The following is a 57450-nucleotide window of genomic DNA, read 5'->3' as shown; positions in this document are numbered from 1 at the left end:
TTTCCCAAAATGGCAGTTGAGATTGGGATTGGATTCTAAAAAGAGCGAAAAACCTCGCTATCAGAGCGTGAGAAACCGAGGCAGAGCTATGTCGCACAGAGGGCTACTATTTGTCGTGCGGAATGTGGGATACAACGTCTCTACAATCCGGATAATTGCAAACAACGTGCATATTAAAAACCCTCTCAACCCCCAACCACAACATCCCACAACAACAACACCGACACCACCATTAACATCGTTCCAGCGGCTAAGTGCATCGTTTCCTGGGATACACGCTTAGCCAACCAGTAACCCAACACTACCCCTAACAAGCTGGTGGAAATTAGAGCGAGACTCGAACCCAGAAAGACAATCCAAGGCGAATCAGAGTGCGCACTCATTAGCAACGTTGCCAACTGAGTCTTATCCCCCATTTCAGCTAAGAAAATCGCGGCGAAGGTGGAACCAAAGACTGTGCCAAAGGAAACTGCGGGTTTATTGTCCGATTTTTGGGGCGCGGGAATATCTAATCGATCGCTTTGGGAAGAATCTGGGGAATTTAATAGACTCACGGCTTCAGGTTTCTAGAACGGCACCGATTTTTTATTATAAACCTCTCTTACCGGACAAAATCTTGTCATCTTACCTCAGCACCGCCTGTTGCGCCGCAACTAACTCCAGAATTCCCCCCTCTGCAACATCTAAAATCGCATCCAACTGACGGCGCGTAAAGCTTCCCGATTCTGCCGTCCCCTGAACTTCAATCAATTCTAAATCCCCCGTCATCACCACATTAAAATCGACTTCCGCCGCTACATCTTCAGGGTAATTCAAATCTAAAGCGATTTTGCCCTCTAAAATTCCGACGGAAACCGCAGCAACCGGCGATCGCAACGGAGACTGTTCTAATTGTCCGGCAGATTGCAACTTTTGCAGCGCTAAGGCGAGGGCAACATAACCCCCCGTAATCGAAGTCGTGCGCGTTCCCGCATCCGCTTGCAGGACATCCGCATCGATGTTAATCGTGCGTTCTCCCAGCAATTCTAAGTTAAGGGAAGCGCGAAGACTGCGCCCGATGAGGCGTTGAATTTCTTGGGTGCGTCCGGAAAGTTTGAGAAACTCCCGCGATTGACGCTTGGGGGTAGCACCGGGAAGCATTCGATATTCAGCCGTCAGCCATCCCTGTCCGCTTCCTTTTAAAAATGGGGGAACTTCTTCGGTAATGCTGGCAGTACACAGCACTTTAGTCTCGCCGCAATGAGTGAGGACAGAACCCGCTGCAAAGCGCGTAAAGTCTTTCTCGAAGCGGAGGGGGCGAAGTTCGTTAAGTTGTCTGCCGTCGGGACGTTGCCAGGACATATTTATAAATTATGAATTATGAGTGATGAATTATGAGTGGTGAATTATGAGGGCTAAATTACGAATTACGAAAGTTTTTCGAGTATTTCTGCTTCAACTTGTTCGGGGGTTAAAGCAGCATTAATGGTGAGGAGTTTTTGGCGCGGTTCGTAATATTCGAGGATGGGAAGGGTGCGCTGTTGGAAGCGTTTGAGGCGACGTTCGATAATATCCTGTGTGTCGTCGAGACGCGATCGCGCTAAAGATCGCTCTACCATCACCGCTTCATCTAGCTTAAGATAAATTGCCCAGTCTAATTGCTGGCGGAAATCTTCGAGCAAAAAATTTAATTCCTCGGCTTGAAAGGCGGTACGCGGATACCCTTCTAATATCCAACCGTTGTTGGTATCCGGTTGCAGCAGGCGCATTCGCATGAATTGAATCATGAACTCGTCTGGGACGAGATCGCCTTTTTCCACGTAGGGCTTGGCTTTCATGCCTAAAAAGGTATGGGCTGCGATCGCATCGCGTAAAATATCCCCAACTGCGATCGTAGGAAGTTGGTAGCGATCGCGCAGTCGTTGTGCTTGCGTCCCCTTTCCCGAACCCGGTCCCCCTAGTAGAATCAATCTCACAGCTATTCTGGCTCCGCCTTAACCGGCACTATCGCCTCTCAATTAAACCAAAAAACGTCGCTCGCGTCCCAAACCTCCAAGCTTTTAGTCCGCAATCCCGCAGAGATTGCGCTCGCAACAGGTACGCTCTCAACTTCGATGTTATGATAATCTGCTTGGCTTATAGAACGAGAACGAGAACCGTGATTCAGAACGATACGTGGATTGCAAAAATGGCAGCTAAGGGTATGATTGCGCCCTTTGAACCTAAATTAATTCGGCGAGTTGAAAATTTACCCGTCATTTCCTACGGATTGAGCAGTTTTGGCTACGATATTCGCCTTTCGCCGTTAGAATTCCGAGTTTTTCGCCATATTCCCGGAACGGTTGTCGATCCCAAAAACTTAAATCCAGAAAATCTCGAACCCGTCAAACTACACGACGATGAAAACGGCAGTTTTTTTATTTTGCCTGCCCATTCCTACGGTTTGGGTGTCGCGTTAGAACGACTAGAAATCCCCGATACGATTACAGTTTTATGTATCGGAAAATCAACTTACGCTCGCGTTGGTTTAATCGCGAATTTAACGCCTGCTGAAGCCGGTTGGCGCGGTCATTTGACTTTAGAGTTCTCAAATTCTTCGAGTGCAGATTGTCGCATTTATGCCAACGAAGGAGTCGTACAACTACTCTTTTTAGAAGGTGAAGCTTGTGAAGTTAGTTACGAGCAGCGTCGCGGAAAATATCAAGATCAACCGGAAAAAGTTGTATTTTCTAGGGTATAATGTAGTCGCTCTTTTGTCGAATCAAATCAAATGCCGTCTCTCTTGGTTTTAATCTAAAAATTTTGAAGGATAGCGCTACTTACCCAATAATGAGCGGTACTAAAAGCACCCAAGTCTTGATTGGTGGGCGATGCCACCCTACTAGACCTATAGCTTAAAACAGGGGTCAATTTGTTTTCTGGTAGAGATAGCATAGAAAAATTGTTACCCCTTAAAATTAAGCGTGACGGTCTACACCAAATGTCCTAACTTATGGAAGTAGCGCTATATAGCGTTTTTCGTTTGCGTGAGGTACAGTTCCAAAAATCAAATCGGTAGGGGCGCGGATTTCGAGGTCGCCTCGAAATTAAACGCCGCTCCGTAGGGGCGAATGGTATTCGCCCGCTGGGTGTAACTCATCCACGTGAAAACTGCTATATCTTTCTGGATCGAATAAGAGGGACTTTCCACAAGTTCGAGCGCGGATATACGCTAGATCGTAATTTTTTCGATCGCTTTATAGGTAAACTTATGGATAAATTTAAGATTGAAACAATTGCCGCAACCCCCAATCCCCAACAAGTGATTTGGGCAGCGATGCACCAAGATTATTCCGAAGATTTCGTGTGGGATCGTCGCGATAAATTTCCCGATGAGAGTCGGGCGGGCGAACTGATTGTCAAGCATCTTTTAGCAGGCGATCGCGGACATTATGGTTGTTTGGAACATCCTCAAATTACCCTCAATGTTGGATATTTTCCCCATTCAATGATGCAACAGTTACGAACGCATCGGGTGGGTGTTTCGTTCGATGTACAATCTTTTCGATATACCGGACAGCGCATTATTGATGTAGCCACCGGAAAACGCAAAATTGAAGATGTTTTTTATCTGCGTCCGACGGGAAAATATACCGATCGCCAGGGCAAACATTACCAGTACACCGAAGCCCAGCGATCGCAAGATTTAGACTGCTGCTTGCAAGCGTGCCAGCACTACCAAAAACGCCTCGAAGAAGGACTCGCCGAGGAACACGCACGGGGCTTAATCCCCTTCGACGCGCGCCAGCATTTCGTTCTCAGTTGCAACGCGCGATCGCTGATGCACCTCTTGGATTTACGCTGGAAGAAAGACGCGCAACTCGAAGCACAAAAGTTTTGCGAGTTGCTGTACCTGCGTTTCGAGGAATGGTGTCCCGCGATCGCGCAGTGGTATAAGGAGAATCGAGCCAAGAAGGCGAAATTATCCCCCTAAGAGGGTATCAATAAACTTCCTCTTATGGTAAGCGCGAACATTAAAACTGGGGAACAATAACTTCTACAGTTAAAATTCGAGTCAGTATGTTCTACCCCGCCAAAATCCTCCAATTCTTCGCCTTAACGGGCTGTTTCCTTTCAGCAGGCATTGCTTCACCCGCTTTCTCTCAATCATTAGAAACAATTCTATATAACGGAGCGCTAGGAAATACGCCCGATAGTCAAGGTTGGCTTGCCTATGGAATCACGCCCTTTTCCGGCGCGACTCAAGTGGCAAACTCCGGCTATACAACGCTGAACGCGCTGACATCCGGTACGGCGGGCTACAGTAACTACCGCCCGACTCAAGCAACTTTAGTCAACTCTGCTTTCCCCGCCCTCAACCGCACCAATGGCTACAGCGTCAGCTTTCAAGCCCGCCTTAACAGTGAAAGCCACAGCAGCGACAGAAACGGCGACGGACTAATCGATCGCGCGGGTTTCTCTCTGACTGCCTTAAGTAGCGATCGCCAGGGGATCGAACTCGGCTTCTGGACGGATGAAATTTGGGCGCAACGGGGCGGCACGAGTAGTACCCTATTTACCCATAGTCCCACCGAACGGGTGCTAGTTCCCACCACGGCGATGACGAACTATAACTTATTGGTTCTGGGAAGTAACTATTACCTCTCAGCAAATGATGTAGTCATTCTTCGGGGTACGGTGCAGAACTATACCGCGTTTAGCATTGCTGGTACGGGTTTGCCTTATAACCCCTACACGACTGCCAACTTCCTGTTTATCGGAGATAATACCAGCAGTGGCGCATCAAATAGCGATATCGCGAGTTTAGTCGTCAATACCGCAAAACTAGGCACTTCCGGTAACGATACGCTCAATGGTACAGCGAGTGACGATCTGCTTAATGGACTCGCAGGCAGCGATAGTATTAACGCCGGTGCGGGCAACGATACGATAATCGGGGGCGATGGCAACGATCGCATTGCGGGCGACAGCGGTAACGATCGCGAGATCGGTGGCAACGGTAATGACTCTTTCGTCTACGATACCAATGCAGCGTTTACAACTTCTGCTGTCGGTTTAGACACAATTTTAGACCTCGCAGCAACCGACAAAATTATTTTAGATAAAACAACCTTTACCGCCCTAGCGAGTGTTGCAGGTGCGGGTTTCAGTGCGGCCTCAGATTTTGCCGTTGTCAGTACCGAGAGTGCCGTTGCCACCAGTTCGGCTCGCATTGTTTATAACACCAGCAATGGAGGGTTGTATTATAACCAAAACGGCAGTGAAGCCGGATTAGGGACGGGGGCGCAGTTTGCAACGCTGTTCGGCAAACCCACGCTTTCGGCGGCTAACTTTTCGATTCAGTTATAGCAACAGACACATCGATGAGGACAATCCGATCGGTAGAAAACCGGGCGAATGCCATTCGCCCCTACCCAAATTTGTCCTAAGTGCTAAGTGCCTTGGCGATGGCTATCAATGCTTTTCCAAGCTACGACTTCATCCGCAGTGCGGCTAACTCGGCGGCGAGGTGAATGGCGGCGTTGGTGCTAGTCGCGCTGGCAATCCCGCGTCCGGCGATATCGAAAGCCGTACCATGATCGGGAGAGGTGCGGATGAAGGGCAAACCGATGGTGGTGTTAATGGCGCGATCGAAGGCCATGAGCTTAACGGGAATTAAGCCTTGGTCGTGGTAGAGTGCGAGAAAAGCATCAGCAGCATTCGCACTTTCAACGCTTTCGTACCAGGCGCGGGCGGGGTTAACCCACATTGTATCGGGGGGAATTAAGCCCGCGAGTTCCACCTTCGGACGCGCTTTGCGTTCGCTTTCCAACCAAGCGTTCATCCAATCCCGTTCTTCGGTTCCCAGTTGCCCCGCTTCGCCGCTGTGGGGGTTGAGTCCCGCGATCGCGATTCGGGGTTCTGCGATGCCAAAGTCGCGATGCAAGCAGTCTATCAGCAAATCGAGCTTGCGGGTGAGGAGTTCGGGGGAAAGTGCGTCGGGAACTTGGCGCAGGGGAATGTGGGTGGTGGCAAGGAGCGATCGCAACGTCCATCCCGTATGGGGCGATCGCGCTACGAATAGCATCCCATACTTCTGGCTTCCCGCGCGTTCTGCTAACACTTCCGTTTGTCCCGGGTAGTCGTAACCCGCCGCTTTCCAGAGAGATTTCGCGATCGGTGCGGTGACGATCCCCTGAAACTCTCCAGCGAGGGTACGCGCGATCGCTGCTTCTAAATAGGCATAACTCGCCGCCCCGCTTGCCGTATCTCCCTTACCGGGATGAATCGATGCTTCAATGGGAATATCGAAAATATCCCAATCTTGCGGATCCGCAATGTCTTCAACGCCCTGTTGCTTGAGATGCGCATAACTGGCTTCCAGCAGCGATCGCGTTCCGAATAGGCAAATTTGACATTTTTCTCGAATTGAAGGGTCTGCTAACGCTTTTAGTACCACTTCAGCACCAATTCCGGCGGGGTCTCCGATTGTAATAGCAAGGCGCACGATGATTATCGGTTAGAACGAAAAGATAAAATGCAAAACATTATTCACTATTCATTATTCACTATTCATTAATGAAACTTCTTCCTTACGAAACTTTGGTGCTAGAAACGCGCGATCCGCTTCCGATTGTACGCGATCGCCTTGCTACTCGTATCGAAGCCCCTCGATCGGGCTGGAACTTGTCCAGCAATCGCGCCCCCTACGAAGGTACAATCTCCGATGATGGGTTTAAAATTACCCGAGTCATTCACTACCGCAATTCCTTTCTCCCTGTCATTCGGGGAACCTTAGAAAGTTTGCCGCCGGGAACCGTCGTTCGGATAACAATGAAACTCCATCCTTTTGTTCTGGGCTTTGTCGGATTCTGGTGTTTGGCTTGGTACAGTGCCGTGATTCCCCTCTCCATTGCTGGAGTTATGCCAACGGGAATGATAGGTTTATTTCTCCTGTGGCCGACCTTAGCGCTGGTTGCGTTTTGGGGAAGTTTTTGGTACGAAGCGAATCGCAGCAGTCGCGATTTGACAGATATTATTATGGGGACGGGATGATTGAATAATTGCTAATTTGTAATTTTAGGTCTTATCCCCCTTAATCAATTGAATTTTGAATCGATTGAATCCTTCACCCCTCAAGCTACCGAAGATGGTTCTTTTACCTTCTTCTCGCCCGAATTTGAGGAACACTTTCATTCCCACCACGGCGCAAAACAAGAAGCAGAATTCAAATTCGTCCTGCCTTGTCAATTGCGGGAGAAAGCGCGGGAAAACGAGGCTTTAACCCTCCTCGATCTCTGCTACGGACTCGGCTACAATAGCGCCGCTGCCTTAGAAGCCATTTGGCAAGTTAACCCCCACTGTCAAGTTGAATTAATCGGACTCGAACTCAACGCCAGCGTCCCCAAAACAGCAATTTCCTATCGTCTCCTCGACGCTGGGCTGCCTCCGGTTCCCGAACTCCTCGCCCAACTTGCCGACAACGAACGCTTAGTAACGCCGAACCTCAACGCTTGCCTCTGGATTGCCGATGCGCGCCTAACGCTAAAACAACTTTGCACCGACGGTTTGCAAGCCGATGCAATTTTCCTCGATCCGTTTTCTCCTCCAAAATGCCCGCAACTTTGGACGGTGGAATTTTTAGCGCTAGCGGCGCAATGCCTGAAACCGAAGGGGTTTTTAGCCACGTATTCTTGCGCCGCCGCCGTTCGCAAAGCGCTGCAACTTGCCGGACTAAACTTAGGTTCCACGCCTGCGGTGGGGCGGCGTTCTCCCGGTACGGTAGCGTCTTGGCAGCCGGAAGGATTGCCGCCCCTATCAATTAAAGAAGAGGAAGCGCTGTTAACTCGCGCGGCGGTTCCGTACCGAGATCCGCAACTGAAGGCAAGCCGGGAAGAAATTATACGCGATCGCGCGATCGCGCAACACAATTCGCCCTTAGAACCGACTTCCGCTTGGAAAAAACGCTGGTCGATGCCGACTATCCCCAATAGCTAGCATCTATAAGCGAGTAGCCATCCTCTATGCAACTTCAGTAAAAAACCCGATTTCAAAGAAAGCCGAATCTCAGCATACTAGAAAAAGACTTTAAGCCGATTGTGTCAAGCCGTCTTCCAGGACACTTTCAATTCGGGAGCAGTCTCTCGGTTCAAATCTTGGTCGGGACGGGGTTTCAGGTAAAATTTGCTGCAATGAATAAATTCTCGCCTTCGGTCATGTCTGCTCGATCGGATTCCCAGCCGGAAAAAATTCTAGTAGTGGACGATAGCCTCTTAACGCGGAGTCTAACCATAGATCTTTTATCGGCAGCAGGATACGAGGCGATCGAGGCAGAAAACGGCGCGATCGCGTTAGAAATAGCAAGGCACGATCGTCCCGATGCAGTCTTATTGGACGTACTGATGCCGAATATGGACGGGTACGAAGTCTGCCGCCGCCTCAAACAAGACCCCCAAACCCAAGAAATTCCGGTTATTTTCATCACGGTTTCCGACGATCGACGAGCGCGACTGCAAGGGATTGAAGCGGGGGGCGATGACTTTCTCACCAAACCCATCGATCGCCTCGAACTCTCTGCCCGCATCAAAAACTGGATTCGTCACAAGCGTCTGAGCGAAGATATCAGTCAAACCGAACACATTTTATTTACCATCGCCAAAGCCGTCGAACAGCGTTATTCAAGCACTGACGATCCTTTAGAGCGTTTGATCGATCTGGCTCGGGCTTTCGGAGAATATCTGCAATTGTCCGAAGAGGAGATTCACAACTTAGTATCGGCGGCTAACCTCCACGATATCGGTGCGGTAGCAATCCCCGATGCCGTTCTCCTCAAACAGGGTAAATTGACTCCAGAAGAAACCGATTTAATCCGGCAGCACGTCTCGATTGGCGAAGCCCTCTGCAAACCGTTGCGAAACCTGCGCGGCGTACTCCCCATCGTTCGCCACCATCACGAACGCTGGGATGGTAGCGGCTATCCGGATGGATTGGTCGGGGACGAGATTCCCAAGCTAGCGCAAGTGTTCCAAACCATCGATATTTACGATGCCCTGACTCGCCAGCGTCCTTACAAACAAGCCGTCACTCCCGCGCAAGCCTTAGAGATTTTGCGCCGAGAAACTCAACGCGGTTGGCGCAATCCTGAATTAGTAGCCCAGTTCTGCGAGTTCGCCAAAAATTGGGATAGAAATTGAATTTCTATATCACAAAAGTGGTTAAAACACAACCTTAAAAAGGATATTGATTCAAGAGCGATCGCCCGAATATTGCTCGTGATAAAAAATGTATATTCTTCCTAACAGAAGATCGGCGAACCTTCAGGAATGGAGTAGGATCGAAGTGTAGCTAAGAAGCATCCACTATTAAGCTGGAAGCTTCCAAGGAGGCACACTATGAAACTTAAAATTGCGGCATTGCTCGGTATTCTGACCGCCTTATTTGCAGCGAGTCCTGTGAAGGCTTACGAACCCGCAGACGTAGAGCAGCTAATTAATACAAAAGAATGCGCTGGATGCGATCTTGTGGAAGCCGACCTTACCGGTCAAGACTTGAGTGGCGCTCACCTCATCGGCGCAGATCTGCGCGATGCAAACCTAAAAGGAGCGAACTTAAGTCAAGCTAATCTTGAAGGTGCAGATCTAACAGGAGCTAACTTGAAAGGGGCAGATTTAACGCTGGCTTTCATGACTAATTCAATCTTAAATAACGCCAATTTGGATTGGGCGAATCTCACCGCAGCTAAGCTGTATGATGTTGATGTCCGGGGCGCTTCGATGAATGATATGACCCTGATTGGAGCAGAAATTTTTGAAACAGGAATTGGCATTGGCGGTAGCGATGAAGAATTGCCGCCCGAATTCCAACACTAAGGAAATAGGTTAGAGCCTGTCGGCAGCCAGCAGGGGATTAGGGTGCTGCTAGACGATCTTTAACTGCAATAATAACCCCACACCTTAAGCTAAGCTGGGTTTGGGGTTATTTTTTTTGCTTATGCGCTCTGTACTCGCAACCCTTACACCCTCAAATTAACAGCAATGGCAACAGTTCTGAAAAAAGTTTGGCAGGTTTTGCGAACTGACGTGCGGGAATTATTAGCACCAACGGAAGTAGCGGAATCCGGTACGGAAATCTCGAAAGCGGCGCTCGAGTTGGGGATTGCTCTCGGTTTGCTGGTGAATCCTCAATCATTAGCGTCAACTTAAGGTGAAAAACTTAGCCCGCCAAGAACTCAAGTTCTTGGCTAATAGCTGAAACCCGTTGAAACGGGTTGGATACATCTGAATTTCCCAGTCCTATAAATGAGGACTTGAGTTATTAGCCTTGGGTTTGAACCCAAGGCGGTCTGTGCGAGCAGGTTTAAGCTTAAGTTGACAACAATGCTGATCCTCTCCCGCCCTCCCTCATTGCCTCTCAAAATTGGGATGGAAGACAGAGGATGCTTCGCTGTTTGTCAAACGGCGAGGGGGAGAAGAGTGATAGCCGGTAGGGACGTTAAATTTAACGTCCCTACAGATATAGCGCTACTTGCTTGTAAATATACGTTGCTAAACGCTGAAAGTCTTGGCTGGTGGGCGCTGCCCACCCTACCCAATGTCTCGAAGTCAAACCCGTTAATAAAGATGGCGAACCCGATGAAGGGGCAGAAGCAAATCTACAGGCGACTGTAGCATCGCGCCAAAAAACCGCGATCTTCAATTCAAGATTCTTTGATACAGTCGAGAAGGTCTATCGCTCCTATTAGCATTCATGGCAGAGGTTCGGCTCGAGGCGATCGCGCGCAGATACAACAACATCACAGCAATTGAAGACATTACCTTCACCGTTCCCGATGGCGAACTTTGGGTATTAGTCGGCCCTTCCGGTTGCGGCAAATCGACGATTCTGCGCGCGATCGCGGGACTCGATCGCGTTACAGAGGGCGATCTCTACATCGGCAACCAGCGCATGAACGATATCCCCGCCCGCCAGCGCGATGTCGCGATGGTGTTCCAAAACTACGCCCTCTACCCGCATATGACGGTGGCGGAAAATATCAGCTTTGGGCTGCGAATGCGCGGGGAAAAACCGGACGCGATCGCGCGCCAAGTCGAAAGCGTCGCCCGCAGTTTAGCGATCGAACACCTACTTACTCGCAAACCGAAACAACTCTCCGGCGGACAGCAACAGCGGGTTGCATTAGGACGCGCGATCGCCCGCCAGCCTAAAGTCTTCCTACTCGACGAACCCCTCTCCAACCTCGACGCGCAACTGCGAGACGACACCCGCGCCGAACTCAAGCAACTGCACGCGCGCCTCGGCATAACAACACTCTACGTCACCCACGACCAAACCGAAGCAATGACGCTCGCCGATCGCATCGTCGTCCTCCAGCACGGGCGCATCCAACAAATCGGTTCGCCCCAAGACATCTACGCCCGCCCCGCCAACCGCCAAGTTGCCACCTTTTTAGGCAGTCCGCCCATGAATATCCTGCCCGCAGTTTACAGCAGCGGGAAATTTTACTGCGATCGGCAACCTTTCCCCTGTTCCGAAGTGCTGCGCCAGCACTTACAACCCAGCGAAGGGCAACATTTCGAGCTTGGTATACGCCCGGAGAGCGTTCGCCTCGCTGCTGAAGAGGGGCTAGAGGTTTGTATCGAAGTCGTGGAACCTTTAGGGAGAGAAACCCTCGTGCGCGCGCGTTTGCCCGAATCGGAGAGCGCGATCGATTTCCTCGCTGCGAGTGATTGGGAGGGGCATCGGGGCGATCGCGTTCGGCTGGCGATCGCCGCAGACAACTTGTTCATTTTCGAGCCAAGCAGCGGTAAAACCCTATATCCCCAGTCTTGAATGGCATCGACTTAAAATACGCGATCGATTCACTGCCTAAACCTTGTCAATTGTCAATTATCCGACTCTACCTTTAGATAGAGGACGTTTTTTTTCGGTTTTGCCAAGTTTCAGGCCGAAGGGGGATGTTGGCGGGTTCAAAACTAACGACACTGAGAAAGTAAAATCTGGTGCGGACGGTGACATTACGCTTCGCGCTCTGCACTCTAGATTTGGTGGGATCGAATCCTCTGGCAATCCAGTGCGGATTCTCCCACTTCGACGAGTTCTTTAACAGTAGGGGATGCTGCCGTCAAAAAAATAAGGAGATCGTCGAATTGAGCCAATTTCAGTCTTTAATGATAGCCTCAACCCTATAATAATAACCCCCCAAACAATATGTTCGAGTATCAATCAATAATTATGGGCGCAAATCGCGCGCTCTCTCTACTCGCTCAGCAACCGGTCGAAGTCGTTCCCGCGCCCGTCGTGCCGACGGCTGAAGGTGCGGAGCGGGCGGCTTTGGCGTTGAGCGGGCCGCAATTTTTTACGGCGTTAATCGCAGGTGTCGTGTTAGCGTTTGCTTTCCAACTCCTCCTCACCAATCTCGGTGTAGCGGTAGGAATCTCGATGGCTGGTGGCTCCTCCGATGATAGTAGCGATCGCGGGGACTCGGAGAGTTTCGGCAGCAGCATCCGCAAAATCAGTACCCTCGTCGGAGTCAGTACCTTAATCACCGTTGCGATTTCCCTCTTCGTCGCTTGCTACTTTGCCGTGCGGTTGAGTTTGTTTGCAACGCCACTCTCCGGTGCGATTGTAGGATTAGTCATTTGGGCAACCTATTTTTCCCTGATGGTATGGGTGAGTTCCACCACTGTCGGTTCCTTAGTCGGTTCGGTGATTAATACTGCAACTTCCGGCTTACAAGCGATTGTCGGAACGGCAGCAGCAGCAATTGGCGGCAAAGCAGCGAGCAATCAAATGGTTTCGACCGCAGAAGCAATGGCCGCAGCCGTTCGCCGCGAATTTACCGCCGGTCTCGATCCAGAATCGTTCCGCGAGAATGTTGAGGATTACATTCAAAAACTGCGTCCCGCGCAGTTGGATCCTAAAGCGATTCGCGCTCAATTTGAAGAACTGGTTAACGACCCGAACCTGAAAAAGATTGCCAGTGCCGAAGGCTTAGCAAATATCGATCGCGCTACCTTTGTCGATCTCATCAGCAGTCGCACGGATTTGTCAAAACGAGAAGTCAATCGCCTTGCTGACGAACTCGAAGACGTTTGGAAAAAAACCTTTAAATCCGGCAAGATTAGCAATCCCCTGCAAGATTTAGGCGATTATCTCAAATCGGCAACGCGCGAACAATTACTCGGAAAAGAGCTAAACGACAAGATCGACGCTCTGCGCGCCGAGTTAAAACAAAATAACACCAGCGACAGTCCCACAACCGAAGTTGCCGCTTCTTCAGGCGTGATGGCAAGCCTCAGCAGTTTAGCCGGTATGGTTCTGGGGCGTGCGGATTTGTCCGATTTCGATGCCGATAAAGCGATCGCGCAAATCGAAAAACTGAAGGACTATGCGAGCGAACAAGCCAATCAAGTCGGCGCTAAAATCGATAAAGCAACCAAGAGCGGTAGAGTTAAAGCCGATATCGACGAATATCTCAGTAATGCTTACCCTTGGCAGTTGACTCCAGAAAATCTCGATCGCGAATTTCGGGATTTACTCTACGACACCGAAGCAGATCCGGGTGCAGTCGCAGACGAGTTAAGCAACATCAGCCGCGCTGATTTTGTCCAATTGCTGCAAAAACGCGAGACTTCAACCATTTTACCGCCAGCCAGATTGCAAAGTACCGCATCAGCGCTCGAGAGCATTCGTCGCGAAGTGCTGGCAACGGCGGAAGCAGCGCGAAATCGTCAAGAGTCGATGACGCTGCTTGCTGAGGTAGAAAGTTATTTGATGAATGCCGATCTGCGATCGCCGCAAGGTCTCGAGACGGGTTTCCAAGCGCTAATCGACGACGCGGATGTCGATGTAGAACGCTTAAAAGTGCGTTTGGCGCAATTGAATCGAACGACCCTCGATCGCATCTTAACGCAGCGTGCGGACTTAACCCCAGAAACAAAAGCTGGTTTCATTGGCGAATTAGAATTGATTCGCGATCGCGTCATTGCCGAAGCAGAACAGCGCCAACTCCAAGCCACGACCGAAGCCGAAGGACAATGGGAAACCATTCAAAACTACCTGCGTTCGACGGGCAAATCGGAATTGAATCCCGACGCGATCGAGCGCGAAGTTAAACTGTTGTTGAAGGATCCCCAAGCGGGTGCTGCCGCCCTCAGAGCAAGAGCTTCCCGTTTCGATCGCGATACGCTCTTGCGCTTGCTCGCCCAGCGCCAAGATATGACTCGCCAAGAAGCCGAAGAATTGCTCGATCGCCTCGAGAATAGCTGGGCGCGCGTCGTCAATGCGCCCCAAGAATTGACCGGCAAGGTCAAAGACCAGTACGATCGCGCGACGACTTCAATCGCCGATTATTTACGCTCTACCGGCAAACCCGAACTCAGCCCCGAAGGGATCCAACGCGACCTCAAACGCTTGTTAGACGACCCGAAAGCGGGCTATCAGTCCATTAAATGGCGCTTGGCTCGCATGGATCGCGATACGCTGGTGCAATTGCTGGCTCAACGCGACGATTTAACCGAGGAACAGGTGAACAGCACTATTGACAGCGTGCAAGCGACGCTCGACGATATTGCGAAAACTCCCCGACGCTTGGCGCGACGCACGCAACAGCAAGTCAGGGATTTCCAAACCTCCCTCGCCGATTATCTGCGCTCGACAGGTAAGGAGGAGTTGGATCCGGACGATATTCAGCGCGACGTACAACTGCTGTTGAACGATCCGCGCGCGGGTATGGAAAGCTTGCAAGAACGGCTTTCTAAGTTCGATCGCGATACTTTAGTGCAGTTGCTTTCTCAACGCGAGGATATCTCCCAAGCCGATGCCAATCGCATTATCGATAATATTCTCAGCGTCCGCGATCGCGCCGTGCAGCAATTGCAATTGGTGCAAGCCCAGGTTCAATCGGCGATCGATAGCGTCTTAGGAAGGATTCGCAACTATCTCAATAGTTTGCAACGTCCGGAACTCAACTACGAGGGCATTAGCACGGATTTGCGGACGCTGTTTGACGATCCGCAAGCCGGATTCGACGCGCTGCGCGATCGCTTCTCGCAACTCGATCGCAACACGCTGGTTGCCGTACTGAGTTCTCGCGATGATATCTCCCGCGCCGATGCAGAACGCTTGGTGAGTCAAGTTGAAGGAACGCGCGATCGTGTCCTGCAACGCGCCGAACGCCTGCAACGACAAACCTTGCTGCAAGTCGAACGCACCAAACAGCAAGCCCAACGACAACTCGAAGAAACCCGCAAAGCTGCTTCTGCGGCGGCGTGGTGGTTGTTCTTAACTGCATTGATCTCGGCGCTCTGTTCGGCGGGCGGCGGCGCTTTAGGAGTCGATCGCTTTGTTTAAGCCGTTAGTTCTTCTGTCATTGACAGGAATATAGAGGCATAATTCAACAGTTGAACCGATAAATCTAAAAGTAGGGATGTTAACAACATCCCTACTTTTATGGCTTTAGAAGCATTACATCCCCTACTTCAGAGGGATGCCCAATATATGTATTGTAGAATACAATTTTTGTACTATGCTCCATAACATTAAGGTGACGCGGCGCGCTCCAACAAGCTATCTACACGCGCCTCCCCTAATTTGACAAACTTAGAACGCTGATGGATACGAATGCAACACAATTTTTTGACCCCAATAAATTCTTCGGTAAAAACTCGCACGGGTGCAATCGCTTTAGCATTAATGGCGTTTGTTTTACCTGCCTGTACCGATACTAAAACCGGGACAAATCCCGATACCTCAGAAACAACTCCAGCAGCGACTCCCTCCAATCCTACCCTCGAAGATGTCGCCAATAAAAGCGACCAACTCTTCGGTCAAACCGTTACCGTTCGCGGTAATCCCGACAAAAAAATCGATAACACCAGTTTTACTGTCACTAACAAAGACTTCTTTGGCGGCGATAAAATCCTCGTTGTAAATGCTACGGGACAACCCTTTGTCTTCCCCGAAGAAGGAACTGAAATTCAAGTAACCGGCGAGGTGCGTCAATTCAACGCATTTGATTTCAAAAAAGAATACAACCTCGATTGGAAACCGGCAGAAAACTATGACAAACAGCCTACCATTGTTGCCAAATCGATGGTTCCCGCTCCCGCTCCCGGTGAAGTAACGAGCAGCCCTAATAAGTTTTACAGCAAAACTGTTGCGGTAGAAGGCGATGTCGCTGAAGTTGTCAATAACGGGACGTTTACACTCGATGAAGATAAGTTAGTTGGCGGTAGCAATTTAACCGTTATTAACTTAGCCGAGCCTGAAAAAACTGTGGCAAAAGACGAGCGCGTTGTCGTGACGGGTGAAGTTCGTCCCTTCGTTCTCGCAGATTTAGAAAAAGATTATAAACTGACTTGGGATGAAGGACTCAAGAAAGAGATTGAAACCCAGTACAAAGATAAGCCCGTCCTGATTGCAACGGGGATTTACCCGATGCCGAAGAAATAAGCCCCTCGAGTCGGATTGTTTGGGAGAAGAGATGAAAGCTACAACTGGCAAGAACGCCGCCTTTGGTCGATTTCCGGTTCTTGCCAGGAATAGGCAAAGTGACTGAGCGCTGTAATGCTGGGAATTTGCTGGCGGATTGCATTCATTTGTTCTTCTAAGGAGGGGCGGTTGCCATCGCGCCGCCCCCAATATCCAGCCAGGGCGGGAATTACTTTGGCTTGCGGTGGAGCAAGGCTGATGGTTCGCATAATTTCTTCGACATTACAACTCGGACTGCCACAAATCGAATAAGCCATTGGATGAAACTCGATTCCCGCCGGAAAGCGATCCCAAGGTTGCAAGCGAGAGTCGTATCCTTGCTGTCCGACAGATTTATTGGCATCGGGGAAAAAGACAGCACCGGCAGGAATATTGCTACTTTGTAGGGGACGAATGGCGAGGTTAAGGAAATCGACGACTCCTTGCGCGGCGTGAGCGACGGTTAACAGCCACAGTTGCGTTTGCAGTGCGGGTAAGGTATCGCCTGCCATTGGGTTGCGCCCTTGCCATTCAGGGGTCGTTTCGGTGGGGTACAGTTGGCGAACAGCTTGCAGATCGTTGGCATTGATAAATCCTTGTTGGAGAAAGCGCCCGATCAGTTCGCTGGCTTGTCCGTTAAAGGCGCGTCGTTGCAGGGCTTGTTGGGAGGCTTCTCCATAAATCCACAAGTCTTTGACGTTACCGGCGACGGATTGGCTGCCCGCACCGCGCGGATAACGGATGTAGTCGAAAAGCATTCCATCCGGTTTGCGCCGCGCGATCGCTTGCACTAACTTTTGATAGTCTTGCTGGGCTTGCGGATTGTAGGGATCGATGAAGGTTTGGGTATTATCTCGGACGTAGGAGATGCTGGTTTGACCTTTGCCGTTGCGGGCAAGGACTTGTTCGCGATCGGGACGCAAGCCATAGCCGTAGCCGAAATTCATGGTAAAAGCCCAGGCGTAGACTTTGATGCCCCGTTCTCGCCCTTTAGCAATGGCCATCGCTAGGAGATCGACGTTTTCGGCACCGGGAGAGCGCACGACGGAAACCCAAGGCGTGGGATTATCGTTGGCGGGTAATAGTACCTGGGCATCAAAAAAGACTTCAACGTGAACTTGATTGTAACCTTTGTTGACAATATGGTCGAAAAGTGCGTCCATCGCCCCGGGACGCGCATCGCAGGGGTAAACGCGCAACCAGATCGCTTGCGTTTGGGGCCAGGTTTGCTCGCGACAGCGCCGCAGGCTTTCAGCTTGTTTTTGAAGGATGGCGTTATAGCGTTGGCGGGCTTCGGAGTCGCCGTCAACAGCGGCAACGCGCAGGGATTCTTTCTCGGCGATCGCGTCGCTATCGAAGCGACAATAGGATGTTGTTTGAGCGGCGGCTGGGCGAAGGCTGGCGTTGAAGGAGAAAGCAGCGATCGCGGCGGCAAGCCAAGGTTTGATTTTAACCATTTTGAGTGGAGAAAACTTTTGAGGGGCTAACTTCATCCCAGTGCAATTTTAAGTTCGACAAAGGAAAACTTTACAAAATTCTGACCAGAAGTTGGTAAATCAGGCGAAAAATAGCCGTCGTCGCGATCGCGGCAGCCCCGGCAAAGATCGCAACGAATCCAACTCCCAAAACGCTCGGCAGACCTAAGCTTTGAACCAAGGGGACACCGTGTAGGGCGGGGACAAATCCCACAATTGCCAGCGCGATCGCGGCTAAAATCAGAAAGTCTTTCCCCTCTAGAACGCGGCGATACTGCGCGTAGACCAAACCGCCTACTAACGCCCCCACCAAGCCAACGCTAATCCCAGAGATTCCCAACAGACTCGAAAGCGCGATCGCTAACAGCGCCCCGATAAATCCCGTAAAGCCCGCACTCCCCAATATATCCACCAGCGAGAAGCGCGATACCGGGGCGGGAGCGACTGCTACGGGGGGCGGTACGATCGGAACGCCAACAGGCGGAGAAGGCGGCGAAGTGACAACGGACGGAGCGGGAAGGGGCGGCGGTACGGATTGCCCGTGCAGCGCCTCCAAAACTTCCGTCGCTGACTGAAAGCGTTCGCTCGGACGCGCTTGCAGCAGCCGATCCAGGATGCTTGCTAAGCGATCGCTCGTTTGCGGCGCGTAAGGCTGCCAATTCCAGCAATTATTGTAGCTATCAAACAATTCCTCGCTCGGTTTTCCAGTCAACAAAATCAAACAAGTGGCTGCCAGCGCGTATAAATCGGTAGAAGGATAGACTTGCGCGCCCTGCATTTGTTCCGGAGGCGCAAACCCCATCGAATAAATTCCCGTCGAGCGCGCTTGTGGGGTTCCCGCACCGGCTGCAATTTGCTTGACCGCGCCAAAATCGAGCAGAAAGAGTCTCCCTTCGCGATCGCGCATAATATTCGACGGTTTAATGTCGCGGTGAATGATATTGCGCCCGTGAACGAACTTCAGCACATTGAGAATTTCCTCTAAAATTTCTTTAACTTCTGCTTCGGTATAAGGTCTGCCTCGACTGGCTTGTTCTTGTTCGAGGTCGAGTCCGTCGATAAATTCCTGAACCAAGTAGAAAAATCGATCGTCCTTCTGACCCTGACGACCGGAAACTAAAAGGGGAAAAAAGGCATAGAAATCGGGAATTTGGGGATGTCTGCCCAAATCTTCCAATACTGCTGCTTCTCGCTCGAATAAATTTAGGGCGACTTGCCACTGTTCGGCGCTCAAATCCCCCGAGGGTTGAAATTGTTTGACTACGCATTGACGCACGCTAGTCGTGTAGCGATCGCGCGCCAAAAACGCCGCCCCAAATCCCCCTCTACCCAACAACTTAGTGGGAATATAGCGACCGCCCAGAATCAAAGGCATTCCGCAACTGGTGCAATACTTTTGCTGTGCGGTTTGAAGGTTTGCTCGCTCCTCGAGGTCGGCAAAAAAATTACGCGGACTGGGACAGCCGGGCCGAGTACAGGAAATTTCCATAAATTGCTAGAAAAGGGCCTATCTAACCAGATATTTTAGCCCGCTGCGTCGGGGTTGCTGCTGGCCCGTTATTAAACCACTGGGGGCGGCGCGATCGAGTTATGACTGGTGGGTTCCAGTTTGACTCCCCCTTGCACCAACGGTTCGACGATCGCAAAGGAACGTTCGCGCGTGAATTGCGGCAAAATATCGCGACAAAACGCTTCCGCTGCCTTCGAGCGATAGCGATTGGGGTTGAGAATCACCGATAAAGTGCGCTTCACGACCACTTCCTGAATGCGAGCGCGGTGCAGGATGCCCATCTGCAATTCTTTTTCAATCGCCGATAGCGACACGAAAGCCGCCCCCAAGCCCCATTGAACGGCATTTTTAATCGCTTCAATCGAATTCAACTCCATCTCGATTCGGAGCCGTTTTGGATCGATTCCCCACCGACTCAAAACTTGGTCGATCGCTTTGCGAATTGTCGATTGAGAATCGAGGGCAATGAAGTGTAGTTTGTAAAGATCTTCTTTATGAATTGTTTCCATCTTCGCAAAAGCATGGCTGGGCGGCAGGATCAGCGCCAACTCATCTTCGGCGTAGGGTTTGATTTCTAGGACATCTCGCAGTTCGGTGGGAACTTCGCCCCCAATAATTGCCAGATCGATTTGTCCGTTGGCGACGCTCCAGGCCGTGCGTCGGGTAGAATGCACCTGCAACTCCAGGGAGACATCGGGATAACGCTGTCTGAACATCCCGATCATGCGCGGTAGAAGGTAAGCTCCCGTGGTTTGCGAAGCCCCGATAATTAGCGTTCCGCCCTGCAAATTTTGTAAATCTTCGATCGCGCGGCAAGTTTCTTGGCACAAGGAGAGAATCTTTTCTCCGTAACTAAGCAGCAGATAGCCCGCTTCCGTCATTTGCGCCCTTCGCCCGCCGCGATCGAACAAGGGGACATCGAGTTGTTTTTCCAAATTTTGGACTTGTAAGCTCACCGCTGGCTGCGACACGTAAAGGCTATCGGCAGCGCGCTTAAAACTCCCCTCAGCGGCTATCGCTTTGAGAATTCGGAGTTGGTCGAGGGTGAAAGGGATATCAGACATAACTCTTATAACCAAAGAGGTGGAGGAACGAAGGTCGCGATTGGGCGATTGGAGCAGAAATGAAACGTCGGGATTACTATTTTTATTAGAGAAGGTTAGTCAGCGTTTTCTAGCGGTACGGCAAAGGTCGGGATCGCTTGAAACTCGGACAATTCTCTCAGCGGCTATAGCATTTGCCCAGTCTGTCCTTGACAGTAGCATAATGCGGGGATCGTTGTATGTCGCGATCGTTTCAGGTCGCTCTACGAGCGCCGATCGAGTTAAAATTAACAAAATATTAAAAAACATAAAGATGTTCCCAAATTGGTTTCCTCCCAGTCACTGGATGATGTTAGGGCTGCTTCTTGGGTTCGCGATCGCCCATAGCGGTTTAGCTGCCTTAAGACCTTGGGGAGAACGTCGCGTCGGCGCGCGCCTCTACCGCATCTTTTTTGCCCTCGTTAGCATTCCCTTCGCAACGGTTCTCATCGTCTATTTCTTCAATCACCGCTACGACGGTTTGATGGTGTGGAACCTGCAAGGCATACCCGGTCTTAAAGCGGTGGTTTGGGCGCTTTCTGCCCTCTCCTTTTTCTTTCTTTACCCCGCCACCTTTAACCTGCTTGAAATTGCTGCGATCCAAAAGCCCGAAGTTCACCTCTACGAAACCGGCATTATTCGCATTACCCGCCATCCCCAAATGGTCGGACAGGTGATTTGGTGCGTCGCCCACACCCTCTGGTTGGGGACCACCTTTATGCTACTGACTTCTGCCGGACTGATCGCCCACCATCTCTTTGCCGTTTGGCACGGCGATCGCCGTTTAAAGGCGCGCTACGGCGATGCCTTTCTTAAAGCGAAAGAACGTACCTCCGTTTTTCCCTTCCTCGCCATCCTCGATGGCCGACAAACCTTGAAATGGGAAGAATTTTTGCGCCCCGCTTACCTCGGAGTCGCCGGATTCATCGGACTACTTTGGTGGGGACATCCTTGGTTGATGCAAGTTACTGCTCGTGCTAATTGGTAAAATTACGGAACTTAACCGCCGCCTTTCAGGTCTCACTCTACCGCAAAAATCCCGATACGATAGAGGATGTTGGCTGCCGATTGGTTCCAGCATAATCTCGAGCTTTACTCAGAACACCCATAAAAATCTTTTAAAACCATGCTGCTTTCCACAAGCGAAACCACTTTTTCAAAACAAGTTTTAGAAACCTCAGAACCTGTAGTGGTCTATTTTTGGGCCCCGTGGTGCAAGCTCTGTTCTAATGTCAGTTCTGCCCTCGCTCAATTTCAATCGCAGCATCCCGGTCGGTTGAAAATGGTCAGTATTAACGCGGACGAGAATTTTAAGTTAGTCAATGAGTATCGTTTAAAGATGCTACCGACCGTACTGATTTTTGAGCGCGGTGATGTTATTCAACGCCTAGAGGGATTCTACAAACGCGAAGACCTGCATCGACGCTTGGTACAAGTGACCCAAAGCGTTGGAGCAAAAGTCTTCCAAGCCTAGATTCTACGGCGACATCGCCTCACTAACCGGTAGCGACTCCCTCGTCCCCCTGGGGGCGGGGTCGTTTGCTAGCGGGATAGCAATTAATCACCCCCCTCATTTAAAGTGGATCGGTGCTGTCTGCTATAGGGAATATTGCGCTTTCAGTAATTTCTTCTTTCTGATTCCCTTACAGAACTCTAAATTTTTGATACAAAACTTATTACCTAATCCAGGATTTGTGTAAAAATTCGTGCGTATAATCAGTACGGCAAAAATAGCGTAGGAAATTCTGTTCATGGGCTTAGTGTTGACCACCGTTAACATGAAGGGTGGAGTCGGAAAAACTACCTTAACGGTTAATCTCGCTGCTTGCTTAGCCAAGAATCAAAAAAAGCGAGTTCTCGTTCTCGACTTAGATGCACAAATTAGCGCAACCCTCAGTTTAATCGCGCCTCACGAATTTGCTACTCTTCGTAAGAATCGCAAAACTATCAGTTATTTAATTGATAAAATCGTTCAACCCAATGTTGCGCGTAAATTCTCAACTTCCGATTTAATTTATCGTTCGGTTTGTAACCTAGAAGGGTTAGATTTATTGCCGGGAGATATCGAACTTTACGATGAATACATTGTTTCAGAAAATCTTCACAAACAAGCGCTCGCTGACGACGAACTTAGCTTTAATCAAGTCTGGAGTGGCTTTGAAGAACTTTTGATTAATTCGATTTTAGAGCCGGTTGTGAATGACTACGATTTTATCTTACTCGACTGCGCGCCGGGATACAATCTTTTAACCCGCAGTGGGTTAGTTGCTAGCGATTTTTATCTTCTGCCTGCGCGCCCGGAACCGCTCTCTTTAGTCGGAATACAGTTACTCGAACGCCGCATCGCTAAACTCAAAAAAAATCACGATGTCGATAATAAATTAAACTTGTTGGGGATTGTCTTTATTCTCTCTGGCGGCGTGTTTAGCGGTAGATATTATCAACAAGTCATGCAACGAGTCGAACAGGATTTTAGTCCGGAAGCAGTGTTTAAAAATCGCATTCCAATGGATGTGAATGTTGCTAAAGCTGTTGACAGTTTTACTCCCGTCGTGCTAGATAGCCCCAACTCGGCTGGGTCAAAAGCTTTCTTTCAATTGGACAAAGAATTTATCGATAAGATTGCTAGCTTCAAACTCAACTGATAATTCCTAATGGATAATTGATAACGTTGAGGCAGTTCTAAAGATTGAAGGGTTGGCATTGGATCGCTACCCTCTCTCGAAACTTAGAAAATCGGTTCTGAATCCGGGTTTTCGGAGGTTCCAAAAGGAATTTCATTATCAATTATCCATTGTCGAATGGCACTGAAATAAGAATTGAAAAATCGCCTGTAGAGACGTTGTATACAACGTCTCTACAAATAATTTCGTAGGGTGGGCAGCGCCCACCAGCCTTAAGTCAGTGCCATTCATCCATTATCCATTATTTAACTATTTTTTAATTGATGCAAAGGGAATGCTTTGAGCAGGATTGAGTTTTACGCCTTCCACGCCATTTTTCACGAAAATATACTCTTTATTTTGCCAGAGAGGAATGTAGGGAACATCGGCAGCAATTTGCTCTTGAATTTTAGCGAAAATTTCCTTACGTTTGGCAGCATCTTTTTCCTTACGCTGTTGCTGAATCTCCTCATTAACATCTTTGTTCCAGTAAGAAGAACCTTGACTTTTCGCGCCGCCTTCCGTACAGCCTTCCGTTTCAGTTCCTTTACTGCAAGCGACTAGAGGGTTAATGTAATTATCTGGATCGAGAAAATCGGGATACCAGTTCGATAAGGTTGCGGCATAAATGCCATCGGCTACATTTTTAAAGAAGGTTGCGCCTTCCACCGCTTGAGGTTCAAACTTCAAAGCACCGCCTAACTCTTTTTCGGCATAAGCTTTGAGAGTAGCAGCTACTAAACTACGCGGTGTAGAACTCGAGGGATACCAAAGTTGAACGACAGCAGGATTTTGAGCCGAATATCCCGCTTTAGCGAGCAATTCGTTAGCTTTGGCAATGTTGGCATTGCCGTAAGCTTTCTCAAAGCTGGGCTGAGAAACATCAAAAGTTGTGGGAATCAAACTGTAGAGGGGTTCGGCTTCACCTTGAAATACGCGATCGCGGATTAAGTTGCGATCGATTAAAGCAGCAATTGCTTGACGAACTTCGAGCTTATCGAGCGGTGCTTGCTTGCGATTGAGCGCTAAGAAATTGACGGCCGTTCCCGATGCTTCAACCGCTTGCCATTGACCTTTTTCTGCCCCATCGGACAAACTTTTTAATTGTTCCGGTTCTATAGATTGATAAGCAATATCGATCGCGCCCGTGCGGAAAGCATTAAACAAATTTGCTGAATTATCCCCGTAAATTTGCAGATCGATCCCTCCATTTTTCGGTTTTTCTCCCCAATAATTTTCATAAGGAGTCAGCCGAATCGAATCGCTGCTAAATTCTGCTAATTTATAAGGGCCAGTGCCGACAAACTGACTGGGACTAAATTTTCCGGATCCAAGCTCATAAGCTTTAGGTGAAACCGCGCAAGTTCCGGCATACGCTAAGACAGCAGTAAAAGCTGAGAAGGGTTGTTTGAGCTTTACGCTTAACTCATTCGCTCCGGTTGCTTTGACTTCTTCAACCACATCTTTTAAGAGGAAAGAAGGTTTTCCGCCATTTTCAATAAACCGTTTTAAGGAAAATGCCATTGCTTCGGCATTAAAGGGCGTACCATCTTGAAAGGTGACATTTTCGCGCAGGGGAATGGTATAGGTTAGCCCATCGGCGCTAATTTTCGGCATTTCCTTTGCCAGTTGCGGTTTGAGGTTGGTGGTTCCGGGTTCGTAGGTGTAGAGGGTGTCGCCGAGATTATAAATGAGATTTAAGCCTGCGATTTCATAGCTATCGGCAGGATCTAAGGTACGGGGTTTAACCGTCATCCCCACAGTAACGCGATCGCTTCCTGCCCCACTCGATGCGCTTGTCGAGGGTGATGGCGCGGAAGTTTGTTGTTTGCCATTACACCCGACAGCGAGGAGAAAGCACAAACCAAACAAACCCAAGTATTTAGCCAACGATTGAAAGCGTTTGGGGAACAGAGAAAGCCCGTGTAGCATTGCGATTGAGAAAAGTCTATCTTAGCGTTCAGGCTTAAGATTGTAGCAGGTTGCAACCGTCGAAGATTGCTCTTTAGGCTTCTTCTTTCTGCGACTTGCCCAGTCATCCGTCAACGGCGATAGAGTGCGCCATCCGATAGAGTGCTAATTACGAGTGAATGTACGTTACTTAATATAAAGGCGAGGGCTGTCCCGACGAATCCCATAAATTTTCGTTAAAATTTTATTAAGTTGGTAGATTGCGCCTTGTTGAAGTCGGTTGGGCTTCAAGCTTTTTCGTATGCACCGTTCGTCGCTAAAAACACAAGTCCCTATTCAACGCCGTCCTGAGTCCAAATTGCAAGGATGGCGGCGACATTGGCGCTACTATTATTATCGATTGTTGCGACTGCAAGGAACACCTGATGCGATCGCGCGCGGTGTGGCTTGCGGTGTCTTTGCAGGTTCTTTTCCCTGGTTGGGCTTGCAAATTGTTATCGCTGTCGTCTTAGCCACCGCGACGCGGGGGAATAAGATTGCAGCGGCGGCAGCAACGTGGGTGAGTAACCCTTTCACTTACGTCCCTATTTTCGCCTTCAACTTTAAAGTCGGACAATGGATAACGGGTTGGCACGATTTTTCCATTGACGATCTCGATTGGACTTCCTCGGAGATTTGGCACTTAGGGGCGAACTTTCTCGGTACAATGATGCTGGGCTGTGCGCTCGTCGGTGTCGTTGCAGCGATCGGTAGTTATGTTCTCAGCGTTCGCCTGATTTCAGAGTTGCGCCACCGTCATAAAATCGGAAGGCGATAATCGCTTTGAGATTCAATTCGCTTGGCAGGACACTGTTGCACTTGAAGATCATTTAATCATTCATCGAGTAGCGATCGCGAAATCAACGCGGCAGCAGCTTGCGGCTCGAGAGGACGCGCAAAAAGATAGCCCTGCCCGTATTGACATCCGATGCCTTTTATGTAGGCGAGTTGTTCCTTAGTTTCGATGCCTTCGGCGATGGTATTCATCTTTAAGGCTCGGGCGAGACTGGCGACAGCCTTAATAATTTCACCGTTATCGCTATCGCGCTCGAGTCCGAGAACAAAGGAGCGATCGATTTTCAAGGCGCTAACAGGAAAGCGGTGCAAGTAGCTCAACGAGGAATAGCCCGTCCCAAAGTCATCGATTACTAATTGCACCTGCATCGCTCTGAGTTGCGCGAGGGTTTGCAAAGTTGCTTCGGTATCTTCCATCAACAAACTTTCCACCATCTCGAGCTTGAGAGCGCTCCCTTCGAGTTCCGTTTGCTCGAGAATATTTCTAACGCGCTTGACGATATCCGCTTCTTTCAGTTGTTTGCCGGAAAGGTTAACTGCAATGGTTAAAGGTTGCTTGCAAGCGAATTGCTTTTGCCAGCTTGCAATTTGAGCGCACGCTTCTTGCAAAATCCACCAGCCCAGCGGAACGATAAAACCCGTTTGTTCCGCGACGGGGATAAACTCCTGGGGACCGATAAAACCGCGCTCCGGGTGCTGCCAGCGTACCAGAGCCTCAAATCCCGCCAGATGACCGGAAGCCAGATCGAAAATCGGTTGGTAGTACAGGAGAAACTCTTGACGCTCGAGCGCAAGTCGCAAATCGGTTTCGAGTTGGAAGCGCATTAAAACGGTTTCGTGCATTTCGCGATCGAAAATCGCGTAACGACCTTTACCACTGGCTTTAGCGCTATACATGGCAGCATCTGCATCTCGCAACAGTTCTTCAGAATAAGTGTAGTCTGGATTCCCGAAGGCAATGCCGATGCTGACATTAATGAACAAATCCCGCTCTTGCAAGTAAAGCGGCGCTCGAAAGGCGCGATGAATTTTTTGGGCGATAGAAATGACATCCTGACGATTTCTGAGTCCTTCGGTGAGGATGGTAAATTCGTCTCCCCCCAAGCGGGCTAGAATTTCGCTCGGTTGCAGACAGGATTCGAGACGGCGCGCGATCGCAACTAATAACTGGTCTCCCATCATATGCCCGAGACTGTCATTGACCACTTTAAAGTCATCGAGATCTAGGAAAAAGACGGCATACGGATAGCCACTGCGCCGTCGCGAACGTCGAATTGTATGGGCTAAGCGTTCGAGGAAAAGGGTGCGGTTGGGTAAATTCGTAAGCGGGTCGTAATAAGCGTTGTATCTCAGTTGCGCTTCGGCTTGCTTGCGATCGTTGATGTCGGCTATCATCTTCAAGGCTCCGGCATAGTGACCGTCGCTGTCGAAAAGCGGGCGAGTTGAAATCGCAACCCAAAAGAGGCTACCATCTTTACGGCGGAGTTGAAAATCGTACTTTTCTTCGGTCTTTTTATGGCGGCGCAAAAGATGTCTTTTCATCAGAGCATCTTGGCTGGAGTCGATAAAGTCAAAGATGTTCTTGCCTTTCATTTCTGCGACTGAATAACCGACCATTTCAGCCATCTGAGAATTGACAAAGGTCGTATTGTGGTCGCGATCGATCGTCCAAATGCCCTCAGCGGCTGTTTCAACAATCCTTCTATATTTTTCCTCGCTCTCGCGAAGTTGCTCTTCAGCGTGCTTGCGCTGGGTAATATCTCTCAGGGAAACTAAATAAACCCTTTCTCGATCCCAAGTTGTTTCTGTAACTTGCATCTCAGCAACGACAATTTTTTTTGAGGGTTGGACGAGTGCAATTTCAACCCATTCGCAACTAATGAACGGCAAGCCTAAATCCCAATTGAGCAGTTGGGAGATGGAACGGCCAAAAAGATTAGCGGCGGCGGGATTGGCAAAACGAATGGAGCCTCGATCGTCGAGAACGACTAGACCATCGGAAGTCGCGTTGAGAATAGCACTCAATTGCGCTTTGCTATCGAGCAGAGCTTCCTCGGCTTTTTTATAAGCTGTAATATCGCGTAAAATGATCGTCAAAATTTTGCCTTCTTGGAGTTCCAATTGAGACATTGAAACTTCCGCCAGAAATTCGCTGCCATCTTGGTGGCGCGCTCTCATTTCCAGGGATTGTGACGGTAGAAGGGCGGATGCGGGTACGTGCAAAATGCGATCGCCATCGGGCAACAATTTTTCTAAGGGTTGACCTAAAATTGCGTCGCGTTGGTAACCGAAGAGGCGTTCGGCAGCTTGATTGAACAGTTCGATTCGCCCCGTACTATCTGCCGAAATAATCGCATCGCTGGCGAGTTCTAAGATCGCGCTGAGGCGTTCTTGGGAAGCGTGCAGGTTTTCGAGGAGTTGTTGGCGTTCGCTAACATCAGTTTGGATGCCGATAAAGTGAGTTAGAGTGCCGTGGTTGTCGCGCACGGGGGCGAGGTAAAGTTCGTTCCAAAATAGGCTGCCATCTTTACGATAGTTGCGGAGAATCGTATGACAATCTTGCCCCTCTCGCAGAGCGCGGCGAATGATGTCTAGCGAGGGCTGCGCGCGATCGCCCTTTTGAAGAAAGCGACAGTTTTTCCCCAATACCTCCGCTCGCGAGTAGCCAGTGAGTTCCTCAAATTTGGCATTGAGATAAACAATTGGGAGATCGTCTGCTCGGGCATCGCAAATCACTACCCCACTGCTGCTGGCTTCGATCGCGCGTTGCAGGAGATGCAATTGCTCGTCTTTTGCTAGGGGGACTGATGGAAATCTCACAAATCTTTCAGCGGGGTGAGGGGATTGCACCCTTTGTCCTTTTTGGGTTGAATATCGATGGATCGCGGTCAGGGCTAGGAAAAGGGCTGCCGTTCCTAGCCTAAAAGCACGACTTACTTCTGCCCATTGGCTCGAAAGACCCGCACTCAGCAGCTTGAGGGTGAGGGACAGTTGACTCAACAGCATATCTTTATGGGATTTGGAGCGCGCGGCTTAATTCCACTGCCACCAATCATTGTTTGGTCGATCGCTCTTAATTATTAGGATTGCACTCTTTAGCTGTTAGTGAAAACCGCAAAATTGCTCGACTTATCGCAGCGAGAGGGAAGTTCTCTCGAGCCAGTCCTGGAGAATGGGATTGACGATTTCTGGGGCTTCATCTTGGGGACAATGACCCAATCCTGCCAGTTCGATAAAGCGATCGACGGTAACAAACTCCGTAAATTTACGGCCTGCTGCGATCGGTTCCCAAGGATCTTCGCTCCCCCAAAGAACCAAAGCGCGACAGGAAAGACGGGGTAATAAATCTTCGGGAAGCGGACCTTGGGAGTAGCTCGTAAAAGCTAAGAATACGTCGGCTGCGCCGCGATCGCCTGCCGGTTCCATCAGCATTTCAACTAACTCGTCGGTGACGGCTTCGGGGCGGCGATAAGCTCGTAACAAGATTTTCCGCACGACGTTGGGTTGGGCGAGTTTTCGGAAGAAGAAATACCCCAGTTGGCGAATCTGCAAAGTTCGTTGCAGCCAAGGCGCGCCCGCACGCCGATACCAAGCCAGTTCGCTCCGCTTGCGATCGTGCAAGAGTCGCAGGGAACAGTTAATCAAACACACTCCTAAAACTAAGTCGGGATTATCGACCGCAGTTTGTAGGACGACGATGCAACCTATAGAATTGCCGACGAGCAGAACCGGGCTGCCCGCGACTTCTCGACAAAAATCAGCGACTTGTTGTCCCCAAGTTTCAAAAGTATAATCGATTTCCGCACCCGGTTTCGGTTTATCTGAAGCGCCGAAACCGAGAAGATCGAGAGCATAACAGCGGCAAGTTTGACCTAAAACGGGTAGGTTTTTCCGCCAATGTCCCCAGGTTGCACCAAAACCGTGAATGAGGACGACAGCGGGCCCTGCGTTGCCTTGTTGTTGGTAGCCGATCTTGAATCCCTTCCAAGTCCAGGTTTTCGGAGCGCGAGTCGTTGCAGCCATCAGTTTTATGATTCTATGTGATTTTTACGAGCGATTAAGCTCGACCTCATCTATAGATAACCCTAACGCGATTATCGAGGCAAGTTGGGAGTGATTGTGCGATCGAGTTGAAAGATTATCGTCGGCTCAATTTATTTTCCCTCGGACAGAAGAGGGGCTTGCGCCCCCCTTTTATACATATTAAACTTTATTTGTCAACCATCCAAGGGAAGACTGAAGTCTTAAGTGCTTTCGTCCCCTCTTTTAAGAGAAGGCAGGAACGGGAATTCGCAGGTGCGGATAAAGCGGGAAGCGATCGCACAATTGCGCGACTCGACTTCGACAATCGCTGGCAATGCTTTCATCGTCGGGGTTAAGCAGGCGATCGGCGATGATATTAGCGATTTCCTTAAACTCGGCTTCATCCAGTCCGCGCGTCGTGACGGCGGGCGAACCGAGGCGCAAACCGCTAGTCACGAAGGGCGATTCGGGGTCGAAGGGAACGGTATTTTTATTAGCGGTGATATTTGCACCTTCGAGTAACGCATCGGCGCGTTTGCCCGTCATGCCGATCGATCGCAAATCCACCAACATTAAATGATTATCCGTACCGCCGGAAACGATTTTGAAACCGCGATCGATTAAACCGTTAGCGAGGCTTTGTGCGTTAGCAATAACGCGGCCGCAATAGGTTTTAAATTCGGGCTTGAGGGCTTCGCCAAAGGCAACCGCTTTAGCCGCAATAACGTGTTCTAAAGGACCGCCCTGAGTGCCGGGAAAAACGGCTTTATTCAACTTTTTCCCTAACTCGGCATCGCGACTGAGAATCAAACCGCCGCGCGGCCCGCGCAGGGTTTTATGGGTGGTGGTAGTGACGACATCGCAGTACGGCAGGGGATTGGGATGATGTCCGGTGGCGACCAAACCAGCGATATGGGCGATATCGGCGAGCAAATACGCATCGACTTCATCGGCGATTTCGCGGAATTTAGCAAAGTCGATGATGCGAGGATAGGCGGAGTAGCCGCAAATAATCAGTTTGGGGCGTTCTTTAAGCGCGATTTCTCGGATGCGATCGTAATCTAAGCATTCGGTTTCTGGGTTGACTTCGTAGCTGATGACCTCGAACCATTTACCGGAAACGTTGACGGGGGAACCGTGGGTCAGGTGTCCGCCGTGGGATAGGTTCATCCCCAGAATCTTATCGCCGGGATTGAGGAGGGTGAGGAAGACAGCAAAGTTAGCCTGCGCGCCGGAGTGGGGCTGGACGTTGGCCATTTTTGCCCCGAAGAGTTTTTTGGCGCGATCGATCGCGAGTTGTTCGGCGCGATCGACATATTCGCAACCGCCATAGTAGCGTTTGCCGGGGAGTCCTTCGGCATATTTATTAGTGAGAACCGAGCCTTGAGCCGCGAGAACCGCCGGTGAGGTAAAATTTTCGCTGGCAATCAGTTCCAAGCGATCGCGCTGCCGTTGCAATTCTAACTGAATAATTTCCGCGATCTCGGGGTCGGTTTGAGCCAGAAAATCGAGATTGGTTTGAGTCATAGCCCTTGATTTCGATACGAATGCTGAGAGTGAATTCTTGCTGCGAGCGAGCTTGCTCAACAATCCTAACGCAGTTTATGCCCCTCCTTTACGAACATTACACTGTGTAGCGATTTTGACCGCTTTCTCCTCGACTCCCCTTAAAATAAAGGGAGATGAAGTTATTCACACATCGCGATAGAGAGGGGGCTAAGGTTATGTTAGTCATTCTCACCGACCAACAAGTTATTTCTCCCAAGCAAGTCTGTCAGGGTTGCTTGTTTGCCAATACAAGCGGTTTACCGCGCTGGCACAATGGAAAACTCGGTTGCGGTCATGCTTTAAGCTCGGTCGAACGCACTCGCCCTGAAGTGTATGAATGTCAGATGGGCTTTCGTTTAACGAATATCGATTGAATGCGATCGCGCCCTTTTGTTGCCCGTATCGGTTCTTCTGCTCCGGCCTGCGTTATCTTGGAGGGGAAGTTCCATTACAATTTTGTTTCGCTGATATAAGGAGAACCGATCGTGACTTGGCGCGGCTCTATTGATACCAAAGATCGTATTTTTGCAGCCCTTCCTTACTTGCTGCCGTTAATTTCTGCTTTAGAATTTGGCGTTTTCCTAATTCGCCAATTTCCGTTTTTTGGGATTATCTTGATTCCGCTTCTGCCGATTGTCAAACTGATGAGTGCGATTCCTTTCGCTTCTTTTATTATTTTTCTCGCCCTTTATATGGGTGTTGTCAGGAACGAACGCATTAGTCACTTTATTCGGTTTAATACTTTGCAGGCGATCCTGATCGATATTTTATTGTTTTTAATTAGTTTAGTATTTGGATTTATAGCTGCTCCTTTAGCAGGTTCGCTGCCATTAATTGTCGAAACGCTCGCTAATGTCATCTTTTTAGGCGCGCTCGCGGCTTGCGGTTACTCAATGGTACAGTCTTTTCTCGGACGCTATGCAGAGATTCCCGCATTTTCAGAAGCCGTTCGCGCCCAAGTCCCTTAAGCCCGCTCGTTGGAAAAATGTAGGGTAGCAGCACTGTACCTTCGCACAGACTTAAGGCGAAACACTTAATCTTACAAAGAACTCGATGTTGATTAGCTAATCGGTAGGGACGTTCAATTGAACGTCCCTACCGTTATAGATAAAAATTCGATGTTAGGCTCAATTCCTCCCAGCTTTCGATCTAAATCAAGCTAATCAATCGCAATAGATTGCGGACCGCTACTGCGTCCGTTTTGGTCGGAGGAGGTGGAGGGATAAACCGTTGCACCTTGCTGCTCGAGCCAGCTTCGGAGCGGATCTTCGGTAGGATTAAGTCGAAAAGCCCCCGCAAAGAACCCGCCGACAAAAGCGAGGGGTTGTTGAGCGAGTTCTTTGAATAAGGGTGAGAGTCCTTCGAGAAACATGAGTTAAAAAGCTCCTGAATTGTGCGAGCGATCGCGTAAAATTTCTTCTTTAACATTCTAGCGCGTTAGACTGAAGTTAGCTCTGGTTTTTGAGGTTTAACCCATGCAAATTCAGCAATGCCTTCATACTGCTATTCTTGTTGCCGATATCGCCCGCGCCGAGCAATTTTATGGCAAAATTCTTGGCTTAAATAAAGTCGATCGCGGCTTAAATTATGCCGGTGTTTGGTATCAAATTGGCGATTATCAGCTTCACTTAATCGCGGACGAAAATGCGAAAACCGAACCCGACAACACCGAAAAATGGGGGCGCAATCCTCATATCGCTTTAGGGGTGGTAGATTTAAATGTTGCGATCGCAACTTTAAGCCAACATCATTATCCTTTCCAAATGAGTTCTTCGGGGCGTTCTTCGCTATTCGTGCGAGATCCCGACGGCAATGTATTGGAGTTAAGCCAACTCCAAAAGGCTTGAAGCTTCACGGCGTAGATTGTTCAAATCTACCGGCGTTAAAATTGGGCGAATGACGAACAGCTTATTCAGCTTCGTAGAAGCGACAATTCGCACAAGGACCTTCCGGATTAATAGCACAGCGGAGCATTTCCGAGCGAGCATTGTAGCGACAACTCGCATCGCCAATAACCCAACGTCCTTCGATTAAACTGCGTTCGCTCGGTCTTTGGGCATTTTTGACATGGAGCGAAATTTTTTTTAAAAAATAACCACCGATCCTGTACTGGTAGTGATGGTGGCGTTCGAGGACTGCATAAGTTTTACCTTCGACATCGAGATAGTTGCCGGGTTGAGGCATCCAATCGAGATCGATCTTACCGAGAGACCGATGCGTTTCGGTCGAGATTAACTCTGTGGGTAGTGAAACTGGCTCCATTGACTTTAAGGTGTGATGAATGGTGAATGATGAATTATAAGTGATGAATGGTGAATTATAAGTGATGAATGGTGAATTATAAGTGATGAAGGATGAATGATGAATTACGAACTACGAATTTCTAACTCGTGCTTGCGCCTGGGAATTTCATAGCTCATGAAATCGTAAGCCAAAAGCGTTTGCGGGAAAATCGCGCGCGCTTCCTCGAGCAAGTTTTTAACATCCAAAGCGTTGCCCGGAGCGTAGCGGGGACTAAAATGAGTCAAGATCAGTTGTCTCGCTCCAGCTAAAGCGGCGACTTGGGCAGCCATCGTTGAAGTTGAGTGTAAGCGATCGAAAGCCAATTGCGCGTCTTGGTGGGCAAAGGTTGCTTCGTGAATGACAATATCGGCATCTCGCGCGAGTTCGACGGCTTCATCGCAAAAAACGGTATCGGTGCAATAAGCCATTTTTCGCCCCGTTTCCGGCGGTTCGCATAAGTCCGCGCCGCAAATTTCTCGGCCGTCTTCGAGCGTAATTGTTTCGCCGCGCTTGAGTTTACCGTAAAGCGGGCCAGAGGGAATTCCCAATTTTGCCGCTTCGCTGGCATTGAAACGCCCGGGACGATCTTTTTCGGCGATCCGATAGCCGTGGGTAGGCACGCGATGCGTCAGTCGCTCGCAACTAACGGTAAATTCGTCATCTTCGTAGACTAAACCGGGTTGAACGGCATGGATTTTAATTTTGGGCGAGAGGTGGAAGTGGGAGTATTTCGCGCAGGCTTTGAGATAATCGATTAAAGTGGCAGGGCCGTAGATATCCATCGGCTGAGCAGTTCCCGCCAAACCGCAACTGGCAATTAACCCTAAAAGCCCGAAAATATGATCGCCGTGCATATGCGTGATGAAGATGCGGCGAATTTGAGAACTTTTAAGTTCGCTGCGTAGGAATTGATGTTGCGTGCCTTCACCGCAGTCAAAAAGCCAGACTTCTGCGCGCTGGGGCAGACGAAGGGCGACGCTCGAAACGTTGCGCGATCGCGTCGGGACTCCAGAACTCGTACCTAAAAATGTAATTTCCACAAAACTTTATTTGTTGCGAGCGATCGCGAATTTATTCACGCTTAATTTAGCATTGGGTATCCTTTCTCATCATAAAACAATTTGCAAGAGGGCTTTTGAGTCGAGATTTGGATTAGCAAGGAGTCAATTGTGCTAACTGCAAGACAATTGTATCGATCGCGCCGACTAATGATTCTCCCGATACGTCCGAATTATTCGCCAAAATACTAAAAACTAAAACGCCGTAAGTCGGGTGTTCTAAGTAGCCCGACAAGGCACGAACCCCTGTCAGCGTCCCCGTTTTCGCGTGGACGATGCCTCGAGCGCTCGTATCCCGCATTCGATTTCTCAGCGTTCCACTCACTCCCGCTACGGGTAAGGAACCATACCACACATCCCAAGCATTAGAGGAGCGCATTCCGCGTAAAATGCTGACGAACGTTGTTGGCGAAGCGGAGTTGCTGCGCGACAATCCCGAACCATCGACTTGCCGATAGCCATTAGCATTCACCCCAATCTCAGATAGCGTTCGTCTCACCACCTGCGGCCCGCCGATAAAACTGAGTAAGGCATCAGCATAGTCATTGTTGCTCATTTGATTCGTCGTCGTCACCCACTGGCGCATGGATTGCGAGCGAATTTGAGTTTGCGGGCTGAAACGTTGCAAGGCTGCCGCTGTCGTTAATAATTTGACATTTGAGGCAGGAATCAAGGCACTATCGGCGTTGTAGCTGTAGAGAACTTGCCCGTCGAGAGATTGAATGAGAATTCCCCAGCGTCCGTTCGATAAAGGCGGCGTTTTTACGATTGAATCGATCGCAGGTTGCAGGAAAGCCGAACAAATTCCGCTGCGTCCGCGTTCGGCAGGCGGGACTAAAATTCTAATCGGTTCAAAGTTTTGAAATAAATAGTCGCTGGTTTGAGCGTTAACTGCTTTAGGGGCAAGGGGCAACCCCGTTGCAATCGCGGCGGCGGCAATCCAACCGAGAGATTTGAACCAAGATTTTTTTTTATCCATAGAGAAAAATAAGCGGATTTTGGGTCATCTTCAAGGGGAGCAAAAGTCCCTTTAGAGGGCGATCGGGTTTGTACCCAAGCTACTCTTATACCATCTATTTAAGCGATCTGCGAAATATAAGGAGCAAACAGAGAGCGGGAGCATCCTCTGTTATTTCAACCTTTTATAACTAACATCGGGAAAAATTTCCGAGCCATCTTTTAATTACCGGAGCATCGATTCGTTACAATTTAAGAAATCGCGCTAAAAAACAGAAAATGGACGATGAATTTCCCTTAGAAGTTTCCGAAAACCTCAAAAAATATTGTCAAGAAATAGAAGCCACAATGAAGCCTTACCTCGAAATCGAACCGATCCCCAATGATAATACCACGCTCTGGCAGAGCAAGTTCGGTGGTTTTCCTTATTACCCAGTCGCTTCAGAATATCCGCGATCGCCCCAAGGAAACTATCTGTATCTGCTCGCCCAAATTAATTTTTCTGAAGTGCCGCCGCTCGATAACTTTCCCGATCGCGGCATCCTTCAATTTTATATTAACGATGATGACCTTTACGGGTGTGATTTTGACGAGCCGACGAAGCAAGAGGGGTTTCGGGTAATTTATTTTCCTGAAATCGAGCTACAGCGCGATCGCTTAATTCAAGACTTTAGTTTTTTAGCGCCTCCCGAAAATTTCCCTTTACCTTTCAATCAAGCGTTTTCCTTAAAGCTTTCTCGCAAAACCGTATCTTTAACAACAATCGACGAGGAATCCGGCGAAATATTTTCAGGAGCTTTTATCGAAGAAGGGAAAGAAAACGAGGAATTTGAAGAATATTTAGAGGCTAACGGAGAAGAGATGAGTTCGAGTCTTCATCGTTTAGGCGGCTATCCAAATTTCACCCAAAACGATCCGAGAGATTCACTTCCACCCGAAGAAGAACCCTATAGTCTGCTGTTACAAATCGACTCCGAATGCGAAAAAGATATTATGTGGGGAGATGTAGGAATAGGAAACTTTTTTATTCAAGAATCGGCGTTAAAAAAGTTAGATTTTAGCCATGTTCTTTATAATTGGGACTGCGGTTAAACGTGGCGTGAGATTAACGAATATCCGCGAAAGTGTAAGTAGGAGGGTGTAAAAAAGTGCGATCGGATTCGTAGGGGCGGGTTTAGCTAAAATCCTTGCTCTGAGGTGAATTCAGCAGTCAAAACCCGCCCTCTATGACCTGAATGGCACTGACTTAAGGCTAGCGGGCGCTGCGATCCACCCTATAAAATTATCGTAGAGACGTTGTATACAACGTCTCTACAGGCAATTTGTTTTATCTTAAGTCAATGCCATTGAACTATGACTTAAAAAACCGAACGTCGCGGCGGCAATTGTGCGGTAACATCCAAGGCTGAGTCAAGGGCGACATCGAGATCGCGGTTAGGATCGATAGACACTAATTCCGCCGAATTATTGCGCCCGCCCAACAACCAACCGCCCAAAGCGCCCAAACCCGTACCGCCCAAAACTTCAATAATCCCAATCGAGCGATCGCCCGTAATCAAAGAAATAATACTCGAAGCCGCCGCACCGATCGCAGCACCGCTTAAAATCGAACTCAAATCGGTTCCCTTCTCTACCGTTTCCCGGCGCGTCACCACCTGAGAACGCGCTTGAATCGGCAACTTACTGCCATCAGGAAAAACCAATTCTTGGGCGACGAACTGGGAACCGCCGCTTGCCGGTTGAATTTGTCCGACTAACTGACTGCCGTAAGGAATCAAAACGCGATTGCGATTATCCTTAACATTAGCAGCAACAGTTAACGTTAGCGGCGAGGTTTCTTCCTCCGTTACCAGAATTTTTTCTGCCTTTTCATATTCGAGTGGGATTTGGGTTCCCGCCGGAATTTTAACTTGTAGCGAATCTGTCCGACGATTTCCCCGTCCGGGAAATAGTTGTGCTGAAGCATCCATCGGAGTCAAAATCGGGGTTACTGTCCCCGTCAGCAGCGACAGCGCTAGAAACGTAGCAGTTCCAGATTTCCAGATAAACATAGCGGTAGTTAAAAATGCAACTTTTAAAACCCCATGCAGGGCTAGGATTCTGGTTTGCATGACGCGATCGCACGGCAAAAGTTCCAAACTTCAAGCCCTCAAACGCTTGCCAGCTTCTAAATTCTCCTCAAAAATCCCCGTCTTGCCGACGACCTGAAAAAGTAATATGCTTCTATAGACTTGTACGCCTAAGCATCGAGCATTGCGAAACGATGAAAGATAAAAAAAAGAAAAAAAAGAAGTTAAAAAAGCCAAAAATTCGCGCCATTACTCTCGGCTTAATTCGCGATGAGACTCGCTTATTTGTTGCCGAAGGTTACGATCCGATCGAAAAAGAAACTTTCTATCGCGCCTTGGGCGGCGGTATCGATTTTGGGGAAAGCAGTTTAGCCGCAGTCCAACGAGAATTCCAAGAAGAAATGCAAGCGGAGTTAGCTAATCTCCGCTATTTGGGCTGTATTGAAAATATTTTTATCTACAACGGCACGCCCGGTCACGAAATTGTTCTCGTCTATCAAGGCGATTTTGCTGACTCGCAATTGTACGAAGTAGACGAAGTAGAATTTGTTGAAGGCGAGACTCAAGGAAAGGCAGTTTGGGTGGAAATTTCGCGTTTTCAGTCGGGAGAATTGCGCTTATATCCAGAAGCCTTTTTAAATTATCTGTAAGCCGTGGTGGAAATAACTTAATTTTTCAATCAATCTTGCAACAATATCCCCGAACTCACCCAAGTTACTGTCCCTTATCCCAATCGTTCCGCTTCGGGGTGATGCGCCCCTCACCCGAAAACCGATCTACACTACTAACAGAGATGTTCATTCTGCTTTAATATTTATTCGCTCGCATGAGTCAGTCGATTATTCCATCCAACCTCAATAGTCTCGCGCCCAACCCCTCTGGTGATGCACAGTTGGGCGATAAAAGCAATGCTTTATCCGAATTTGTCCAAGAAACCTTGGCTTTAACCAAACGCCTATTTATCCAACTTCAGCGTCGTCCCTCAACCTTGATTGCAGGCGTAATTCAACCGTTTATGTGGTTGGTGCTGTTTGGCGCGCTGTTTGCCAATGCGCCCCAAGGATTTTTAGGGGGCGATATGAGTTACGGTAAGTTTCTCGCGCCGGGAGTGATTGTCTTTACGGCGTTTTCTGGCGCGCTGAATGCGGGTTTGCCGGTAATGTTCGATCGCGAATTCGGATTCCTTAACCGCTTGTTGGTTGCTCCCCTCTCGACTCGTTACTCGATTGTCGCCGCTTCCACTATCTATATCATCAGTCTGGCTTTCGTGCAAACCGCTGTTATTATTGCGGCGAGTGCGTTGTTGGGTGCGGGTTTGCCGAGTTTGGCAGGCTTGGGGGCAATTTCTTTGATTGTCTTCCTTATCGTCCTCGGTGTAACGGCTTTAAGTCTCGGTTTAGCCTTTGCCCTACCGGGACATATCGAACTGATTGCCGTTATTTTTGTGACGAATCTCCCGCTGTTGTTTGCAAGTACCGCCCTCGCACCGATGGGGTTTATGGCGGGTTGGTTGCAGTGGATTGCTTCTTTTAATCCTCTCACTTACGCGATCGAACCGATTCGGTATTTGTACCTCAACAGTAATTGGGGATTGGGAAGCGCTGTTATGCAAGCGCCTTGGGGAAGCCTAAATTTTGCAACTGTCCTCATCGTTTTGCTGGCTTTTGATGCTGCAATTCTGCTGCTTATTCAACCCCTCCTACGCCGTCGCTTTGCTTAGAGGATTCAGCTAGGAAGATTGGGGGCGTTCGCTTAGAGCGTCCCTACGCTAATTTGTAATTCGTAGTTCGTAATTCGTAATTCGTAGTTCGTAATTCGTAATTCGTAGTTCGTAATTCGTAATTCGTAATTCGTAATTCGTAATTCGTAGTTCGTAATTCGTAATTCGTAATTCGTAGTTCGTAGTTCGTAGTTCGTAACTCAGCATTCAGCATTCATAACTCATAACTCAATCATTCATCACTCATAATTTATAAATGTATGTCTATCGCAGTCGGACTTTTGAAGAACAACTGAGCAAACAAAGTAGTCTAGGGGAGCATTTCGAGAATTTCTGCCGCGAACTGGAGGAAATGACGCTCGATCGCGCTTTTTCTCGGTTTCAGCGCCTTTATCCCTACCTCAAGCGCAAGGAAGGCAATTTACGCTTAATCGCGCGGGTGCAGCGCGTTGGCGACGAACAAGTGCTATGCTGGCTGACGGTATTTAGACGCGGCGATCGCGATTACGAGATTTTTTTGCGCGATCGCGCTCTCAAAAGTCCATTAGACGAACGCGACTTACAAGATTGGCTAAAGGCGCAAAAAGCCAAGCCTTCTAAACTTCAAACTGTTTCTACTCCGCCCTTGGATGAATCCTTACGCCCCTGGTTGGAACGTCCTGACTGGATTATCGATCGCAAAGGTAGCCTTGTGTGCGAAAGTCAGGAGTGGATCGAACGATTTGCAACGGCGGAAATTCAGGAGCATTGGGAAACATACTACCGCGCGATCTCAACTTTAGTCGATAACACCGTCGCTTCGGGCAAAGAAACCGCCTACCGCGACGTTTACCTTTACGACTGCGACGGCTGCTTCATTCTCTACCGTAAAATTACCACCCTCGATCGCCCCCCGCGCCAAGTTTTATTTCTTCTCGCCCCGTTTACAGAAGCGCCTTGCGAAAATGCGATCGATCGCGTCCTCGCAAGCATTTGCGGCGATAATAGCCCCCACGGGGATAAAACTTGTCTGCCCCTCACTCTCACCCTAGAAGAACTAACTCCCATCGCCTATCGTGCTTACCCGAGCTATTTCCTCGCTGATGAAGACCGCTGGCGACTGCTACAAAGCGAACAGGAAATTAATCTGGCACTCTCTAGCGAAGAGGAAGCCATTCTTCACGCCGTTTCTACCGCGCAACCCTCCCTACCTTTATTTTTAAACGGACAGGCTGGAAGTGGCAAATCGACGCTGCTTTTTCATTTATTCGCCGACTACTGCAACCGCCATTTTGATTATGCGAGTGCCGGAGAACGGGATTATTTTGCCGCGCCCCATCCTTTGTTTTTAGCTTACAGCGATCGCTTGCTCGAAGTTGCAAAAAAACGAGTTACCGCGCTTCTCGGCACTCATCACCGTTTTTTAGAGCGGCGCGCCCACTTAGATGCTCTCCCCAATCTTAGCCCATTTTTCCGCACCTTTCGCCCTTTTTTGCGCGATTTATTGCCCCCACAAGAACGCGATCGTTTCCTCCGCGCAAACTACATTTCCTTTCATCGCTTTCGCCAACTCTTAAACTCAAAAACCGGCGTTCGTTCTTCCCCAGAACGCTGCTGGCAAGCAATTCGTACCTTTATTAAAGGGTATCATTTCGACGAACGAGAGGCTTACTTAGAACTCGAAGATTACGCCGAAATTCCGAAAAAAGAACGAACGATATCGGAAGCCGAATTTAAAAGCATTTATCAGTCCGCATGGCCTTGGTATAAAGACTATTGCCAAAAACGCAATCTTTGGGACGACCAAGACTTAATTAGAACCGTCTTGAAACTGAAATGCTATCGTCCCGATTATACCGCAATTTTTTGCGATGAAGCGCAAGATTTTACGCCCTTAGAATTGCGTTTAATTATGCGTCTCTCTGCTTTTTCTCAGTACGATCTCGAACGCCAATACGTTCAATGCCTGCCCTTTGTCTTTGCCGGAGATCCCCTGCAAACTTTAAATCCAACGGGCTTTCGCTGGGAAAGCTTAAAAGCCGCCTTTTATAACGAAGCGATCGCGGCTTTATCGCCGACGGGACAATTAAATCTCGAAATGAATTTTACGGAATTAGAATATAACTATCGCTCGATCCCGGCAATTGTTGGCGTTAACAATCTCATTCAACTTTGGCGCAGCGTTCTATTCGATCTACCCGATATTCAACCGCAGCAATCCCGGAAACTCGGCATTTTTAAACCGCAAAAATTAATTTTAGGAGTCAATTTAACCGCAGAAACCTTAAAGTATACCTTGCCGGATGCCATTATCATTATACCCTGCGATGAAGGAGGAGAAATCGATTATGCGCGCCGCGATGAAATTTTATGCGAACTCTTAACTGAAGCCCAAGGCGATCGCTGTCCTTGGAATGTCTTAAGCGCTACCGCTGCTAAAGGGTTAGAATTCAAACAAGTCATTCTTTACAAATTCGGAGAAGCTTGTCCGCCGCATCTCTGGGAAAGAAACGAACAGACAATCGAAGCTCAAAAATACTTTCTTAATAAACTTTACGTCGCCACGAGTCGAGCGACAGAACGCTTATTTATTATCGATACTGAAACGGGAGATAACCAGTTATGGCGTTGGGCAAGCGATGAAGCCTGCATCGATACATTTTTGCAAAGAAAACCCGTAAAAAAAAATCGCGATCGCTGGCATGGAAAACTACACCCAATCTCATTAAGCGATGGGTTAGAATTGTTAAAAACAGACGACTTTCCCACAATCGCCCAAACCTTTTTAGAGCAAGGATTAGAAACCAAAAATCCCGAATTGCTCCGCCGCGCGCAAGGGGCTTATCTTCGCTTAAAAGAAGAAAAGCTCGCCGCCTTATGCGAAGCTTTTGCCCTAGAATTTGAGGGGAATTTTTTCGAGGCAGGATGGCAGTTTGTCAAACAAGGAGAACTGCAACAGGCGTGGATTTGTTTTTGGAGCGGAATGTACTGGCGGGATGCACTCGCGATTGAAGAACAGTTTGGCAAAAATGCCGCTTTTATCCCCGATAAATTCCAATTAGCAGTGGCTCGCTTTCTGGCGCATCCGCAAGCCAATTTTCAAAGTCTCAAACATTTTAGCTTATTTCTTGAAGGAGAAGCAAAGCAACGAGAAGAACGCCATTTTTCACCGCAATGGCAAGCCGCGATCGCGAGCTTTATTCGCCAAATTAAAGCACTGATCCACCAGCCCGAAGCGCGATCGATTCCTATCGAGCAATGGCAATCTTGGGGCGAACTACTCGATCGTTTGACGGCGGAGAAAGAAGGGAGCGAAAGAGAAATTGTCGGCGATTGTTTTTATTTAGCAAAAGATTACGATCGCGCCCTGAAAGCTTGGGAAGCCGCTAAAACCACTCAAAAGCTAGAGTACCATCTCATTAAAGCGAAAATTCTGGGGTTAAACGATGGTTTAAACTATCTCCTAAGCGCCCAGCAGCACGATGCAATTTTGATGCTGTGGCAGCGAAAAAATCGCCCGCGCGCGGTGGAATGGATGAGAGCAATTGCGCCCGCCTTAAAAATAAAAGAACGATACTTTGAAGCCTTAGTTGCCTACAGTGACTTGGACGACTTAGCGGCTGTTAAAAGTTGTTTCGATCGCGCCTTTCCTCGGAAACAACAAAAAGTTTTAAAATACTATCTCAACTACACGCTGCAACAACAGCATTGGGAAGAAGCAACCGCAGCGATAGAAAAATATCTCCCCGTATTACTGAGTCCGGAAGCCGACGCAATAGGCTTAAAATATTGGCTTGTTGCCGCGATCGCCCGTTCTCCCTTAACCTCGAATAGATTAGACCGCGATCGCCGCCAACTACTCGCGCGCTTCATCGTTCGACACATCCTCACCGACAACTGGACGCAACACCTTTCCATGCAGCACGTCGGGATTGCCCTCGAGAAAATTGGTTCCCTAATCGAAACCCTGGAATTTTACGAACGCTACCTCAAGACTTCCCCCATTGCGCGTCAACGCTGGTTAGCGACTAAAACCCGCCAAGCAGCCCACTTCCGCAAACTCGGACACCTCGCGCGCGTCGAACGCATTGAAGTCGAAATTCGCGCCAAATCTCAACAATGGGGGATTAATTGCGATCTCCTTCCCCTCACTCTCCCTATCGCTTCCGTTCGCGAAGTTAAGGCGAGAACTGCCCCCACAATTTCTGGTTTGCCTCCGGATTTTCCCATCACTTGGGAAGGGACAAAAATTTGCCGCTTTCAGTGGCAGCATTTAAAAATAGAAATTTCCCTGCAAACGCAACAAGTCTCGATTGTAGATACCCGCAGCGAACAATACTTGCGTCTCGACATTCCCTTGCAGCAAATTAGCCTTGGTGCAATGGCAATTCGCAGTCAGGGCGGAGAACGCCTTAATTTCCAAGATTTGAAGGGTGGATATAAGGGGGTTGTACTCTACAACGGTTCTGCACCGCGTCTGATGCTACGAGTGCGGGGGCTAGAAAAAGCGATCGCGATCGCTTTTTCCTAAAGTGCTAGTCTGATAGAAAGACTTTCGGGTAGGGTGCGTTAGGTGCAAGCTAAATTTCGCAAAAAGAGATTGATTTTTTGGCATTAACCTCCCCCGTAGGGTGCGTTAGGCGCAAGCTAAATTTCGTAAAAAGAAATTAAATTCTTGGCGCGCCGTAACGCACCGCTTTCATACCAATTCTCATTGATTTTGCACGATTCCCGAAGAGGGCATAACATTGTGGCTGCCCCTACCGATAAAATTTAGTGCATCAAGACTGAAAACTGGTATAACACACCATCTTCGCCAATTAACCTACTTTCCACTAACAGCAGCTTAGCTAACTCTAGTATATTGTCAAGAATAATGGAACCCATTAAAAACATCCTCCTCGTTCATGGTTTTTGGGCGGACGGTACTTGTTATCAAGACGTAATTCCAGCCCTTTTAGCAGAAGGATATAACGTCATTACCGTTCAAAATCCCCTCACTTCCTTAGCAGATGATGTTGCAACAACGAAACGCGCCTTAGACAGAATTGAGGGAAAATGTATTTTAGTCGGTCATTCGTGGGGCGGATTTGTCATTACTGAAGTTGGCAATGACGAACGAGTTGCAGGCTTAGTTTATCTCGCAGCCCTCGCACCCGATACGGGAGAATCAATGATGGACTTAATGAGTAAATATGGCTCCCCCTCACCCCATTTCCAAGAGGAAAATGGATTTGTTTGGATTTCTAAAGAAGGAGTTAAAGAAGTTTTTGCTAATGGCATCTCAGAAGAAAGACAAGCCCTTATTTATGTTACCCAAACCCCACCCGCAGCCGCTCTAACCGTTGCCAAATCGAGTTCTCCCGCTTGGAAAAATAAACCAAGCTGGTATATTTTAGCCACTGAAGATCGATCCGTTCCTCCGGAATTGCAGCGCGAATTATCCGAGCGCATGGGAGCAAAAACTACTACGGTAGCCTCTAGCCATTGTCCCATGATTTCGCATCCACAAGTCGTGTTAGAAGCGATCCGTGAAGCAGCAGCAAACAGTTAATACAGCGCTCGCCGTTACTCAGTAACGCTCGTTTTTTTGTTTATATAGCGTTTTTCATAAGCGTGAGGTACGGATTCCAAAATCAAATCGGTAGGGGCGCAAGGCTTGCGCCCGTTGGGTGTACCTCACTCACGTGAAAACTGCTATATAGCGTTGTTCAAATGGATGAGGTGCAAAAAATTAAATTAGATTGGTAGGGGCGAATGGTATTCGCCCGTGCGGTGTATCTAACACAAACAAAAAATGTTACAAAAGTCAAGTTGAATTAAAGTTTTCTTTCTATACAAAGAGTTATTAAGGCAGAACAAAATCTAATACCGATTCTCATTGATTTTGCCCGATTTCCGAAGAGGGCATAACAATGTTATGCCCCTACAGCAAAAAATTTAGTGCATCGCGATTGGGAATTGGTATAAGTCTGGGCGGCTCTGAAAGAATTCAGAAAAGCCGTAATCCCGTGTTAATTCCCGATGAACTTATGGCTAAATAACTTCTAACCAGCCGGGATGCGATCGCGTTTTCTTCGCAGATTCCTGGCTCCACCGACTGCCCCGCTCCTTCTGCCGAAGCCAAGCGAGCGATCGAAGCAAAACGAGCAGTCCCCGCAACGATAGGAGTTTCAACCATTCCACGGATTAGCAAAATTTGCTAGCCTAAGCTAATAGCTTTGGGAAACGAAAAACGTGGATATTCAAATTGGTCGCGGAAAAACCGCAAGACGCGCTTACGGCTTTGATGAAATCGCTTTAATCCCCGGACAGCGAACCCTCGATCCCAGTCTCGCCGATACTCGCTTCTCGATTGGCAACATCGAACGTCAAATTCCGATTGTTGCTAGTGCGATGGATGGGGTAGTAGACGTTCGCATGGCGATTTTACTGTCGGAGTTGGGCGCGCTGGGAGTCTTGAATCTGGAAGGCATTCAAACGCGCTATGAAGATACTCAGCCTATCCTCGAGCGCATCGCGGCTGTCGGGAAAACCGAGTTTGTCGAGTTGATGCAGGAACTCTACGCCAAACCGATTCAACCGGAACTGATTCGACAGCGCATCGAAGAAATCAAGGCGGGCGGCGGAATTGCGGCAGTCAGCTTGACTCCAGCCGGGGCGGTTAAGTTTGGGGCAACGGTTGCCGAGGCAAAGGCAGATTTACTCTTTATTCAAGCAACCGTCGTTTCAACCGCTCACCTCGCTCCCGAGAGCGTCGCGCCGCTGGATTTGGTTCAATTTTGCAAAGAAATGCCGATTCCGGTCGCTTTGGGTAACTGCGTGACTTACGAAGTAGCGCTCAACCTAATGAAAGCAGGAGCGGCGGCGGTGATGGTGGGCATCGGTCCTGGGGCGGCTTGTACCTCTCGCGGGGTGTTGGGCGTTGGCGTGCCGCAGGCGACTGCTGTGGCTGACTGCGCGGCGGCTCGCGACGATTACGAACGGGAAACGGGTCGTTACGTGCCGGTTTTAGCCGATGGCGGCATCGTGACGGGGGGCGATATTTGTAAGTGTATTGCCTGCGGTGCGGATGCGGTGATGATTGGTTCGCCGATCGCTCGCTCAGCAGAAGCGCCCGGTCGGGGCTACCATTGGGGCATGGCTACGCCGAGTCCGGTTTTGCCGCGCGGGACGCGGATTAATGTCGGAACGACGGGAACCTTAGCCGAAATTTTAGTCGGCCCCGCCCGCCTCGACGATGGCACTCACAATCTTTTAGGGGCGCTGACGACGAGCATGGGGACGTTAGGGGCGAAGGACATTAAGGAGATGCAGCAGGTTGAAGTCGCGATCGCGCCCTCGCTGCTGACGGAAGGAAAAGTCTATCAGAAAGCCCAACAGTTAGGGATGGGTAAATAAGGTCTGCTGGATAATTGACAATTGACAAGGTTGAGGTAGCCATCGATTGAAAGGTTTTCCTCATGACTTCCCCGATCTTTGAGTCTGAGTCGGCGTAGAGTTTGACTCTCGATGACATTGCCATCAAGCCGCCTGTACTTCTTGCTGACTCAGTTCTCAGCGTTATTGAGCAAGCCCCCAATCGGGTCGCTTTAATCTATCGGGTTCGCCGCGATCGACAAATTTGTATTCCAAGGCGGCGAAACTCGGGGGGCTAAAACCAATTCTCCGAGTTCGGACGATATATCTTGAGGCTGAAACCCCTAATATATCTAGGTTTCTTCATTTTTGATTTTTAATTTTTAATTTTGAATCAGCCAGAGGCTTTTTTTCGAGTTCTCGATCGCATCTTTTCGCTTCAATATCTCCAGATGTGCGCCTTGCTACAGTAAATTTTCCGGTTAAAGTAATCGAGAAGCGATCTCTCCTTCCCTTTTCGATTTTCTCCCTCTGAATTAACCGAATCGATCTCCCAATCTTCTCTCTCACTACTTCAATTTACTTCGAGCAGAGAAATACTTAAGTTGCACCCGATAAATCGCGCTAATGCGAACTCGCCAAAGATGAGAACCCCCCCGTCGTAAAACCAGAGTTACTGGAGTTGCCCAAAGCGCCGCCGCAGCGCCAAGAGTGCGGTCGGAAAAGCGATGTTACAAATTCCCCAAGCTCTTGACTCCGGCCTCCCATCTAGAGTATCGACGTGGTACGCTGAGGAATTATAATTTCTGAGAGATCCGAGCGATCGCATCGACTCGGAAAACAAAAGCGTCAAAGAAAGACTCGCTAATCCTTAGCGAATAAATTTACAAGTTACTATTTACGATTAAAGTCTAGAGCAAAAAAAATGCGATCGCGCGCTCGAACTCAACCGTCCATGACCTCTCTCGACTACAAACAGCAAGCGGCATCTTGGCAAGCCGAACCATTCCCCGAAGCCGACTCGCCTTTGCCCCCGCCAGCGTCAGCGGAAGTGGCGGCTCATTCAATGCCAGCCGTCCGCTCGATTCTCGATTGTCGTTTCACCCAAACCCTCGAGCAGGAATACGGTCCGCATTGGGAACGGATGGAAAAATACTCCAAATATACGTTTCGCGCGGCGCTGTCGCTGTACGTCTTTTGGAGTCAATGGCTGGCGGCAGAACGCCCCGAAGACTTGATGGCCGAGGCGATCGAACAAACCAACAGCGACTTACGCCTCGACGATCCGGCCATTTACGAAGCGCTCGCCGCCTGTATCGAGTTTTCGCTACAAGACCTCGAGCGACTGCTGCTCGCGATCGGCGCGCAAATCGCCGAGGGCTGCTGGAGTCCCAATTCGTAAGGCGCAATAGATCGTGGTTAATTCGTGCGGAGTCCCTTAATACAGATGCACCTACAGCAGCAGCAAGAGCAATCGGCAGTCATTCCCAAGCAAAGCTTCTGGCCGTTTATGAAAATCAACCCGCTCATCTGGAAGACCGCTCTCTGCCTAACCGTCGGCGGAACAGCGCTCGGCGGTTCGATGCTCGTAGCCTGGGCCGTGTTTCAGCAAGACAAACCTCAAGACTTAACGCTAACCTTAAAACGCCCTCAAGTAACCCAGCGCGACCCCAACTGGCTGACCGACCTTAACTACTGCGCCCCCGAAACGGGCCGCACGATTATGGACTGTTACGCCCAGATGAAACTCTGGTTGGAATATGTCTTGAAAACAGTTCAGGGCGATGAAGCGCTGCGCTACCGCAGCAAAGCCTCGGAATTCATGACCAATCCGAAAGTGCTTGAATGCTACGGTCGCCCCCAACAGGTCTGCTTGCGAGGCTTTGCGCGATTGCTCTCCAAGGATATGGAAAAAAGCTTCACGCTGCCGGAAAACCAACGTAACGCCGCTCTAGCCGGGGCCATGATCCAATACCTCGCGCTCTCTGAAGCTCGGATAGGTTCCCCGGAGTCGTCCGTTGCTCCGATTGACGCATTGATCAAGCGTATCCCCGAAAAATTCGAGTCAGATTTAGCCCTTTACTACACCAGCGAGGGGATTAATGAAAAAGCCTTGAAAAGTTTAGGCGATCGCTACGAGTATCGCGTAGAAGTTGAGGAGAAACCCCATGATGCCAAAACCCGCAATCCTTAAGCTGAGCGCGATCGTCGGGAGCTATCTCCTTGCAGCTTGTTTGGCCTTCGCTGCCATTCCTCAGTTTAAAGTTCAAGATGAAGAAACCCTCTCGGGAGCCGTCCGCTCGATCCAGGAAGCCTTTAACACCAACGAAAGCAACGTCACGATCGTGCTGCCCGCCAAAGAAAAACGCCATCCTTGGAGTGGCTTTTTTGCCCTCTCTTCGGTGATGTTTGCCTGTTTTGGGACGGGCGGCTTGATTTGGATGCTATTTGGAAAAACGCCGGAAACGGAGTCGGTCGAGTTTCAGCCGCGCGGGATTTTGCCCCCCTCAATCGCAGCGCAAACGCCCGTTGACTCGAAGCCCGCAGGCAGTAGTTGGTCGGCAAGCCTCGAGACCGAAATCCTCGAAACCCGAACGACGCAACTGCAACCTCGCAGTTTTGAAGAACGCCGACAACAGTTATTCGACAAGCTCCGCCACTCTCCCCAAAGCTGGGTTCTGCAACTCCTCGAAGCTACGCCGATCTTAATCGGGGGAGAACCGCGATCGGGGAAAACGGAACTCGCGCAATTTATCGCTTTGTTGCGGGTTCTATTTGTCAAGCACGAAGTAGAAGTCAACGATCCTCAAGGACATCTGAATGCCTGGGCCCCTTGCTTTCCGGTGTATGGCAGTAACTTTAATTACACCGCGATCGACCTCCGCTTGCGAGACTATCAAGAACGCCTTACCCAAACGCCTCAGTACCCGGTAACAACCATTTGGGAAGATTGCTTGCAATATCCTTACCATTGTTCCTCGCAACGAACCGAAGCGTTTAACTTAATCAAATCGACAGCGACCGAAGCCTTAAAAAAGGAAGAGTTTGCAATCTTAGTCAGTCAAGAGCGACCGCAACAGGTTTCTGAGGAAGTCCAAAACCTGCTCGAAAATTATTTCGTTCAAATTCACTTATTCGCCGAGCGCAGTTCGACCGGTCGCGCCCTGCCCTCGGGACGCGGGTTATTACGGGGTTTGACCAAAGATATTTACGGGATGCCCGAACAATCCGAAATTCATCTGCCAGAATGGATGCAGGTTCGTGTTTTACTGGAAACTTTTCCGGAACTGCAAAGTATTCCGAGTGCGGTGAAGCACTCCCACTCCTCGCCGCCGCGCGACCTTTACCCCCGCGCGCCCGAAGGGATTCGCGACGCGGATCGCACCCCCCGAACCGATACGAGCGCGATCGATTCCCTCAGCCCGACCGATAGCGCGCCGTTCGCGCGTACTCGTCCCGAAACAACTAGCTTCCAAGCGGCGACGACCTCGAGACCGCCTTCGCAACGCTTGCAGACGATCGCGCAATTTATCCGCTACAAACAGCAAGGATTGAACAAAGAGGAAACGATTTACAAAATTTGGCGAATTGTTAAAAGTGCTTCGCAACAATGGGAAGATGCTAGCATCATGCACGACAGGATGTTTGATGAATATCGAGACTTCATTGAAGACCGCCGCAGTCTAGATGAGTTGGATCGCTTTGTTTGAATGCTACCCTACGCGAGTAACCAGGCTCGCACCAGATCTTCGAGGACTGGGTGGGGTTTGGGAATTTATCCCTCTCGTTCGTTTTTATATCGATACGCACCTTCAGGAGTAAGATATGGGTAACAAATACAGCAGTAGGCGGAATAATTACCTTCCTCCAATGGATGCTTCTCCCGCCGATCGCGGGAACGCCCTCGTTAGTTGGGAAGCTTATCAAATTGCCCGACAAGATGCCGTCGCGCAAGCTGAAGAGATTCTTTCGCTCGACCCCTCGGGTATTGTCGCCGCTCAGAAAATTGCCGTTAAAGCTTGGTGGCGCAATAAGCTACACGGCTCGGTCTATTTGGTCGGTTTGATTGCACTGCCGATCCTGACGTTAGGATTTGGGTTTCACGCGATTCGAGGCGCGCTTTTCCCCGCCCCGATCGCGGAAAACTCGAATTTAGAGTATCGCGCCGGTAATAGCGTCGGTCGCGCGCTGAATACAACTTGGAAAGGCATGAAACCGGGCATTGCAGCGGTGGAAGTCGAGTTGCGCCAACAAGAACAATTAACCACTCCTGCTGCCCGACAGCCCGTGACGACAGCAGCGGCAACCGTGGAAAGCGCTCCGATGCGCGCTTCTTCTCGATTGTTGGAAGTGGCAGATCGCTCGGCTGTCCCGACCGAACAGAAAGCTGGGATGTCGGCAAATGGATTAGATCCCCAAGCTCAACAAGCGATCGAGCAGTTTCTTAAGTAAGTAATGGGGAATTGGAAGGTTGGGGAGAGTTAGCTTTCGATCTTTCACTCCCCAATCGAGTTCGGTCAAATTCTCGAATCTGACGACGATTACAATGATTAGCTTTAGAACGAGCAACGTTGTTGCAATTTTAATTGCTGTATTTGGGTTTTACTGTTCGCTAACGGGACTGACTCCAGCCCACCTTGCGATCGGTTTCAGCGATCGCACGCAAAAAGTCGCAAATGACACCAATAAATTGGTTAATAATGTCGTTTCTCTCCAGGAAAGAGAAACGCCCCCAAGTCTTGTCCTTTCTCAAACCGAGCAATGGCAAACCGTCCCCCCTCCAGCAACGAATTACTTAGATTCACATCGGCTGACACGCCATACTGGGAAATCAAGCGACGAGAGTCGGCTCTCAAACGTGGAGATTTCCTCACCGCAATAATCGTGATGGGACTGGCACTCTCGACAGTCGAACCGAATATCAATCGGGCGATCAAAGTCAGTCCTTTCGGGCGTTTTTTCGCGCAATTCCCGATTCCAGCGCTGCGCTCGCCAAGCCAGCAAGCAAAGCTGAGTTTAGATTGGAATAAAACGCCGAAGGTGGGAGATGCGATCGCGGGCTATCGGGTGACGAGCGGTTACGGACCGCGCACTAAGCCTTGCCCAACTTGTTCCAGCTATCACCCGGCAATTGATGTAGGAACGCCCGTCGGAACCCCGCTCCACGCGATCGCGGATACGACTGTTAAGTGCTGGCAAGATGCTAACGGCGGCGGATTGGTGGGAGAGTACGCGCTTCCCAATCGCACGATCGTGCAATTGCTCCATCTGTCCGATTGTAAGGGCGGTAACGCAAAAACGGGTGACGTTATTGCCAAGAGCGGCAATTCAGGGATTGGTTCGGGCGCGCACGTCGATGTTCGCTTGAAACCGCGCTCGGTTATACCGCCGACGGAATTAGTCGAGCGAACGCTGACGGGAAAAACGCCGAGCGAAAAAAACCCCGGCTTGAAGTTGGCGATTTTAGGAGAGCAGAACTCAAAACCCAAAGGAATTAAACCGCTGTTTGTTCTGCCCGCGCGCGGTACGCTGACGCGGGGACTGGATAAGCAAAAGCATTTAACCTGCTCGGTGCATTGCGGTGTCGATATCGCGAATGCGGAGGGTACGCCCGTGCAGGCGACGGCGGAAGGCGAAGTGGTGTTCGCAGGGGAAGACGAGTATGGATTGGGAATGGCGATTCAGATTGCCCACGGCGGCGGGATGTATAGCGTTTACGGTCACAATAGCAAGTTGTTGGTGCGCGTCGGCGATCGCGTTCGTCAAGGGCAGCAGATTGCTTTGATGGGCAAGACGGGCAAGACGAAAGCCTCGAATTTACACTTCGAGTTACGCTGGCAGAATAATGCAGTACCCGGAGCGAAGGGAATGGCGAATCAGTGGCTCGATCCCCTCGAAGTTCTCGATTTTTCGGAGTTTCCTCGCGCGAAGGGGGTAGTTCTCAGCGATCGCACCGTTGATGGGGCGAACAATCCCTAGACAGAAGTTGAGATGAAGCGAATCTTACTCGGTGGTTTAGTCGGCGCAGCCCTAGGAGCGGCGGTTCAACTCGGTACGATTAATTGTCCGAAAATTCCTTTATTAGAACTGGGCTGCGTCGCTTGGAAAGCTCCCGGCGCGATCGCCTCGGGAGCAACGACAGGTTTTATCTACGGCGCTGTCGCTGTCGCGGGATTGGGCTTACTGCGCCGCAAGTACGGACACAGCGACGAATTTGATTGGCGCATCTTGACATGGGGTTCGATTGGTGCTTTAGGACTGTTTTCGCTCTATCCTCCCACCTTGAACGCAACGCAAGGTTTAGCAGATCGGGCGACGCAGCGGGTGAAGGAGACGATTTTTTTAGGCTCGGTTTCTCAAGATTTGATTCGCCGCGCGATCGGTCACGCCGAGGGGAATTTAACTGTATCGGGGGAGTTGACCTCGCTGTATTACGGTCATACCGATCCTGGAAATGGCGTGCGGAATTTTGGCTACTGCTCGAATCAAAATCGCACGTCGGGCGTGAATGGTGCGGATGAGAGTTGCGATCGCTATATTGGTCAGTTCAAACCGAGGGCGGCGAAGGAATTACTCTTAGCGGGAATCGACCTGAAGGATAAGGAAGCTTTGCTCAATACGCTCGATTTAGCCAATCAAGCCAATCCTCGCACCTTTCCACGCTTTCCCCACAAGTTGTCTGAAGCGAGGGAGAAGGGGCTACAAGGAATCGAGGCGATTACTTACGCAAGAGTCCAGTCTTTTGGGACTGGCGGGCGGGAAGCAACGGGATTGATCGGGATTTGTCGCCGCGAAAATCGCCCCGTTACGGATGAAGAGTGCGTCGCCTACGACCAGCGACGAAGAGCGAAAGCGATTCGGAAAGTTTTAGAACGCGAATTAGGCAATAACGCTGCCAATGCTGAAATCCCTTCTTCCGGAAGTTAGTTCTAAGCCGTTTTCTCTTTACTATTCACGATCCTTTAGATGTAATACATGATAGCTGCTTGCGCGCGCGCATCCCGTCGCTCGCATAAATCTTGGAGGGTGTAATGCTGCAAGACGGTTAAGGTGCGATCGCGGATTTCCTGCCAAACCTGAGTGAGAACTTCGCCCTCTACTGTTTGGCAGAGTGTCTCTAACTTATTGCGAGAGTTTAAACTTTCCAAACAGGCGATCGCGTCGAGTAAGTTAATCTTCCAAGGTTCTCGCGCCAAAATATAGCCGCCCTTCGCCCCCCGCTGACTCAAGACTAACCCCCCACGCCGCAATGCAGCGAGGATTTGTTCGAGGTAGCGATCGGGAATTCCTTGTTGCGTTGCGATTTGGCGGATTTGTAACGGTTCGCCTCTCGAATAATGACTGGCTAACTCCATGAGCGCGAGTAGGGCATATTCCGTCTTACAAGACAGTTCCACAGACTTTTAGCAACCTTTAAGGTGAACAGAACATACAATCGGATCCAGTATACTCCGGTTCTCCACTAGAGTTATGGAGTTTTAGGGGTTTAATTCCGCAAAAAAAAACCCCGCTCTTAAGCAGGGTAAGCTTTTCAAATAAATTTAGCTGAGTTCAGCTAAGGTTTAACTTAGAACTTGAAGGTCGTTCTGAGCGTACCGATGACGATCGGTTCGCTGTTGTTGTTTTGGTTCGGACGAGTCAACCAGATCACGCCGGGAGTGATGGAAATATTATCCGTCACTTGGTACTTGTAGAAGCCTTCAACGTGCCAGCCGGTATCCATACGGAAAGTGTCGCGGCTGAAGAGTGGCGAGGTGCTGTTAATACCGCGCAGGGTCGGTTGGATGCCACCGAAGAAACCGAGAACGCTACCTTGCTTCCCAAAGTCAGGGAAAGCAACGCCGCCGCCCCAACTCCAAATGTCGGCATCGCCGAGGTTAATCAGCGTAGCATCCGTTTTAGTTACAAAACCGCTGACAGAGATACCGCTAAAGGGACGGAAAGCAACTTCCGCACCGTAAGAGTTTGTAACCGTTGCACCGATACCCAAGCCTCCGCCACCAAGGGCATTACCCGGATCTGCTTGAAACAAAGGATTATTAGCCATGTAACTGCCAACAACGCCCGAGTTGGAAACAAACTGACTGGAATCATTAAAGGTTCCAGTAGAACCTGCTCCATAAATCGGACTGCCGTAACCGTGATAACCGTGGACGTAGGTTAAACCAACTGCAAAGTAATCAAACAGGTTAAAGTTAGCTTGAGCTAAGGCTGCGTAGTCGCCGTTAAATAAGCCTCGACTCTGCCCTGGGTTATTCGCTTCACCTGCTAAGTAACCTAACGTTACCGTACTCGGTCCGATAACAGACTCGAGGGGGCTAAAGCCAAAGCTGATTGCTGCCCCAGCACCACCACCAACTCGGTAGATTGGGTTTTCCGAAGCAAAAGTCGATAACGCGCCATTACCGCCATCGTAGTCTTCAAAGTAGGGGTTGGTCGTCGGGGCAATATCGCTCCAAATCCCACCAGTCGCCGCAACGTAAACGTAAGAGTTGTTCACGCCGAGGGTATTGATACCTGCAAACGGGAAGTAGTAAGCTAACCAGTCAACTTTTACGTTGTTGTCGAAGTTCTCGCTGGGTTGCAGGTTAAAGGTTTGAGTTCCTTCATAAGTACCAGTGGTATCTGGGTTGCCACCCGTTGGGAACGGCAGCGAACCGCCCGTGAAAGAACGTAAATTTCCAGCCGCAAGACGAGTGACCAAACGGTCTTTACCCGTGAAGCTGGTGTTGAAGGTCAAACGAACGCGATCTCCAAACGCTGCTTCGCCGATGCTGCTTAGGGTATTATTCAGACCGCGATCGTTACCGAAGTTGTTGGTGAGCGCGAAGATGACTTCCCCACTCAACTTGGTGGTCGTGGAGAATTGGTGATCTTCCAAGAAAGCAGTACGTGCTTCCAGGTTATCAACGCGGGTGCCGAGCGTTGCCAGTTCGGCTTCAAACTCTTGCATCAAACGACGCAGAGTTTCTAAATCTTCTTTCGTTACAAAGTCGGTGGTTGCTTCTGCAATCAAACGTTCGATTTGGTTTAAGCAAGCGTTCAAACCGGCTGCGAACTCGTAACGACTCAAGGGGCGATTGCCTCGGAAGGTTCCATCGGGATAACCGACGAGACAGTCATAGCGCTTGATTAAGTCGTCTAACGCTTGGAAAGCCCAGTCGGTCGGACGAACGTCGCGGAATTTAGAAGCGCCTTGAAGGCTTTGACCTGCGGCTGGGTTTTCGTTGCTGTAGAGATTGATTTCCCGTAAAATTTCCGCATTGTTAGCGTTTTGAGCGATTTGCTCGACGCTGCTGGTTGCGGTTGCGTTGGTTTCCGGGCGAACTTCGTTAGAAAGGGCAACTGCTACCGGTAATTTCGGTGCAGCGTTTTCAATAGGCTGCGAAGCTTCAATTGCTTTCGCTTCTGTCGTCGTATCTTGCTGGGCTACGGGAACTACTTCGGCTGCCTTCACTTCTTTGAGGTTAGCCTTAGTAGCGTCGCTCAACTCGATTTCGGCAGCTTTTTGTGCTGCTTCCGGTTGTAGCGCCGCGTTGCCTTCTGCTGCTACTGCCGCAGAGGAGACTGCCAGTGCTGCTCCTAAAGCAGCATGACCAATCAGTTGATATCTCCAGAGCAATTTCAACATATTTTTTTCCTCACACCTTGCTCTAAATGGCTTCTGTCGATTTCACTCGGTATTATACATCACCTGAATCGGCGATCGCATAACTTACCGAAGTGTTCGCCGACAATGATAACTCATTACTCGACAAAGTAACCGAGTTCTCCATTTAATTATAAGTCCAGTTTGCCGAAGGAGCGCTCTCAAATATTCGGGGTTGACAGACCTTTTTGATAAGAATTTCTTTCTTTTACACCGCTAAGCTTAGAAACTCTAGGGTTCGACAGGAGGGGGAGGTTAGTAGCGATCGCGCTTCCCGCTAACTTCTGATTAAGAATTTTAATCACCGATCGCGTCCGAGTCCGCCCTTAAAAACTATCCGCTCTTACTCGATACCCGACAGAAACAGTCGTAGCACTCGATGTAAGAGCGGTCTAGCGGATCTTCATAATTGGCACCTGACTGCCGGGAGGAACTATAACCTTAAAAACTTCAATGTCTCCCAGACAGGTTCTCGCTACTTCCGACTGGTCGGTAGAAGCGAGGAAGATTTCAAAAAGTTATAGTACAGCCCCGGCACGCAGCCGGTTAACTCCAAATTGATGACCCTTAAATTTACTACTACTCTCGCTCATGGGCATCACCTCCTGTAAAGAATGAATTTTGCAGTACATCGTCCCAGTTAGGCGTTCAATCCAATGCTGAAACACCTGTAACTTACAATAACACAACCTTCAGCAAGAAAGCAGCCTAAAAAAAATCGCCCCCACTCCTGTGGAGGCGAAACCATCAACTAGAAAGTATTGTGCTTACAGAGCATTACCGCGAGGTAAGACTTCTTCAGGGAATACAAACTTCTGATGGGGTTGGTCTTGGGGAGCCAACCAAGCCCGCATACCTTCGTTCAACAAGATGTTTTTGGTGTAGAAGGTTTCAAATTCTGG

51 protein-coding genes and 1 pseudogene are annotated in these 57450 nt (G+C 49.4%); 31 read left to right on the top strand and 21 right to left on the bottom strand.

Annotated elements, in window-relative coordinates; translation table 11 throughout:
• Nucleotides 1-185: 185 nt before the first annotated feature.
• The 3 genes from H6G50_RS23935 to H6G50_RS22040 form a co-directional block, all read right to left on the bottom strand.
• The gene (locus H6G50_RS23935; protein WP_190721400.1) at nucleotides 186-554 is read right to left on the bottom strand and encodes a TMEM165/GDT1 family protein; all 369 of its coding nucleotides are present in this window, start codon (nucleotides 552-554) and stop codon (nucleotides 186-188) included.
• Between the two features lie 70 nt (nucleotides 555-624).
• The gene (gene rph, locus H6G50_RS22045; RefSeq protein ID WP_190721398.1) at nucleotides 625-1341 is read right to left on the bottom strand and encodes a ribonuclease PH; all 717 of its coding nucleotides are present in this window, start codon (nucleotides 1339-1341) and stop codon (nucleotides 625-627) included.
• Between the two features lie 65 nt (nucleotides 1342-1406).
• Nucleotides 1407-1955 (bottom strand): adenylate kinase, encoded by a 549-nt coding sequence (locus H6G50_RS22040; protein ID WP_190721396.1) that lies wholly within the window; start codon nucleotides 1953-1955, stop codon nucleotides 1407-1409.
• Between the two features lie 182 nt (nucleotides 1956-2137).
• Here H6G50_RS22040 and dcd point away from each other — a divergent pair, with 182 nt between their 5' ends.
• The 3 genes from dcd (at nucleotide 2138) to H6G50_RS22025 (ending at nucleotide 5328) form a co-directional block, all read left to right on the top strand.
• Nucleotides 2138-2719 (top strand): dCTP deaminase, encoded by a 582-nt coding sequence (gene dcd / locus H6G50_RS22035; RefSeq protein ID WP_190721394.1) that lies wholly within the window; start codon nucleotides 2138-2140, stop codon nucleotides 2717-2719.
• Between the two features lie 510 nt (nucleotides 2720-3229).
• On the top strand, nucleotides 3230-3952 hold the full coding sequence (gene thyX, locus H6G50_RS22030) for an FAD-dependent thymidylate synthase (RefSeq protein ID WP_190721393.1): 723 nt from the start codon (nucleotides 3230-3232) through the stop codon (nucleotides 3950-3952).
• An 86-nt stretch (nucleotides 3953-4038) separates the two neighbouring features.
• Nucleotides 4039-5328: a calcium-binding protein gene (locus H6G50_RS22025; RefSeq protein WP_190721391.1), complete on the top strand. Its 1290-nt coding sequence runs from the start codon at nucleotides 4039-4041 to the stop codon at nucleotides 5326-5328.
• Between the two features lie 121 nt (nucleotides 5329-5449).
• Here H6G50_RS22025 and pdxA read toward each other — a convergent pair whose 3' ends face one another.
• Nucleotides 5450-6472: a 4-hydroxythreonine-4-phosphate dehydrogenase PdxA gene (gene pdxA, locus H6G50_RS22020; RefSeq protein ID WP_190721404.1), complete on the bottom strand. Its 1023-nt coding sequence runs from the start codon at nucleotides 6470-6472 to the stop codon at nucleotides 5450-5452.
• Between the two features lie 65 nt (nucleotides 6473-6537).
• Here pdxA and H6G50_RS22015 point away from each other — a divergent pair, with 65 nt between their 5' ends.
• From H6G50_RS22015 to H6G50_RS21995, 5 genes are all read left to right on the top strand, one after another.
• Nucleotides 6538-7014 (top strand): hypothetical protein, encoded by a 477-nt coding sequence (locus H6G50_RS22015; RefSeq protein WP_190721389.1) that lies wholly within the window; start codon nucleotides 6538-6540, stop codon nucleotides 7012-7014.
• A 48-nt stretch (nucleotides 7015-7062) separates the two neighbouring features.
• The gene (locus tag H6G50_RS22010) at nucleotides 7063-7956 is read left to right on the top strand and encodes an MnmC family methyltransferase (RefSeq protein ID WP_190721387.1); all 894 of its coding nucleotides are present in this window, start codon (nucleotides 7063-7065) and stop codon (nucleotides 7954-7956) included.
• A 218-nt stretch (nucleotides 7957-8174) separates the two neighbouring features.
• A complete protein-coding gene (locus H6G50_RS22005; RefSeq protein ID WP_242032940.1) occupies nucleotides 8175-9152 on the top strand; it encodes an HD domain-containing phosphohydrolase in 978 nt (325 codons plus the stop codon).
• 198 nt (nucleotides 9153-9350) lie between these two features.
• Nucleotides 9351-9827: a pentapeptide repeat-containing protein gene (locus H6G50_RS22000; protein WP_190721384.1), complete on the top strand. Its 477-nt coding sequence runs from the start codon at nucleotides 9351-9353 to the stop codon at nucleotides 9825-9827.
• A gap of 165 nt (nucleotides 9828-9992) precedes the next feature.
• Nucleotides 9993-10160, top strand: coding sequence for a hypothetical protein (locus tag H6G50_RS21995; protein WP_190721382.1), 168 nt, complete (start codon nucleotides 9993-9995; stop codon nucleotides 10158-10160).
• 304 nt (nucleotides 10161-10464) lie between these two features.
• Here H6G50_RS21995 and H6G50_RS23990 read toward each other — a convergent pair whose 3' ends face one another.
• Nucleotides 10465-10653, bottom strand: a complete 189-nt coding sequence (locus tag H6G50_RS23990; RefSeq protein WP_206756593.1) for a hypothetical protein — start codon at nucleotides 10651-10653, stop codon at nucleotides 10465-10467.
• Nucleotides 10654-10704: 51 nt separating this feature from the next.
• Between H6G50_RS23990 and H6G50_RS21985 the strand changes: the two genes are divergently transcribed.
• From H6G50_RS21985 to H6G50_RS21975, 3 genes are all read left to right on the top strand, one after another.
• On the top strand, nucleotides 10705-11787 hold the full coding sequence (locus tag H6G50_RS21985) for an ABC transporter ATP-binding protein (RefSeq protein ID WP_190721378.1): 1083 nt from the start codon (nucleotides 10705-10707) through the stop codon (nucleotides 11785-11787).
• A gap of 402 nt (nucleotides 11788-12189) precedes the next feature.
• Nucleotides 12190-15309, top strand: coding sequence for an MFS transporter (locus tag H6G50_RS21980; protein WP_242032939.1), 3120 nt, complete (start codon nucleotides 12190-12192; stop codon nucleotides 15307-15309).
• A 270-nt stretch (nucleotides 15310-15579) separates the two neighbouring features.
• A complete protein-coding gene (locus tag H6G50_RS21975; protein WP_190721374.1) occupies nucleotides 15580-16410 on the top strand; it encodes a hypothetical protein in 831 nt (276 codons plus the stop codon).
• Between the two features lie 38 nt (nucleotides 16411-16448).
• Here H6G50_RS21975 and H6G50_RS21970 read toward each other — a convergent pair whose 3' ends face one another.
• The 3 genes from H6G50_RS21970 to H6G50_RS21960 form a co-directional block, all read right to left on the bottom strand.
• Nucleotides 16449-17885 carry a family 10 glycosylhydrolase gene (locus H6G50_RS21970; RefSeq protein WP_242032938.1) on the bottom strand — a complete coding sequence of 479 codons (1437 nt, stop codon included), beginning with the start codon at nucleotides 17883-17885 and terminating at the stop codon, nucleotides 16449-16451.
• Nucleotides 17886-17955: 70 nt separating this feature from the next.
• Nucleotides 17956-19392 carry a serine/threonine-protein kinase gene (locus H6G50_RS21965; protein ID WP_190721371.1) on the bottom strand — a complete coding sequence of 479 codons (1437 nt, stop codon included), beginning with the start codon at nucleotides 19390-19392 and terminating at the stop codon, nucleotides 17956-17958.
• 71 nt (nucleotides 19393-19463) lie between these two features.
• The gene (locus tag H6G50_RS21960; RefSeq protein ID WP_190721369.1) at nucleotides 19464-20477 is read right to left on the bottom strand and encodes a LysR family transcriptional regulator; all 1014 of its coding nucleotides are present in this window, start codon (nucleotides 20475-20477) and stop codon (nucleotides 19464-19466) included.
• Nucleotides 20478-20769: 292 nt separating this feature from the next.
• On the opposite strand from H6G50_RS21960, the gene H6G50_RS21955 reads away from it, so the two are divergent.
• From H6G50_RS21955 to H6G50_RS21945, 3 genes are all read left to right on the top strand, one after another.
• Nucleotides 20770-21483 carry an NnrU family protein gene (locus tag H6G50_RS21955; RefSeq protein ID WP_190721367.1) on the top strand — a complete coding sequence of 238 codons (714 nt, stop codon included), beginning with the start codon at nucleotides 20770-20772 and terminating at the stop codon, nucleotides 21481-21483.
• Nucleotides 21484-21621: 138 nt separating this feature from the next.
• A complete protein-coding gene (locus H6G50_RS21950; RefSeq protein ID WP_190721365.1) occupies nucleotides 21622-21969 on the top strand; it encodes a thioredoxin family protein in 348 nt (115 codons plus the stop codon).
• 277 nt (nucleotides 21970-22246) lie between these two features.
• Nucleotides 22247-23140, top strand: a complete 894-nt coding sequence (locus H6G50_RS21945) for a ParA family protein (RefSeq protein ID WP_190721363.1) — start codon at nucleotides 22247-22249, stop codon at nucleotides 23138-23140.
• 288 nt (nucleotides 23141-23428) lie between these two features.
• Here H6G50_RS21945 and H6G50_RS21940 read toward each other — a convergent pair whose 3' ends face one another.
• Nucleotides 23429-25090, bottom strand: a complete 1662-nt coding sequence (locus H6G50_RS21940; RefSeq protein WP_190721361.1) for an ABC transporter substrate-binding protein — start codon at nucleotides 25088-25090, stop codon at nucleotides 23429-23431.
• Between the two features lie 280 nt (nucleotides 25091-25370).
• Between H6G50_RS21940 and H6G50_RS21935 the strand changes: the two genes are divergently transcribed.
• A complete protein-coding gene (locus H6G50_RS21935; protein WP_190721359.1) occupies nucleotides 25371-25886 on the top strand; it encodes a DUF2062 domain-containing protein in 516 nt (171 codons plus the stop codon).
• 56 nt (nucleotides 25887-25942) lie between these two features.
• On the opposite strand, the gene H6G50_RS21930 is transcribed toward H6G50_RS21935, so the two are convergent.
• From H6G50_RS21930 to glyA, 3 genes are all read right to left on the bottom strand, one after another.
• Nucleotides 25943-28903 (bottom strand): PAS domain S-box protein, encoded by a 2961-nt coding sequence (locus tag H6G50_RS21930; protein WP_206756592.1) that lies wholly within the window; start codon nucleotides 28901-28903, stop codon nucleotides 25943-25945.
• Nucleotides 28904-29032: 129 nt separating this feature from the next.
• Nucleotides 29033-29926, bottom strand: coding sequence for an alpha/beta fold hydrolase (locus H6G50_RS21925; protein WP_190721355.1), 894 nt, complete (start codon nucleotides 29924-29926; stop codon nucleotides 29033-29035).
• Between the two features lie 243 nt (nucleotides 29927-30169).
• Nucleotides 30170-31453 (bottom strand): serine hydroxymethyltransferase, encoded by a 1284-nt coding sequence (gene glyA / locus H6G50_RS21920; RefSeq protein ID WP_190721353.1) that lies wholly within the window; start codon nucleotides 31451-31453, stop codon nucleotides 30170-30172.
• Nucleotides 31454-31650: 197 nt separating this feature from the next.
• Between glyA and H6G50_RS21915 the strand changes: the two genes are divergently transcribed.
• Together H6G50_RS21915 and H6G50_RS21910 are read left to right on the top strand one after the other, a co-directional pair.
• Complete coding sequence (locus H6G50_RS21915; RefSeq protein ID WP_190721351.1) at nucleotides 31651-31848, top strand: hypothetical protein; 198 nt, start codon at nucleotides 31651-31653, stop codon at nucleotides 31846-31848.
• 111 nt (nucleotides 31849-31959) lie between these two features.
• Nucleotides 31960-32442: a Tic20 family protein gene (locus tag H6G50_RS21910; RefSeq protein WP_190721349.1), complete on the top strand. Its 483-nt coding sequence runs from the start codon at nucleotides 31960-31962 to the stop codon at nucleotides 32440-32442.
• A gap of 191 nt (nucleotides 32443-32633) precedes the next feature.
• Here the strand turns inward: H6G50_RS21910 and H6G50_RS21905 are convergent, their stop codons facing one another.
• On the bottom strand, nucleotides 32634-32846 hold the full coding sequence (locus H6G50_RS21905) for a hypothetical protein (RefSeq protein ID WP_190721347.1): 213 nt from the start codon (nucleotides 32844-32846) through the stop codon (nucleotides 32634-32636).
• Nucleotides 32847-32949: 103 nt separating this feature from the next.
• Between H6G50_RS21905 and H6G50_RS21900 the strand changes: the two genes are divergently transcribed.
• Nucleotides 32950-33321: a VOC family protein gene (locus H6G50_RS21900; RefSeq protein ID WP_190721345.1), complete on the top strand. Its 372-nt coding sequence runs from the start codon at nucleotides 32950-32952 to the stop codon at nucleotides 33319-33321.
• Nucleotides 33322-33382: 61 nt separating this feature from the next.
• Here H6G50_RS21900 and H6G50_RS21895 read toward each other — a convergent pair whose 3' ends face one another.
• The 3 genes from H6G50_RS21895 to H6G50_RS21885 all read right to left on the bottom strand — a co-directional run bounded on the left by H6G50_RS21895 (nucleotide 33383) and on the right by H6G50_RS21885 (nucleotide 35794).
• A complete protein-coding gene (locus H6G50_RS21895; protein ID WP_190721343.1) occupies nucleotides 33383-33736 on the bottom strand; it encodes a DUF6464 family protein in 354 nt (117 codons plus the stop codon).
• 104 nt (nucleotides 33737-33840) lie between these two features.
• Nucleotides 33841-34797, bottom strand: a complete 957-nt coding sequence (locus H6G50_RS21890) for a ribonuclease Z (protein WP_190721341.1) — start codon at nucleotides 34795-34797, stop codon at nucleotides 33841-33843.
• A 112-nt stretch (nucleotides 34798-34909) separates the two neighbouring features.
• Complete coding sequence (locus tag H6G50_RS21885; RefSeq protein WP_190721339.1) at nucleotides 34910-35794, bottom strand: D-alanyl-D-alanine carboxypeptidase; 885 nt, start codon at nucleotides 35792-35794, stop codon at nucleotides 34910-34912.
• Between the two features lie 257 nt (nucleotides 35795-36051).
• Here H6G50_RS21885 and H6G50_RS21880 point away from each other — a divergent pair, with 257 nt between their 5' ends.
• Nucleotides 36052-36864: a YwqG family protein gene (locus H6G50_RS21880; protein WP_190721337.1), complete on the top strand. Its 813-nt coding sequence runs from the start codon at nucleotides 36052-36054 to the stop codon at nucleotides 36862-36864.
• A gap of 266 nt (nucleotides 36865-37130) precedes the next feature.
• Here H6G50_RS21880 and H6G50_RS21875 read toward each other — a convergent pair whose 3' ends face one another.
• A complete protein-coding gene (locus H6G50_RS21875; RefSeq protein ID WP_242032937.1) occupies nucleotides 37131-37910 on the bottom strand; it encodes a hypothetical protein in 780 nt (259 codons plus the stop codon).
• Nucleotides 37911-38035: 125 nt separating this feature from the next.
• Between H6G50_RS21875 and H6G50_RS21870 the strand changes: the two genes are divergently transcribed.
• The 4 genes from H6G50_RS21870 (at nucleotide 38036) to H6G50_RS21855 (ending at nucleotide 45094) form a co-directional block, all read left to right on the top strand.
• On the top strand, nucleotides 38036-38491 hold the full coding sequence (locus tag H6G50_RS21870; RefSeq protein WP_190721336.1) for an NUDIX domain-containing protein: 456 nt from the start codon (nucleotides 38036-38038) through the stop codon (nucleotides 38489-38491).
• A gap of 176 nt (nucleotides 38492-38667) precedes the next feature.
• Nucleotides 38668-39561 carry an ABC transporter permease gene (locus tag H6G50_RS21865; protein ID WP_190721334.1) on the top strand — a complete coding sequence of 298 codons (894 nt, stop codon included), beginning with the start codon at nucleotides 38668-38670 and terminating at the stop codon, nucleotides 39559-39561.
• Between the two features lie 256 nt (nucleotides 39562-39817).
• The gene (locus H6G50_RS21860; RefSeq protein WP_190721332.1) at nucleotides 39818-44071 is read left to right on the top strand and encodes a 3'-5' exonuclease; all 4254 of its coding nucleotides are present in this window, start codon (nucleotides 39818-39820) and stop codon (nucleotides 44069-44071) included.
• 345 nt (nucleotides 44072-44416) lie between these two features.
• Nucleotides 44417-45094: an alpha/beta hydrolase gene (locus tag H6G50_RS21855; RefSeq protein ID WP_190721331.1), complete on the top strand. Its 678-nt coding sequence runs from the start codon at nucleotides 44417-44419 to the stop codon at nucleotides 45092-45094.
• A 438-nt stretch (nucleotides 45095-45532) separates the two neighbouring features.
• Here H6G50_RS21855 and H6G50_RS21850 read toward each other — a convergent pair whose 3' ends face one another.
• Nucleotides 45533-45721, bottom strand: a complete 189-nt coding sequence (locus tag H6G50_RS21850) for a hypothetical protein (RefSeq protein WP_190721329.1) — start codon at nucleotides 45719-45721, stop codon at nucleotides 45533-45535.
• 56 nt (nucleotides 45722-45777) lie between these two features.
• Between H6G50_RS21850 and H6G50_RS21845 the strand changes: the two genes are divergently transcribed.
• The 8 genes from H6G50_RS21845 to H6G50_RS21810 all read left to right on the top strand — a co-directional run bounded on the left by H6G50_RS21845 (nucleotide 45778) and on the right by H6G50_RS21810 (nucleotide 53826).
• Nucleotides 45778-46941: a GuaB3 family IMP dehydrogenase-related protein gene (locus H6G50_RS21845; RefSeq protein WP_190721327.1), complete on the top strand. Its 1164-nt coding sequence runs from the start codon at nucleotides 45778-45780 to the stop codon at nucleotides 46939-46941.
• 913 nt (nucleotides 46942-47854) lie between these two features.
• Complete coding sequence (locus H6G50_RS21840; protein WP_190721325.1) at nucleotides 47855-48301, top strand: hypothetical protein; 447 nt, start codon at nucleotides 47855-47857, stop codon at nucleotides 48299-48301.
• Nucleotides 48302-48325: 24 nt separating this feature from the next.
• Nucleotides 48326-49093 carry a hypothetical protein gene (locus H6G50_RS21835; protein ID WP_190721323.1) on the top strand — a complete coding sequence of 256 codons (768 nt, stop codon included), beginning with the start codon at nucleotides 48326-48328 and terminating at the stop codon, nucleotides 49091-49093.
• Nucleotides 49068-50609: a hypothetical protein gene (locus tag H6G50_RS21830; RefSeq protein ID WP_190721321.1), complete on the top strand. Its 1542-nt coding sequence runs from the start codon at nucleotides 49068-49070 to the stop codon at nucleotides 50607-50609. The genes H6G50_RS21835 and H6G50_RS21830 overlap by 26 nt, the downstream gene beginning before the upstream one ends.
• 160 nt (nucleotides 50610-50769) lie before the next feature.
• Entirely contained in the window at nucleotides 50770-51351 is a 582-nt protein-coding gene (locus tag H6G50_RS21825; protein ID WP_190721319.1) for a hypothetical protein, read from the top strand.
• 94 nt (nucleotides 51352-51445) lie between these two features.
• Nucleotides 51446-51781, top strand: a complete 336-nt coding sequence (locus H6G50_RS21820) for a hypothetical protein (protein WP_190721316.1) — start codon at nucleotides 51446-51448, stop codon at nucleotides 51779-51781.
• A gap of 5 nt (nucleotides 51782-51786) precedes the next feature.
• On the top strand, nucleotides 51787-52878 hold the full coding sequence (locus H6G50_RS21815; protein ID WP_242032941.1) for a peptidoglycan DD-metalloendopeptidase family protein: 1092 nt from the start codon (nucleotides 51787-51789) through the stop codon (nucleotides 52876-52878).
• 12 nt (nucleotides 52879-52890) lie between these two features.
• Nucleotides 52891-53826: a hypothetical protein gene (locus H6G50_RS21810; RefSeq protein ID WP_190721312.1), complete on the top strand. Its 936-nt coding sequence runs from the start codon at nucleotides 52891-52893 to the stop codon at nucleotides 53824-53826.
• Between the two features lie 35 nt (nucleotides 53827-53861).
• Here H6G50_RS21810 and H6G50_RS21805 read toward each other — a convergent pair whose 3' ends face one another.
• From H6G50_RS21805 to H6G50_RS21795, 3 genes and pseudogenes are all read right to left on the bottom strand, one after another.
• Nucleotides 53862-54296: an Rrf2 family transcriptional regulator gene (locus tag H6G50_RS21805; protein WP_190721310.1), complete on the bottom strand. Its 435-nt coding sequence runs from the start codon at nucleotides 54294-54296 to the stop codon at nucleotides 53862-53864.
• Nucleotides 54297-54466: 170 nt separating this feature from the next.
• Entirely contained in the window at nucleotides 54467-56530 is a 2064-nt protein-coding gene (locus tag H6G50_RS21800; RefSeq protein WP_190721309.1) for an iron uptake porin, read from the bottom strand.
• A 785-nt stretch (nucleotides 56531-57315) separates the two neighbouring features.
• Nucleotides 57316-57450: pseudogene (locus H6G50_RS21795) on the bottom strand (photosystem II D2 protein (photosystem q(a) protein)); the annotation flags it as partial.

It is taken from the genome of Oscillatoria sp. FACHB-1406 (assembly GCF_014698145.1).
Taxonomy (GTDB): domain Bacteria; phylum Cyanobacteriota; class Cyanobacteriia; order Cyanobacteriales; family Spirulinaceae; genus FACHB-1406.
Note: the sequence above shows the minus strand (reverse complement) of the source record. Positions and strands in the feature narration are given on the sequence as shown.

Excerpts from the sequence above, each read along its gene's own strand:
- H6G50_RS21850 (WP_190721329.1), bottom strand. The coding sequence starts at position 45,721 with ATGGTTGAAACTCCTATCGTTGCGGGGACTGCTCGTTTTGCTTCGATC.
- H6G50_RS21975 (WP_190721374.1), top strand. The coding sequence starts at position 15,580 with ATGCAACACAATTTTTTGACCCCAATAAATTCTTCGGTAAAAACTCGC.
- H6G50_RS22005 (WP_242032940.1), top strand. The coding sequence starts at position 8,175 with ATGTCTGCTCGATCGGATTCCCAGCCGGAAAAAATTCTAGTAGTGGAC.
- H6G50_RS21980 (WP_242032939.1), top strand. The coding sequence starts at position 12,190 with ATGGGCGCAAATCGCGCGCTCTCTCTACTCGCTCAGCAACCGGTCGAA.
- H6G50_RS21860 (WP_190721332.1), top strand. The coding sequence starts at position 39,818 with ATGTATGTCTATCGCAGTCGGACTTTTGAAGAACAACTGAGCAAACAA.
- glyA (WP_190721353.1), bottom strand. The coding sequence starts at position 31,453 with ATGACTCAAACCAATCTCGATTTTCTGGCTCAAACCGACCCCGAGATC.
- H6G50_RS21925 (WP_190721355.1), bottom strand. The coding sequence starts at position 29,926 with ATGGCTGCAACGACTCGCGCTCCGAAAACCTGGACTTGGAAGGGATTC.
- H6G50_RS22000 (WP_190721384.1), top strand. The coding sequence starts at position 9,351 with ATGAAACTTAAAATTGCGGCATTGCTCGGTATTCTGACCGCCTTATTT.
- H6G50_RS21970 (WP_242032938.1), bottom strand. The coding sequence starts at position 17,885 with ATGGTTAAAATCAAACCTTGGCTTGCCGCCGCGATCGCTGCTTTCTCC.
- H6G50_RS21880 (WP_190721337.1), top strand. The coding sequence starts at position 36,052 with ATGGACGATGAATTTCCCTTAGAAGTTTCCGAAAACCTCAAAAAATAT.
- H6G50_RS21855 (WP_190721331.1), top strand. The coding sequence starts at position 44,417 with ATGGAACCCATTAAAAACATCCTCCTCGTTCATGGTTTTTGGGCGGAC.
- H6G50_RS22015 (WP_190721389.1), top strand. The coding sequence starts at position 6,538 with ATGAAACTTCTTCCTTACGAAACTTTGGTGCTAGAAACGCGCGATCCG.
- H6G50_RS21935 (WP_190721359.1), top strand. The coding sequence starts at position 25,371 with ATGCACCGTTCGTCGCTAAAAACACAAGTCCCTATTCAACGCCGTCCT.
- H6G50_RS21960 (WP_190721369.1), bottom strand. The coding sequence starts at position 20,477 with ATGTCTGATATCCCTTTCACCCTCGACCAACTCCGAATTCTCAAAGCG.
- H6G50_RS21810 (WP_190721312.1), top strand. The coding sequence starts at position 52,891 with ATGAAGCGAATCTTACTCGGTGGTTTAGTCGGCGCAGCCCTAGGAGCG.
- H6G50_RS21945 (WP_190721363.1), top strand. The coding sequence starts at position 22,247 with ATGGGCTTAGTGTTGACCACCGTTAACATGAAGGGTGGAGTCGGAAAA.
- H6G50_RS21900 (WP_190721345.1), top strand. The coding sequence starts at position 32,950 with ATGCAAATTCAGCAATGCCTTCATACTGCTATTCTTGTTGCCGATATC.
- H6G50_RS21820 (WP_190721316.1), top strand. The coding sequence starts at position 51,446 with ATGATTAGCTTTAGAACGAGCAACGTTGTTGCAATTTTAATTGCTGTA.
- H6G50_RS21865 (WP_190721334.1), top strand. The coding sequence starts at position 38,668 with ATGAGTCAGTCGATTATTCCATCCAACCTCAATAGTCTCGCGCCCAAC.
- H6G50_RS21895 (WP_190721343.1), bottom strand. The coding sequence starts at position 33,736 with ATGGAGCCAGTTTCACTACCCACAGAGTTAATCTCGACCGAAACGCAT.
- H6G50_RS21815 (WP_242032941.1), top strand. The coding sequence starts at position 51,787 with ATGGGACTGGCACTCTCGACAGTCGAACCGAATATCAATCGGGCGATC.
- H6G50_RS22025 (WP_190721391.1), top strand. The coding sequence starts at position 4,039 with ATGTTCTACCCCGCCAAAATCCTCCAATTCTTCGCCTTAACGGGCTGT.
- H6G50_RS21800 (WP_190721309.1), bottom strand. The coding sequence starts at position 56,530 with ATGTTGAAATTGCTCTGGAGATATCAACTGATTGGTCATGCTGCTTTA.
- H6G50_RS21950 (WP_190721365.1), top strand. The coding sequence starts at position 21,622 with ATGCTGCTTTCCACAAGCGAAACCACTTTTTCAAAACAAGTTTTAGAA.
- H6G50_RS21955 (WP_190721367.1), top strand. The coding sequence starts at position 20,770 with ATGTTCCCAAATTGGTTTCCTCCCAGTCACTGGATGATGTTAGGGCTG.
- H6G50_RS21905 (WP_190721347.1), bottom strand. The coding sequence starts at position 32,846 with ATGTTTCTCGAAGGACTCTCACCCTTATTCAAAGAACTCGCTCAACAA.
- H6G50_RS21985 (WP_190721378.1), top strand. The coding sequence starts at position 10,705 with ATGGCAGAGGTTCGGCTCGAGGCGATCGCGCGCAGATACAACAACATC.
- H6G50_RS21830 (WP_190721321.1), top strand. The coding sequence starts at position 49,068 with ATGATGCCAAAACCCGCAATCCTTAAGCTGAGCGCGATCGTCGGGAGC.
- H6G50_RS21940 (WP_190721361.1), bottom strand. The coding sequence starts at position 25,090 with ATGCTACACGGGCTTTCTCTGTTCCCCAAACGCTTTCAATCGTTGGCT.
- H6G50_RS21885 (WP_190721339.1), bottom strand. The coding sequence starts at position 35,794 with ATGGATAAAAAAAAATCTTGGTTCAAATCTCTCGGTTGGATTGCCGCC.
- rph (WP_190721398.1), bottom strand. The coding sequence starts at position 1,341 with ATGTCCTGGCAACGTCCCGACGGCAGACAACTTAACGAACTTCGCCCC.
- H6G50_RS21965 (WP_190721371.1), bottom strand. The coding sequence starts at position 19,392 with ATGGAAATTTCCTGTACTCGGCCCGGCTGTCCCAGTCCGCGTAATTTT.
- thyX (WP_190721393.1), top strand. The coding sequence starts at position 3,230 with ATGGATAAATTTAAGATTGAAACAATTGCCGCAACCCCCAATCCCCAA.
- H6G50_RS21825 (WP_190721319.1), top strand. The coding sequence starts at position 50,770 with ATGGATGCTTCTCCCGCCGATCGCGGGAACGCCCTCGTTAGTTGGGAA.
- H6G50_RS21870 (WP_190721336.1), top strand. The coding sequence starts at position 38,036 with ATGAAAGATAAAAAAAAGAAAAAAAAGAAGTTAAAAAAGCCAAAAATT.
- H6G50_RS21915 (WP_190721351.1), top strand. The coding sequence starts at position 31,651 with ATGTTAGTCATTCTCACCGACCAACAAGTTATTTCTCCCAAGCAAGTC.
- H6G50_RS21840 (WP_190721325.1), top strand. The coding sequence starts at position 47,855 with ATGACCTCTCTCGACTACAAACAGCAAGCGGCATCTTGGCAAGCCGAA.
- H6G50_RS21995 (WP_190721382.1), top strand. The coding sequence starts at position 9,993 with ATGGCAACAGTTCTGAAAAAAGTTTGGCAGGTTTTGCGAACTGACGTG.